Consider the following 54,268-nt stretch of genomic DNA (forward strand, 5'->3'; position numbering starts at 1 on the left):
GCCTGCGCAGGGCCGCGTCGGCGCAGCTCACCGCGGTATCGAACGCCGCTGTGCGGGCGACGTCGAATGCCGTGCGGATCAGCGACGTGACGCGGAAGCCTTCTACCTCGGCGATGTCCTCGTCATCGAGGCGCATGTCGCGCCGCACGACTCCGGCGATCACCCGACTGTGCCTCGTCCCGTCGATGACGATCTGCACTGGTTGATCACGCATCCGGTACATCGGCAGCCCCCAAAGCACCGCTGCCGAGGCGTGGCTGAACAGCGGTCCTCTTCCGGTGCTCGCTGCCTTCACCGCCAGCACCTTCAGGAGGTGCTGTCCTTCCCACCAGAGCGAGGTCCAATCCTTCGTCCGCACGTAGGATCCGCGGTGAACCCTGCGCAGGCTCCGCGCGTCAACGGCATCGCGCAGCTGCCGCACGGTGACTCCAGCCTGCAGCAGGCGCTCGCGGGTGAGCAGCATCCGATCTGCCTCAGCGATGTCGATTCGTCGACGCATCGCTCCATGATGCGCACCCCCGAGTGCCGCATGGACTTATTCCACACCGCAATGCGCCAGAGGCGCCCTGTGCAGAAAGAACCTCTTCGCCGACACCCCCTGTTCATGCCGACACCCCCACCTGCGCACGTCACCACGTAGGGGTGTCGGCGCGAAGTGGGGGTCTCGGCGAAGAAAAGGAAGAGAGAGGACGTCAGTCGACCCGCACCAGCCAGCCGTGCTTGTCCTCACGGCGGCCGTACTGGATGTCGGTCAGCTCCTCGCGCAGCGACAGCGCCAGCTCGCCGAGGGGCTGCTGGTCTTCGAAGTCGTCCGACACGAGAGCGCCGATGGGTGTGACCACGGCGGCCGTGCCGCACGCGAACACCTCGACGATGTCGCCGGATGCCACCCCCTGACGCCACTCGTCGAGCGACACCGCCCGACGTTCGACCGTGAGTCCGCGGTCCTCGGCGAGCTGCAGCAGCGAGTCGCGCGTGATGCCCTCGAGGATGCTGTCGGACTGCGGCGTGACGACCCGGCCGTCCTTGTAGACGAACACGACGTTCATGCCGCCGAGTTCTTCGACGTTGCCGTCCTGGTCGAGGAAGACCACCTGGTCGCAGCCCTGAGCCGAGGCCTCGGCCTGCGGCAGCAAGCTGGAGGCGTAGTTGCCGCCGGTCTTGGCCGCACCCGTGCCGCCCTTGCCCGCACGTGCGTAGGTCTTCGACAGCCAGATGCGCACCGGCTTCACGCCGCCGGTGAAGTAGGCCCCGGCGGGCGACGCGATCAGGTAATAGGCGACCTTCTTCGCGGGGCGCACGCCGAGGAACGCCTCCTTGGCGAACATGAACGGGCGCAGGTACAGGCTCTGGTCGGCTCCGGACGGCACCCAGGCGCCGTCGACGGCGATGAGCTCGCGGATCGACTGGATGAAGTACTCCGTCGGCAGCTCCGGTAGAGCCAGGCGGCGCGCGCTGCGGCGCAGGCGTTCGGCGTTGCGGTCGGGACGGAACGTGTAAACAGCGCCATCCGCGTGCCGGTACGCCTTGATGCCCTCGAAGATCTCCTGCCCGTAGTGCAGCACGGCGGCGGCCGGGTCGAGCGAGATCGGACCATACGGCTGGACGCGCGGGCGATGCCAGCCACCCTTCTCAGACCAGCAGATGTCGACCATGTGGTCGGTGAAGTTCGTGCCGAAGCCCGGATTCTGCAGGATCTCGTCGCGCTGAGCGGGGCTCTTGGCGGCGAGGTTCTTCGTCACGGCGAACGTGAGCTCAGCGGTGCCGGAGCTGGGCGTGGTGGCGGTGTCGGTCATGTCTGTCCTCTGTCGGATGCGGCGGCGATGCGCGCGTGCTCTCAGATTACGCCTGCAGACGAGCGATGATCGCGTCGCCCGTCTCGACGGTGGTGCGAGCGCCGTCACGGCTCGCGATGTCGGCTTCGACCGCCCGCTGGACACGCGCGGCCTCGTCGTGCAGGCCGAGGTGGTCGAGCAGCAGGGCGACCGACAGGATCGCTGCGGTCGGATCGGCCTTCTGCTGTCCGGCGATGTCGGGTGCCGAGCCGTGCACGGGCTCGAACATCGAGGGGAACGCGCCGTCGGGGTTGATGTTGCCGGAGGCTGCGAGGCCGATGCCGCCGGTGACGGCACCGGCGAGGTCGGTGAGGATGTCGCCGAAGAGGTTGTCGGTGACGATCACATCGAAGCGCGCCGGGTCGGTCACGAGGAAGATGGTGGCGGCGTCGACGTGCAGGTAGTCGACGGAGACGTCGGGGTGCTCGGATGCCACCTGATCGACGATCCGCTTCCAGATCGCGCCGGCGTGCACGAGCACGTTGGTCTTGTGCACCAGGGTGAGCTTCTGGCGTCGCCGCTCGGCGAGATCGAACGCGTAGCGGACGACGCGCTCCACCCCGAACGCGGTGTTGACGCTCGTCTCGTTGGCGACCTCGTGCGGCGTGCCCTTGCGGATCGCGCCGCCGTTGCCGACGTAGGGCCCCTCGGTGCCCTCGCGCACGACGACGAAGTCGATCTCACCCGGGTCGGCCAGCGGACCGGATGCGCCAGGGAACAGCTTCGAGGGGCGCAGGTTCACGTAGTGGTCGAGCTCGAAGCGCAGCTTCAGCAGCAGGCCGCGCTCGATGTTGGCATCCTTCAGCCGCTCATCGCCGGGCGTGCCGCCGACGGCACCGAGCAGGATCGCGTCGTGCGCGCGGATCGCGTCGAGATCCTCGTCGGTGAGCGTGTCGCCGGTGGCGAGGTAGCGGTCGGCGCCGAGCGAGAACGGCGTCTTCTCGAAGGTCACCTCGCTGTCGGCGGTGACCGCGTCGAGCACCCGCTCAGCCTCGGCGATGACCTCTCGTCCGATGCCGTCACCGGGGATGACGGCCAGCTTCACGACGCGCGACATGAATCTCCTTGGGACGCTGCTCGTCTGCGGCACGGGTCGCCGCGGACACTGTCTCCAGCGTAGCGGCGCCCACGCGCCCCTCACGCCGGATGTCAGCGCGGCGGCCGCAGCGTGGTGGCGGCGACGGCGACGGCGGATGCCACGAGCAGAGCGCCGATGAGGGAGGTCGTCACGATGCCGGAGTCGAAGGCGTGCGCTGCGGCCCGCCACAGGGCATCCGCCTGCGCCGCCGGCAGGTTCTCCGCCGCCGCATAGGCTCCTGCGAGCGTCTCCCGGGCCTGCGCGGCCGCTTCGTCGGGTACGCCGTTCGGGATCGTCAGCGCACCGCGGTAGAACGCCGTGATGATCCCACCCAGCACGGCCGTGCCGAGCACGGCGCCGAGCTCGTAGGCGGTCTCGGAGACCGCGCTGGCGGCCCCCGCCTTCTCCGCCGGAGCATGCGCGAGGATCAGCTCGTTGGAGATGGTCTCCGCGGCGCCGATCCCGATGCCCAGCACGACGAAGGCGGCGATCAGCCAGGCGACGCTGTTCGACTGCGCGGTGAACGCGACGATCAGATATCCGCCGACCGACAGCACCAGACCCGCGGGCACGACGATGTGCGGGGGCACACGGCGAGAGATCGGCACCACGCTGAGCCCGGCGACGATCATGGCTGCCATGCCTGGCACCAGCGCGAGCCCGGCGGTCATCGGCGAGAGCCCGAGCACGAGCTGCAGCTGCTGCGGCACGAAGTAGAGGAACCCGACCAGGGCGATCACGCTGAGCAGGTTCACGAGGATCGCACCACTGAAGCCGCCGCGTCGGAACAGGCTCATGTCGAGCATGGGCATATCGGCGCGCAGCTGACGGCGCACGAACAGCCACCCCATCGCGAGGCCGACGAGCACGAGAGCCGCGGCGCCGAGTGTAGGTCCGTCGACGGCGAAGGATTTGATGGCGTAGACGACGGGGAGCATGGCTGCCATCGACAGCAGGATGCCGATGGGGTCGATCCGCCCCGGGTTGGGATCACGGCTCTCCGGCAGCAGCCAGTACCCGCCGATGAGCAGCGGGACGAGCATGGGCACCGCGATGAGGAACACCGAGCCCCACGCGAAGTGCTCGAGCAGGAATCCCCCGACGACGGGTCCCAGCGCCGATCCGGCCGAGAACCCGGATGCCCAGATCGCGATCGCGAGGCGTCGCTGATCGCGGTTGGGGAAGATCGAGCGCAGCAGCGACAGGGTTGACGGCATGAGCATCGCGCCGAAGAACCCGAGCGCGGCGCGCGCGGCGATGAGCAGCCCTGCGGTCGGCGCGAAGGCTGCCAGCACGGAGACGACGGCGAAACCGGTGGCGCCGATGAACAGCATCCGCCGCCGTCCGAACCGGTCTCCCATCACCCCCATGGTCACGAGCAGGCCGGCGAGCACGAGCGAGTAGACGTCGATCACCCAGAGCTGCTCGGCGCCGGAGGGACGCAGCGCGAGCGATATCTCGGGCAGTGCGAAGCTGAGCACGGTGTTGTCGACCGACACCAGCAGCACGGGCAGCATGAGGACGGCCAGCGCGGCCCACCCTCTCGCGCCGACGCGCGCGCCATCCTCGTGGGTCAGCCGGACCGGGGCCGTGACGGACATTCGTGCACCTCTTCTGCGTCTGGATCGGCGAGCTTTGTAAACCGTCCGGATGGTACAGTAACACATGCCCCCGATCGTCTGGAGAACGTGATGTCCCGTCCCCCGCTCGCTCGCGAACGCGTGCTCGACGCGTACCAGAGCATCCTCATCGCCGACGGAGAGCGTGCCGCCACTCTGGAGGCCGTCGCGCGGGAGGCCGGGGTGTCGAAGGGCGGGCTGCTCTATCACTTCGGGTCGAAGGACGATCTCACCGCCGGCCTCGTCGCCCGTCTTGCAGCACTCACCGACGACGATCTCGAGCGGATGTCGGATGCCGAGGACGGCGCCATCGCGTACTACGTGCGCACCTCGGTCATGGAGGACGACGCGCTCGATCGCGCCCTGATCGCGACCACCCGGCTCGCGCAGGGCGGCTCCGCCCTGGCATCCGCTGCCCTGCGCGACGTGCGGATGCGGTGGGCCGACGGCATCCGCCCGCATGTGCGCGACGAGACCGCACTCGACATGGTCATGCTGCTGAGTGACGGTCTCTACTTCAACAACTCACTGGCCGAGCCGAGCGACGACCAGACCGCGGTGAGCGAGTTCGTACCGACCGGCGCCGCTCTCGATCGGCTGATCGCCCTGTTGGTGGAAGCGACGACGCGGGCCCCGGAATGAAACGGAGCCCGCGTCGGCATATCCGCGGGATCAGACGTCGGCGATCTCGATCTGACGGAACAGGTCGGCATCGATCGCCGCGCTGACGTCCTCGAGCAGCTCCTCCGAGACCGGCGAGTCGAGCGTCAGAACGCTGAGCGCCTGGGCGCCCGCGGCCTCGCGCGCGATCTGCATGCCGGCGATGTTGATGCCGGCGTCGCCGAACTTCTGGCCGTAGACCGCGACGATGCCAGGACGGTCGGTGTAGAGCATCACGACGTGGTGCTTCTCGATCGGCAGCTCGATCGCGTGCTCGTTGATCGACACGAGCTTCTCGATCTGCTTCGGGCCGGTGAGGGTACCCGACACGGCCAGCTGCGAACCGTCGGAGAGGGCGCCGCGCAGCGTGATGACGTTGCGGTACTCCTCGCTGATCTCGTCCTGCAGCAGGCGCACGGTGACGCCGCGCTGCTCGGCGAGCAGCGGTGCATTCACGTACGACACCGTCTCGCTGACGATGTTGGTGAAGACGCCCTTGAGTGCGGCGAGGCGCAGCACGCTGACGTCGTAGTTGTTGAGCTCGCCGTGCACCTCGACGTCGAGGCTGGTGAGCGGGGCCTGGGCGAGCGCGGAGAAGATCTGACCGAGCTTCTCGACGAGCGGGATGCCGGGACGCACGTACGGGTCGATGACGCCGCCGGCGACGTTGACCGCGTCGGGCACGAGGTCGCCGCCGAGCGCGAGCCGCACCGAGCGGGCGACGGACACGCCGGCCTTCTCCTGCGCCTCATCGGTGCTCGCGCCGAGGTGCGGGGTGACGACGACGTTGGGCAGGCCGAGCAGCGCGCGGGCGGTGCTGTCCTCGGCGGGGGGCTCGGAGGTGAACACGTCGAGCCCGGCGCCGGCGATCTCGCCGGCGACGAGAGCCTCGTGCAGGTCCGCCTCGTCGATCAGCCCGCCGCGCGCCACGTTGACCACGAAAGCCGTCGGCTTCATCGCGGCGAACTGCTCGGCCGCGATCATGCCGGTCGTCTCGGGGGTCTTGGGCATGTGGATGGTGATGAAGTCCGACTCGGCGACGAGCTCATCGAGCGTGACGAGCTGCACGCCGAGCTGCTGCGCGCGGGCACTGGTGACGTACGGGTCGTAGGCGATGACGCGCATGTCGAACGCGTTCAGGCGCGCGGCGACGAGCGCGCCGATCCGGCCGAGACCGATGATGCCGACCGTCTTCTCGAACAGCTCGGCTCCGGTGAACGAGCTGCGCTTCCACGCACCGCTCGAGAGCGAGGCGTGCGCGGCGGGGATGCGACGGGCGAGGCTCAGGATGTGTCCGACGGTGAGCTCCGCCGCCGAGACGATGTTCGAGGTCGGGGCGTTGACGACCATGACGCCCGCCGCGGTGGCGGCCTTGATGTCGACGTTGTCGAGCCCGACGCCGGCTCGGGCGACGACCTTCAGCTTGGGCGCGTGCGACAGCGCCTCGGCGTCGATGCGGGTGGCAGAGCGCACCAGCACGGCATCCGCGTCGGCGAGAGCCGCGAACAGCGCCTCACGATCGGTTCCATCGACCTCGCGCACGTCGAAGTCAGGTCCCAGCGCCTCGATCGTCGCGGGCGAGAGCACCTCTGCGAGCAGGACGACGGGCTTGGTGGCGGTGTTGTTCGGCACAGGTATCCTTCGGGGCAGGACGAGCGATGGTCAGCCGATGCGCCGCACGCCGTCGGGACGCAATCGCGACACACTTTACCTCAGCGCCGACACCGCACCCCACCGTGTGACGGTCCGAGTCGACAGGCCGATCAGCCGAGCAGCGACGCCCCGTTGCGCAGTGCGAAGCTCAGCGTGTCGAGCCAGAACACCGCGCTCACTCCGAGGCCGGCGAGCAGCGTGACGATGAACACCCCGAGGGTGCGTCGGCGAGCGAGCAGCAGCGCGACCGCGAACACGATCATCGGCACGATCACCGGCAGCGAGAGCACGGTCCAGCCGTACCCGCTGATGCCCGCCTGAGCCATCTCGATCAGGTAGAAGGTGGCGTTCCAGATGATGAACGCGTGGGCCAGCCCGAGGATGCCGGTGGCGAACCCGCGTACCGCGCTGCCGAGACGGGAGTCGGTGCGCGAAGCGGTCGGAGTGTCCTCATTCACAGCGCTCCCCCTCCCCCGGCGACGACGAAGGGCCACGGCACGAGAAGAGCCGCACCGACCACCAGCGCGCTGATTCGCACCCAGTCCCTGCCCCCACGGGTCAGCATCAGAGTGGCCGTGAACCACAGCGCGGGAGCCAGCACGGCGATCCACATGCTGGCGAGATAGAGGGGGGCGGGCAGCATGAACATGGCCTTAGCCTGCATCCCCACTCCCCCGATCGCCCAGCCGATCGTGTACAGCAGGTAGACACCCCCGAAGATGCCGAGCAGCACGAGCGTCGCGGTGCCTATCCCCTGCGGCTCGTCATCGACCTCTGCGGCTCGCGCATCTGCCGGTTCACGATCCGCCGGTCCACCGTGAGCGACATCTGCGCTCGGTGCACGGCGCGGGTCGGGGCGGCGCGCCTCGAGCGCGTCGTCGCCCTCCCAGCTGAGAGCGTCATCCTCAGGGTCCGGGTTCATCCCTCCAGCGTACCCACGCCGATCCCCCTCCCACTATGCTCAGCTCACAGCCTCCGGGAGGACGAACGTGACAGACGACAGCAGACCGGTCCCCACCGACCGCGACGGGCATGATGCGGGCGAGCGCCCCTGGCGCCCGACGGCCGAGGCCACGCAGAGAGCGACGATGCTGCGTCTGATCGCCGCGGGGCTCTGGGCGGTCGCGATCACGGCGGAGGCCGTCGCGATCTTCTGGCTGCTGAGGCAGCGCGAGACGACAGGCGACGGCGAGCTCAGGCGCGACCCCGACAGCGGACTGCTGGTGGCGGACGGCGTCGAGACGACGTTCCCGCAGTGGGCCTTCGTCACTCTGCTCGTGATGCTCGTGGTCATCGCCGCGCTCGCGATCGGGGGCTCGATCCTCTGGAAGAAGGCGAATCGTCTGGATCCGGCAGAGCGATCCGACACCGTGCGCTTCTTCGTGCAGAATCAGCTCGGAGCCATCATCGCCGTGGTGGCGTTCCTGCCGCTGATCGTGATGATCTTCCTGAACAAGGACATGGACGGACGGCAGAAGGGCATCGCCGGCGCCGTCGGGATCGTGCTGGCCGTCATCGCCACGATCGTCGGGGTCGACGCCAACCCTCCGTCGGTGGAGAAGTACACCGCCGACCAGTCGACGGTGATCCAGCTGCTCGGGGCGGACGTGGTCACCTGGGTCGACGGCGGCAAGGTCTTCCACGTGTGCGATCAGGTTCCCGATATCCAGACCGGCAGCGAGATCAGGTACGGCACGACCGCTCAGGCCGTCGAGGCTGGCAAGCAGCGCCTGACGCTGAAGTTCGCGTCCGAGCTGGAGAAGTGCGGCCTGCCCGTGCCCGCGAACTCAGACGAGATCGCCGATGCCCTGCGCCAGATTCAGGCCGGCGAGACGGTGACTCTGCCGGCGCCCGAGTGGTCCGACGGCGACACCGCGCCGATCGTCGTGGAGGACGCTGCCTGAGTCGGGGTCACCCCGGCACGTCCACCATGGCGCGGTCGAGCGCGGCGCGAGCCGATGCGACGATCGCCGCGTCGGTGACGTCGAAGCCCGTCAGGCCCCCGCCCGGCCCCGCAGCTGCCGAGTCCGACGACGATGCCCGTGCCGACAGGTGCACGGCATCAGCGCCCGCACGCACCAGACGCGGGATGTCCTGCGGTCGCACTCCCCCGCCGGTCATGACCTCGATACGTCCCCTCGAGCCACGGGCGATGTCTTCGATCACCCGGACGCCGTCGATGCTTCGCGCCGCACCGCCGCTCGTGAGCACTCGACGCACGCCGAGACCAGCGAGAGCGTCCATGATAGAGGCGGGTTCGGAGATCACGTCGATGGCGCGGTGGAACACGACATCGACGTGATCTGCCGCGTCGACCCAGCGTCGCATCGCGCTCTCGTCCACCCGGCCCGCGGGGGTGAGCGCGCCGACGACGACGCCACCGGCCCCGCGTCGGACCACCTCTCGGATGTCGGCTGCCACGAGCGCGATCTCATCGGCGTCGTAGACGAAACCGCCCGGCCGGGGTCGAACCAGCACGGCCACCCTCGCGCCGGTCTGAGCGGCCTGGAGCACCGCCTCGATCGTGCCCGCCGACGGTGTCAGCCCTCCGGTGCTCGAGAGCGCCTGGCACAGCTCCACCCGATCGGCGCCGGCGTCGAATGCGATGCGCGCGCCGACAGCATCCTGTACCGCGATCTCGAGCGCCACCAGTGAGCTCATGAGATCGTCGCCACCGCGACCGGCGTGCTGCGCAGAGCGTCCGGGATGGTCAGCACCGAAGCCCCATCGCCGCGCGGAGCCGACTCGGCGATCGAGCCGTCGGCCCACCGCGCCTCGCGACCCGCGAGTTCTGCGGGCAGGGGCATCTCGCCGGATGACGGGTCCAGTGCGTGCACGTGCACCCCTTGCGCAGATGCGGTGTATCGGATGGGGACGAGCGGCTCGCCGAAGCGGATCCACGGGCGGGTGCCGTAGACGGCCGCTCCATTCTGCGTGAGCCAGGCTCCCATCTCCCGCATCGCCGCACGCTGCAGGTCGGGGATCGATCCGTCGGCGGCGGGACCGACGTTGATGAGCAGATTGCCGTTCTTCGACACGACATCGACGAGCATGCGGATGAGCTCGGCGCCGGAGAGCGAATGGCGTTCATCCTCGGCCTGGTTGAATCCGAACGAGTACCCGAGTCCGCGCGTCGACTCCCACGGTGTCTCCAGGATGCCAGGGATGTGGCGGTACTCGCGCGTGAGGAAGCCATGGTAGGGCACTCCCCATCGGTCATTGACGACGCCGTCGGGGACGGCGTCGAAGTACCGCCCGAGCACGGCGGCCACCGCGAAGTCGTCGTGGCCCTTCCCTCCATCCGGCCATTCGATGTCGTTCCAGAGCACGTCCGGCGAGAACCGCTCGATCAGCTCTTCGAGCTGCTCCGCGGAGTAGCGCGAGAAGTGCTCGTCGTTGCGTCGGAAGCGGAACAGGTCGGTGTCGGACTCGATCGGCGGGAAGTCGCTGACATGCCAGTCCAGCGCACCGGAGTAATACACGCCGAAGCGCGTCCCCGCCCTGCGGCTGGCGTCGTGGAACTCGCGGATGAGATCGCGGCGCGGCCCACGGGCGGCCGAGTTGAACCCGGTCGTCGCGGTGTTCCAGAGGCAGAAGCCCTCGTGGTGCTTCGTGGTGGGGATGATGTACCTGGCGCCCGCGCCGACCAGTTCCGCGACGAAGGCATCGGCGTCGAAGGCCGACGCGTCCCACAGGTCGGCGAGATCCTCGTACGATGTGCCCGGCCCGTAGAGGCGCTGGTGGCGCTCCCACGTCGGGCTGCCCGCGATGCGCACCGTGTTCCCGTACCACTCGGCGTACTGATGCCACGCGTACGCGTCCTCGGCGGGGATGTTCACTCCCTCGCCGTGCTGCACAGCCCAGGCCGGCACCGAGTAGAGCCCCCAGTGCACGAAGAAGCCGAGCTTCGCATCGCGGTACCAGTCAGGCACGCCGTTGCTCGGGTACACGGGGCTGTCGGCGCCGAAGTCGGGTCCGGTGCGGGTCTCGAAGTTCAGCACGCGTGCGTCTCCTCTCGTCGGCTCACATGAGCGGTGAGTGTCGGGGCCCCGTCGGTGTCGAAGGGGAACACCCCGGGCAGCAGGTGGTGATGGCCGAGGCGCAGCAGATCCTGGTCGACTCCGCCCGGTGTGAGGGCGAGCGTCCAGTCGGCCGCGAGGCCGTAGAGCTCAGGCTCGAGATAGCCGATCTTCACCACCACGATGTCAGCAGACTCGGGGTCGAGTCCCAGCATGCGGAAGTCGTCCAGGTGGTGGAAGGGCTTGCGTCGTTCGGTGATGATCGCGTGCAGCCCGCCGACGGCGATGACCGCCTGCATGCCGGCGTCCGGATCGCCGTCCGTCAGCGAGTGCACCCGACCGGTGATCTGCACCGGGCCTCGCGGGCCCGCATCCACACGAGCACCGGCGGTCAGCGTCACGGTCGCGCCTACACCCGCCTCGCGGGCGGCCTGCACGGCCGGAGCGTCGAAGATCGACGCGACCAGCGTGGTGCGCGAGCCGTCGGTCAGCTCCGGGCGCGCCAGCAGCTCGCCCAGCGTCCAGGTGACGTCCCCTGCCCCGCCGGCGGTCGGATTGTCGCCGGAATCGGAGATGACGTACGGCCGGGCGGCATCCGGTGCGAGCGCCTTCTCGAGGGCACCATCGAGCGACGCGGTCGGCGCCACGAAGACGAAGCCCTCACGCGCGTCCCAGAACATCCTGGCGACGCGCTCGGCCTCGCGCGCGATGAGCTGCTCGTCGTCGCCCATCACGACCACGTAAGCCTGACAACGCGGCTCGTCGGCCCACGCGTATCCGATCCACACGGATGCGTCGACCACACCCTCCATCGCCTCGATGCCGGGCAGCTCGGCGTAGATGCTCCTCGCCGGCTCGAGCCGCGTCGAGGTCTTCTCGCCGGGCAGCAGCACGGGCACCGGCACCCAGGCCTTGTAGGGGCGGCGGAGCGCCGGATCCGCTCCGTGCGGGCCGCGCAGGCGTGCGAGCAGGTTCCAGACGGCGCGCTCCTTGGTGTTCAGCCAGTCCTCGTGCGGGGCCATCCGGTAGCAGGTGAGCAGGTCGACCTCGTCGCGCAGCACTTCGGACACATTTCCGTGCAGGTCCATCGAGGTGGAGATCAGGGTGTCAGGGCCGAGCGCCTCGCGCACCGCCGCGGCGAGATCGCCCTCGGCGTCCTGCATCCCGATCACGCTCATCGCGCCGTGGATGTCGAAGAAGAAGCCGTCGAAGGGGCCCTCGGCGCGGATCGCGGTGAGGATGGCCTGCTTCATGCGGCGGTACGTCTCGGGGTCGACCGCTCCGCCGGGCAGCGAACGTCCGTGGTACAGCGGCACCCAGGTCGCGGCTTCGCGCAGTTCGCGACCGGCGTCGAGGAAGGGGTAATAGCCGATCAGCTCTTCGCCGGTGCGGATCGTGAACGCCTCATCTCCGGACACATGCGGTGAGAAGGTGCTGGATTCGATGGAGATACCGGCGATGCCGATGCGCGGCGCCGCAAGGCCGCCCTCGGTCAGGGCCGGCAGAGGGCCCATCCAGATCTCGCTGGCTTCGGGTCGGTCGGTCACTGTCGCTCCTTCGGATGAGAGGTGGTCAGGATGCCGCAGCCAGCGCCAGGCTGCGCGCGGTCTCGATGGCGCCCAGCGCCACTGCGTCGCCGCCGAGACGGGCGGGCAGGATGTGCAGGGGGATGCCCGAGACGGGGGCATCGGTGCGCAGCGCGTCGTCGATTCCCGGACGCAGCAGCTCCCAGGCGTGCGCGACTCCCCCGCCGACGATCGCGCGCGGCAGGTCGAGCAGCGTGGCCGCACTCGCGCAGGCACGGCCGAGCGCGCGCCCCGCGGCGTGGAAGACGGCGCACGCGTCGGCGTCCCCTTCGCGGGCGAGGACGGCGACCTCGCGCGAACCGCCGACATGCCGGCCGCTGCGTTCGGCGTAGCGCAGCCCGATGGATGTGCCGGAGGCGAGGGTCTCGAGGTGCCCGATCTGCCCGCAGGTGCAGACGAGATCGCTGTACCCGGGGGTATGGCCGATCTCTCCCGCGGCGCCGTGCGGTCCACGACGCAGCTCCCCGTCGATGATCACCGCTCCCCCGACCCCGGTGCCCAGCATGACGCCGAGGACGTCGTCGCGGATGCCGGCGGCGGCCGCCTCGCCGAGCAGGAACGCGTTCACATCGTTCTCCACACCGACCGGCACATCCAATCGCGCGGAGAGCTCGTGGCCGAGCGGGAATCCCGCCCAGTCGACGAAGGTCGCCGACGCCGCACGGATGGAGCCCGTCTGGTGGTCGATGACACCCGCGGCGCCGACGCCGGCGCTGCGAAGCCGGACGGCGGCTTCGCGGGCGAGGCCCTCGACGAGCCGGGCTGCGGCATCGGCCATGGCCGAGCCGCCCTCGCGCGCCGGCGCGGCCACGGTCCCGCGCGCGCGGATCGCTCCCGACTCGTCGACGATGAGCGCGGCGATCTTCGTACCGCCGATGTCGATCCCGGCGTGACCGGGCGTCGTATCGGTCTCGTGATGCTGTGTCATACCGAGATCAGCGCCCACCGAGCCCGGCCATGGCGATGCCCTTGACCAGGTGTTTCTGCAACGCGACCACCAACAGCGTGGTCGGGATCATCGAGATGATCGATGCGGCCATCTGCAGGTCCCAGCGCGTGCCGGTCAGACCGGAGAAACTGGCCAGACCCACCGGCAGCGTGCCGTGCGCGTTGTAGTCGACCGTGACGATCAGCGGCCACAGGTAGCTGTTCCAGAACGAGAGGAAGGTGAACACCGCCAGCACCGCCACCGCCGACGTCGACAGCGGCAGGATGATCTGCAGGAAGGAGCGGATGGGCCCGGCACCGTCGACGCGTGCCGCCTCCTCGAGCTCGTACGGGATGCCGCGGAAGAACTGACGCATCAGGAACGTGCCGAACGCGGTGAACGCGAACGGGAAGATCAGGGCCTGATAGGTGTCGACCCAGCCGAACCACTGCATGACCTGGAACATCGGGATGACGAGCACCTCGGCGGGCACCATCAGAGTGGCGAGGAAGAGCACGAACACCGCGTCGCGGCCCTTCCAGCGCAGCCGCCCGAACGCGTATCCGGCGGTGGTCGAGACCAGCAGCACGACAAGGGTGCCTGCCACGGAGACGAACAGCGAGTTGCCGATGTAGGTCCAGAACGGACCGAAGGCGAACACATCCGCGAAGTTGGACCAGCGAATCTCAGAGCCGATCAGGCGCGGTGGCATCGAGAAGATGTCGTTGTTCGGCTTCAGCGCAGAGAAGAACGCGTACACCAGCGGCAGCATGAACAGCGCGGCCGCGACGTAGATGGTGACGTGGCCGATGATCAGGCGCACACGAGCCGCACGCGTCATCGGCGCGCGACCGCGACGGCCTTCCACGTGCACCTGCTCGTCGTCGGGTGCGGCGGTGAGAACCGGTTGCACGACGGTGTCAGTGCTCATAGTGCACCCACTTCTTCTGCGCTCCGAACTGCAGCGCGGTGATGATGATGATGAGGGCGAAGAGGATCCAGGCTCCGGCAGCCGCGAGGCCGAGGTCCTGGAACTTGAAGCCCTGGTTGTAGATCCACATAACCAGCGGCATGGTGGAGTTGCCCGGTCCGCCGCCGGTGAGCAGCTGCGGCTGCACGAAGACCTGCAGCGAGGTGATCATCGTCATGATCGTGGCGAAGAAGATCGCCGGTGAGATCATCGGAATCATCACGTTCCAGATCATGCGCAGTCCACGTGCCCCATCGATGCGCGCGGCCTCGACCACGCTCTCGGGCAGCTGCTCCAAAGCTGCGGAGAAGATGAGCATGTTGTAGCCGAGTCCCTGCCAGACGCTCATCACGACGACCATGATCATGGCCCACTGACGATCGGCGAGGAAGTTGGGCAGCTCGACCCCGAACCAGGTCTGCGACAGCCCGTTGAACAGGCCCTGCGGCTGGAGCAGCATCTTCCACACCAGCACGTTCGCGACCATCGGCGTCACCACGGGGATGAAGAACAGCACTCGCAGTGCACCCCGACCGCGGATCCGTGGTCCGAGACCCAGAGCGAGGGCCAGCGACAGCGCGATGCTGATCGGGACGTAGAGGACCGTGAACACCAGCGTGTTGCGCAGCGACGGGAGGAAGTTCGGGTCGTCGAACAGGCGGAGGTAGTTTGCGCCGCCGTTGAAGGTGCGTTCGCCGAACGTCGGCCAGTCGAAGAAGCTCATCACGACGGACAAGACGACGGGCACGATCGTGAACAGGGCGAGGCCCACCAGGGCTGGGCTTGCGAAGCCCAGCGCCTGGCGCGCCTCGACCTTGGCGAACGACCCGCGACGACGCTGCGGGGCGGTCGAGGTGGTCATCTGCGTTTCCTTAGTCGGGGCTGATGCCCCGGATCGATGTGTCAGTTGCCGAACTGCTGCTGCGCCGAGGAGAGCACGTCCGACATGGGCGTCTGGCCGTTGTACACGCTCACCAGCTCGGGCTGAACGAAGGTGCCGACCTTGGCCCAGTTGTCCGAGACGTACTGGCCCTGCACGTTCGCGAAGGCGGCCTCGAACACCGACTGCACCTCATCCCGGTACGCCTCATCGAGCGACTCGAAGTACAGCGGCTGGCTCTCCGCGCGTGCGGGGTAGCTGCGGCCGGACGACGCGATGTAGTCCTGGGCGTCCTTGCTGAGAAGCGAGCCGAGCACCTTCAGCGCTGCCTCCTTGTTCTCACACGACTTGGCGATGCCGAAGCCGGAGCCCAGAATCAGGCTGAGGTCTCCGTTCTCGCCGGTGGGCAGCGGGGCGAGGCCTGCCTTGAAGCCGGCATCGTTGGTCAGGTAGCCCACGGCGTTCCACGTGCCGTCAACGGCCATGGCCGCGTTCTGGCCGGTGAACTGGTTCTCTCCCCAGCCCGTGTCGGATGCGGATGCCACCGGGGCGGCGACCTTCTGGTCGGTGACGAGCCCGGCGTACCACTCGGAGGCGGACACGAAGTCCTTGTCGTCGAGCTGCAGGGTGCCGTCCTCGGCCACGGGCTGTGTTCCCGACTTGGCGATAGGCAGGGCCTGCCACTGGAAGTCGCCCATGCCGATGCCGAAGCCGTACTTGCCGCCGGTCGTCGCCTTCGCGGCGATCGCCTCGAAGTCGTCGAACGTCCACCCGACGGTCGGCAGCTCGGCGCCGGCGCTGGTGAGCATGTCCTCGTTGTAGTACGCCAGCATGGTCGCGACGTCGAACGGCAGGCCGTACATGTCGCCCTTGTTCTTCAGGATCTCGGTCGCGCCGTCGGCGAAGTCGCTCTCGGCGAGCCCTGCGGTCTTCAGGTCGTCGGCGGTGAGCTTGAGGAAGCCGTCGGTGTAGCTGGCGAGCTGACCGGAGTTCATCCCGGTCACGCAGGCCATGTTGCCCGACGCCATGTTGGTGGTCAGCTTGGTGAAGAAGTCACCCCAGGGCGCGGTGCGCAGCTCGATCTTGATGTCGGGGTTCTGCTTCTTGGCGACCTCGATCTGGGCCTCGAGCGCTGCGGTGTCCTCTTCGCTGCCCGACCACATGTCGACGACGATGGCGTCTCCATCAGCTCCGCCGTTCGATGCTCCGCTGCCACTCGCGCAGCCGGTCATCGCGACTGCGCCCACCGCGATCGCCGCTACGGCGCTCACCCGCATCTTCTTCATTGAATGCCTCCTTGCACAGGGTTCTTGACGAGTTATTTCGACATTCGAAACAACATCTGATTGTTTTGCAGGAAGGTACCGTGTCATGATTCGATGCCAAGCGCAAGCCGAACATCGGATGTCTGGCCAGCGTTGCCGAACCGATACCTACCAGAGACGAGCCCATGGCCTCCGCAGCACCAGACGACACCCGCCGGATCCTCGACCTCGTCGCGAGCGGGCGCGCCCGCTCGCGTTCGCAACTCGCCGATCAGCTCGGAGTGGCCGCGTCGACGGTCGGGTTGCGTGTGCAGGCGCTGCTCGAGTCGGGGATGCTGCAGGAGGCCGGGGAAGGCAGCTCGCGAGGCGGACGGCGCCCGCGGATGCTGCGCGTCTCCGACGATGGCGGTGTCGTCCTCACCGCGGACCTCGGCGGTGGGCACGCACGCCTCGGGCGCCACGGTCTGTCCGGGGCGCTCCAGCGCACCCACAGCATCCCGATCGATCTCACCCAAGGACCGGAACGCACGCTTGCCCTCGTCGCGGCGGCGATGGAGAAGATGGTGACCGGGGCGACCGTCCGGGCTATCGGCGTCGGCCTTCCCGGCCCGGTGCGGACGGGCTCAGGCAGCGTCGACCAGCCCTCGCGCATGCCAGGCTGGGCGGGGTTCCGCGTCGACGAGCACCTGCACGGACGTTTCGGCAGCGCGCCCGTCGTCGTCGACAACGACGCGAACCTCGCTGCCCTCGGTGAGCACCGGGCGCAATTCGGCACATCGCAGCACAGCATCACCGTCAAGGCAGGCACCGCCATCGGCAGCGGCATCATCGTCGACGGCCACGTGTACCGCGGCGCGAGTGGCGCGGCCGGCGACATCACTCACACGCAGATCGACGGGGGCGGCGCCGTTCCCTGTTCCTGCGGCAACACGGGCTGCTTGGAGACGGTCGCCAGCGGCGCCAGCCTGGTGCGACAGATCACCGAGCGCGACGTCCCCGGCATCCGATCGACCGAACAGGTGCTGGCGCTCGCTCGCGATGCCGATCCCATCGCCACGACCCTGGTCCGCACCGCGGGCACGCATCTCGGTCAGGCACTGTCCGGCATGGTCAACTTCTTCAACCCGCACGCGGTATTCCTGACGGGAAGCATGAGCGCCTCCGAGCCCTTCCTCGCCGCGGTGCGCAGCCGCGTGTACGAGGCATGCCACCCCCTGGCGACGCAGAACCTGCGCATCGAAGCCGCGGGGACCGGCGCGGACGCGATCGTCCTGGGTGCTGCCCGGCTGGCACTCGACGCCCTCGAGCTGCCCGCGGCGTGAAGAGTCTGCGCTCAGCGCAGGGTGAGCTCGATCACGGGCATCAGCACGTCGGGGCGCCGCACCGGCAGGTGCACGGTCAGTGTCCCCTCCGCCTCGCCGGCCGGCGTCATGTGCGAGGCTTGCTGGTCGGGATCGGCCGTCGACGTTCTCAGCCACGAGCCGTCGTCGAGCAGGCGAGCGTACGTCACCTTTCCTGCGAGCTCGGGCAGATGCACGAAGCCGAGCGGCCAGCTGAACAGGTGCAGGTAGAGGCGGTTCCCGCGGCGGGTGTAGACGCCCTCGCGCGGCGGGGTGAACCCGGCGTGCCCCGCACCGACGATCGCGTCGCGGTGCAGCCGCATCCATTCGCCGATCTCGTCGAGCGTGCGCTCGTCTCGCGGCGCGAGTGCGCCGCGCCCGTCGGGACCGACGTTCAGCAGCATGTTGCCGTCCATCGACACGGAGTCCGCGAGCATCTGCACGAGCAGGGTCGGTGACTTCTGATCGGTGTTGTCGCGGTGATAGCCCCACGAGCCGTTGAGCGTCTGGCAGGCCTCCCACACCTGTGGCACCCCGTCGACGACGAGAGGAGATGTCGGCTGGTACTGCTCGGGGGTCACGAAATCGGCGGGGATGCCCAGCCTGTCGTTCACGAGCATGTCGGGCTGGAGATCGCGGCACAGCTCCAGCAGTCCTGCCGCATCCCAGTCCTGCGGGCCCTTGCCGGCCCAGCCGTCGCGATCGTCGGGATAGGTGAAGTCGAAGAACAGGTAGTCGATCGCCCCGTACCCGGTCAGCACCTCTCGCACCTGGCCGTGCAGGTACTCGCGATAGCGGGCCATATCGCGACCCTCGTTCAGCGCTGCGGCGTTCGGGTCGTCACGGCGCGGGTGATTCCAGTCGACGGTGAAGTCGGGATGATGCCAGTCGATCAGCGAGTAGTACAGCCCGACCCGCAGACCCTCGGTGCGCAGCGCATCGACGTACTCGCGCACCAGGTCTCGACCGCACGCGGTCTGCGCGGTGAAGTCGGTGAGGGCTGAGTCGAACAGGCAGAATCCGTCGTGATGCTTCGTGGTGAGCACGACGTACGACATCCCGGTGGCCTTCGCGCGCCGCGCGAGCGCTCGAGCGTCGAACCGGTCGGGCTCGAAGTGCTCGAAGTACTGCCGATAGTCGTCGTCGGTGAGCCGTTCGTAGTTCTGGACCCACTCGTGCCGGGCGGCGGCGCTGTAGATGCCGAAGTGCACGAACATCCCGAACCGCGCCTCAGTGAACCAGTCCCGTCGCATGCGTCCATCCTCGCACAGACATCGGATGTCTGGAGAAGGAATCTGCCAGGCCGACGACGAAGGGAGGCACCCGGCGAACCGGATGCCTCCCTTCCGAGAATCGGATCAGCGCGCGGCGCTGCCCTCGACGTAGTCCTCGTCCTGCGACTTCCAGGCGAACAGGGAGCGCAGCTCCTTGCCGGTCGCCTCGATGGGGTGGCCCTGCTCCTTCTCGCGAAGGGCGAGGAACTCTTCGCCGCCGTTGTCCTGGTCCTCGATGAAGCGCTTCGCGAACGCGCCCGACTGGATGTCGGCGAGCACGCCCTGCATGCGCTCCTTGACACCGGCGTCGATCACGCGGGGGCCCGAGACGTAGTCGCCGAACTCTGCGGTGTCGGAGATCGACCAGCGCTGCTTGGCGATGCCGCCCTCCCACATCAGGTCGACGATGAGCTTGAGCTCGTGCAGCACCTCGAAGTACGCGATCTGCGGCTGGTAGCCCGCCTCGACGAGCGTCTCGAAGCCGGCCTGCACGAGGTGGCTCATGCCACCGCAGAGCACGGCCTGCTCGCCGAACAGGTCGGTCTCGGTCTCTTCGGTGAAGGTCGTCTTGATGACACCGGCGCGGGTGCCGCCGATGGCCTTGGCGTACGACAGCGCGAGGTTCCACGCCGTGCCCGATGCGTCGCGCTCGACGGCGATGATGTCGGGGATGCCACGGCCGGCGACGAACTCGCGACGAACGGTGTGGCCGGGCGCCTTGGGGGCGATGAGGATGACGTCGACGCCCTCGGGGGCGTCGATGTAGCCGAAGCGGATGTTGAAGCCGTGCGCGAAGGCGAGCGCCTTGCCGGCGGTCAGCTTGTCCTTGATCGACTCGTTGTAGATCGTGCGCTGGTGCTGGTCCGGCGCGAGGATCATGATGACGTCGGCCCACTCGGCTGCGTCGGCGACGTTCTTGACGGGGAAGCCCGCCTCCTCCGCCTTGGCGATCGACTTCGAGCCCTCCTTGAGGGCGATGGTGACCTCGACGCCGGAATCGCGAAGGTTCATGGCGTGGGCGTGGCCCTGCGAGCCATAGCCGACGATCGCGACCTTCTTGCCCTGGATGATCGAGAGGTCAGCGTCTGCGTCGTAGAAGATCTCGGTGCTCACGGTGTTGTTTCTCCTTGCTTGTGGTTCGTAAAGTCTGTCAGCCGCGCAGGACGCGCTCGGTGATGCTCTTGCCGCCGCGCCCGATGGCGAGCAGGCCCGACTGGGCGAGCTCCTTGATGCCGAACGGCTCGAGGGCTCGCAGCAGCGCCTGCACCTTGCCCTGGTCGCCCGTGACCTCGACGACCACGGCATCCGGGGCGTAGTCCACGATCGACGCGCGGAACAGATTCACGATCTCGAGCACGTTCGATCGGGTGTTGTTGTCGGTGCGCACCTTGATGAGCATGTGCTCGCGCTGCACCGAGCTCGACGGCTCGAGCTCGACGATCTTGATCACGTTGATCAGCTTGTTCAGCTGCTTGGTGACCTGTTCCAGCGGCAGGGCGTCGACATCGACGACGACCGTGATGCGGGATATCCCCGCGACCTCGGTCACGCCGACGGCGAGGGAGTGGATGTTGAAGCCGCGGCGGGCGAACAGGCCCGCGACGCGGGTCAGGATGCCGGGAGTGTCCTCCACCAGGAGGCTCAGCACGTGTGTGGACATGGCTCAGATCTCCTCGTCGAATGCCGGGGCGTGTTCACGCGCGTACTGGATGTAACTGTTGCTGACGCCCTGAGGGACCATCGGCCACACCATCGCGTCGGCGCTCACGACGAAGTCGATCACGACCGGACGGTCGTCGGTCTCCAGCGCCGTGCGGATGGCGGCATCCACGTCCTCTTCCTTCTCGACGCGCAGCGCGAGGCAGCCGTACGCCTCGGCGAGCTTGACGAAGTCCGGCACGCGCACGGTGCCGTGGCCCGTGTTGAGGTCGGTGTTGGAGTGGCGTCCCTCGTAGAACAGCGTCTGCCACTGGCGCACCATGCCCAGCGAGGAGTTGTTGATGATCGCGACCTTGATCGGGATGTTGTTGATGACGCAGGTCGCGAGCTCCTGGTTGGTCATCTGGAAGCATCCGTCGCCGTCGATCGCCCAGACCACGCGATCGGGCTCGGCGACTTTGGCGCCCATGGCGGCGGGAACGGAGTAGCCCATCGTGCCTGCGCCACCGGAGTTCAGCCACGAATTCGGGCGCTCGTACTTGATGAACTGCGCGGCCCACATCTGGTGCTGTCCGACTCCGGATGCGTAGATCGCCTCGGGACCGGTGAGCTCTCCGATGCGCTGGATGACGTACTGCGGCGACATCAGGCCGTCCTCCGGCTGGGCGTACCCGAGCGGGAACTCCGACTTGAGCCCGTCGAGGTACGACCACCATTCCTCGGTGTCCGGTGTTCCGGTGCCGATCGCACCGCGGAACGCGGTGTCGAGGTCGACGAGCACATCGCGCACGTCGCCGACGATCGGCACGTCGGCCGTGCGGATCTTCGAGATCTCGGCGGGGTCGATGTCGACGTGCACGACCTTCGCGTTCGGCGCGAAGAGCGCCGCCTTGCCGGTGACGCGGTCGTCGAAGCGCGCGCCGAGCGAGACGATGAGGTCGGATTCCTGCAGGGCGAGCACCGCGGGGACGGTGCCGTGCATGCCCGGCATCCCGAGGTGCTGCGGGTGCGAGTCGGGGAAGGCGCCGCGGGCCATCAGCGTCGTGACCACCGGTGCACCGGTCGACTCGGCGAGGGTCAGCAGCTCCGCCGAGGCGTGGGCGCGGATCACACCGCCGCCGACGTACAGCACGGGCTTCTTCGACTCGGCCAGCAGGGTGGCTGCGGCCTGGATCTGCTTGCCGTGCGCCTTCGTCACCGGGCGGTAGCCGGGCAGGTCGATCCGGGGCGGCCACACGAACGGCGCGGTCTGCTGCTGCGCGTCCTTCGTGATGTCGACGAGCACCGGGCCGGGGCGACCGGTCGAGGCGACCTCGAACGCCGCGGCGATGGCGCCGGGGATGTCCTCCGCCCTCTTGACCAGGAACGAGTGCTTGGTCACGGGCATGGTGATGCCGACGATGTCGGCTTCCTGGAACGCGTCGGTTCCCATCAGGGTCGAGAACACCTGACCGGTGATCGCGACCATCGGAACCGAGTCCATGTACGCGTCGGCGATCGCGGTCACGAGGTTGGTCGCGCCGGGGCCGGAGGTCGCGATGCAGACGCCGACCTTGCCGGTGGCCGCGGCGTAGCCCTCCGCGGCGTGGCCCGCGCCCTGCTCGTGGCGCACGAGCACATGGCGGAGGCCGGAGGCGTCCATGAGCGGGTCGTAGACCGGCATGATCGCGCCACCGGGAATGCCGAACACGTCGGTCACGCCGAGCTTCTCGAGCGAGCGGACGACGGCCTCGGCACCGGACATCTCCGGGGTGGCTGATGGGCGGGCAGGCGGCCGCGGCACGGCGGGCGCGGATTCAGGAGTCATTTCGCATCCTTGGTGATCTGTGTCGTCAAGAGGTCAGCCAGTCACCGCGCCCTGTGCGGCGGAGCGCACGAGACGGGAGTACTTGGCGAGGACACCACGGGTATAGCGCGGGGGAAGAGGCTCCCAGCCTTCCCGGCGGGAGCTCAGCTCTGCCTCCTCGACGAGTAGCTCGAGGGAGCGAGCCGCGATATCGACCCGTATCAGATCACCATCGCGCACGAAGGCGATGGGACCAGCGTCCACCGCTTCGGGTGCTATGTGGCCGATGCACAGGCCGGTTGTGCCGCCTGAGAATCGTCCGTCTGTCAAGAGTAGTACATCTTTTCCGAGGCCGGCGCCCTTGATGGCCGCGGTGATGGCGAGCATCTCGCGCATGCCGGGTCCGCCCTTGGGTCCCTCGTAGCGGATGACGATCACATCGCCGGCGTTGATCTCTCCCGCGGCCAGCGCGTCCATCGCGCCGCGCTCGCGCTCGAACACCCGTGCGGGGCCCTCGAACACGTCGGCGTCGAAGCCGGCCGACTTCACCACCGCGCCCTCCGGCGCGAGCGAGCCGTGCAGGATCGTGATGCCGCCGGAAGCGTGGATCGGGTTGTCGAAGGTGTGGATGACGTCGCCGTCGACCGGATCGGGGTTCAGGTCGCGCAGGTTCTCGGCGACGGTCTTGCCGGTCACCGTGAGGGCGTCTCCGTGGATGAGTCCCTCGTCGAGCATCGCCTTCATGATGACCGGGATGCCGCCGTGGCGGTCGACGTCGTTCATCACGTACTTGCCGAACGGCTTCATGTCGGCCACGTGCGGGGTGCGGCTGCCGATGCGGTTGAAGTCGTGCAGCGACAGCTCGATGCCCGCCTCGTTGGCGATCGCGAGCAGGTGCAGCACGACGTTCGTCGACCCGCCGAGGGCCATCGCCAGCGCGATCGCGTTCTCGAACGACTCCTTGGTGAGGATGTCCTTCGTCGTGATGCCCTGGCGCAGCAGGTTGACGACGGCCTCGCCGGAGCGGTGAGCGAAGTAGTCGCGGCGGCGGTCGGCTGCGGGCGGAGCCGCGGAGCCGGGCAGGCTCAGACCGAGCGCCTCGGCGACGGATGCCATGGTGTTGGCCGTGTACATGCCGCCGCACGCACCCTCGCCGGGGGCGAACGCGCATTCGATGCGCTTGAGGTCCTCTTCCGACATCCGACCCGCCCGACAGGCGCCGACGCCCTCGAACGAGTCGATGATCGTGATGTCCTTCTCGGTGCCGTCCGAGAGCTTCACCCAGCCCGGGGCGATCGATCCGGCGTACAGGAACACGCTCGACAGACCGAGGCGGGCGCTGGCCATCAGCATGCCGGGGATCGACTTGTCGCAGCCGGCGAGCAGCACGGTGCCGTCGAGACGCTCGGCCATGATGACCGTCTCCACCGAGTCGGCGATGACCTCGCGAGACACGAGCGAGAAGTGCATGCCCTCGTGGCCCATCGAGATGCCGTCCGAGACGGAGATCGTGCCGAACTGCAGCGGGTACCCGCCGCCCGAGTGCACGCCCTCCTTGGCGCCCTGTGCGAGCCGGTCGAGGCTCAGGTTGCAGGGCGTGATCTCGTTCCAGCTCGACGCGATGCCGATCTGCGGCTTGTCCCAGTCCGCGTCGCCCATGCCCACGGCGCGGAGCATGCCGCGGGAGGTGGTCGCCTCGATGCCGTCAGTGACGACGCGGCTGCGGGGCTTGATGTCGATGTCTGGCTGGGCGCCCGACGTGCCGGGCTGAGAATCGCGGGTGGACATGACGGAAGTCTATTCCGGACGGGCGGCCCGTTCCGACGCGATGACTTCCAGAAGTTCCGCGATCTGCTGTGGGGATCCCACACGCAGCGCGGCGGCGGTCTCCCCCGGTCCGACGCGCACCCCGAGATCGTCGCCGGTCAGCACGCGCAGGGCGTCCTCGTCGGTCACGTCGTCGCCCGCGAACAGGATGCCCGTGGCGCCCGTGCGCTCGCGCAGCACGGCGATCGCCGTGTCCTTGCCCTCGTCGCGCGAGGAGTACTCGAGGATGCGGTCGCCGGTGCGGCGGCGCCAGTGCCTCGCCCGACGCGCGAACACCTCGTCGACGACGCGGAACGCCTCGCGCTCTACTTCCTGCCTGGCGGGGCGTCCGTGGATGCCGATCCCGAACGTCTTGCTCTCCAGCTCGACGCCCGGGTAGCCGCTCAGCAGAGGAGCGAGCTCTTCCAGCAGAGCGTCGCGCAGGGCGCGGTCGGGGTCGTCGACACCGGCATCCGCCCCGCTCTCCCCCGGGTACCAGTACTGCGCGCCGTGGGAGCCGGCCAGCACGATCGACGACTCGTCGTCGTGCTCGGCGATCTCGCGCAGGTGCACGAGGCTGCGTCCCGAGACGAAGGCGACCGTCGTGCGCGGGAGAGCCGTGAGGTCGGCGATCGCCTTCTTCACGGCGGGGATCGCGCGTGCCGACATGGGCTCCGTGACGAGCTCGGACGCCGTGCCGTCGAAGTCGAGGGCGACCAGCAGCGTCTCGGTGCGGGCGATCGCCGACACCGCCGGATCGGCGGAGCCGGGGTGCCAGTCGCGGGTCATCCGTGCGCTCCCTCGTGTCGACGGTGGCGGGTTCGTCCGGCCTGTTCGAGAGCGCGGAGGAACGACTGCGACCAGGCGTCGACATCGTTCTCGAGCACGCGCTTGCGCAGCGCCCGCATCCGCTTGCTCTGCTCGGCACGGGGCATCTCGATCGCGCCGACGATCGCGTCCTTGACGCCCTCGATGTCGTGCGGATTGATCCGCAGCGCCTGCCGCAGCTCGTCGGCGGCTCCGGTGAACTCGCTGAGCACGAGCACGCCGCGGTTGTCGGCGCGGGTGGCCACGTACTCCTTCGCCACGAGATTCATGCCGTCGCGCAGCGCGGTCACGAGCATGACGTCTGCCGCGAGGTACATCGCGACCATCTCCTCGCGCGGGAATCCCTGGTGCAGGTAGCGGATGGCCGTGTGCCCGAGCGTGTCGTGGTCGCCGTTGATGCGTCCGATCGCCAGCTCCACCTCGTCGCGCAGGTGCATGTACGCGTCGACGCGCTCGCGACTCGGGCTGGCGACCTGGATGAAGGCGACGTCCTCGACCGAGATGCGCCCCTGATCGAGCAGCTCCCCGTACGCCTTGATGCGGTGGCGGATGCCCTTCGTGTAGTCGAGTCGGTCGACGCCGAGCAGGATGTGCTTCGGGTTGCCGAGGCCCTCGCGGATCTCGAGCGCTCGCGCGCGGATGTCCGGGCGCTGGGCCAGCTCGCGGTACGGGGTGGTGTCGATCGAGATCGGGAACGCCTTCACCAGCGGCATCCGCCCGTCGGGCAGAGTGATGCTGGAAGCCTTGGTCTCGTGACCCAGGCGGCGCTTGGCCGCCGCGAGGAAGTTCGCCGCGTCCTGCGCGCGCTGGAATCCGATCACGTCGGCGCCCAGCAGTCCGCGCAGCACCTGGTCGCGCCAGGGAAGCTGGGCGTAGAGGCCGTGCGAGGGGAACGGGATGTGGTGGAAGTAGCCGATCGTCACGTCGGGGCGCAGGCCGCGCACCATCTCGGGAACGAGCTGCAGCTGGTAGTCGTGCACCCACACGGTCCCGCCCTCGGCGACGGCGTCGGCCGCCGCCTCGGCGAATCGCCGGTTCACCTCGACGTAGGCCTCCCACCACTCGCGGTGGTATTGCGGGGGCGCGATGACGTCGTGGTAGAGCGGCCAGATCGTGTCGTTCGAGAAGCCCTCGTAGTAGTCCTGGATCTCCTGCTCGGAGAGGGTCACCGGAAGCAGCCGGATGCCGTCGGCCTCGAACGGCTCGATCTGAAGATCCGCCTGCCCTGCCCAGCCGACCCACGCGCCGTCGACGCTGCGCATCATCGGCTCCAGAGCCGCCACCAGCCCACCGGGAGAGGTGCGCCAGATCTCCTCGCCGTCGGGTGTGAGGATCCGATCGACCGGAAGACGGTTGGCGACGACGACGAACTCTGCGGCGACCATGAGACTCCTCTGCTCGGTGACTCCAGGCTATCGACGACCGCGGCGCGGGTTACGGGGGTTGACGGGTCGCCCTCAGCGCTGCACAGGACTGATCAGTCGATTCGCGATGCCGGCGATCAGCACGATCGCCGCGGCGATGAGCGGCAGGACCAGCGCGACGGGCGTGCCGGCGCTCTCGGCGATCGCGCCGGTGCCGGCGGACGCCACCGCCTGGCCGACGACGACGCCTGAGCCGAGCATGGTCATGACCGTCGCCGAGCGCCCCCGCGGGCTGCGTGCGGCGCCGAGACTGTACTGCGTCACGATGGTCGGCCCGACGCCGATGCCCACCAGCGCGAGAGCGATGGTCATCGCGGTCACCGAATCCGCGATCGCGAAGAGCACCGAGCCCGCCACGAGGATCGTCGCGAACACGATCCACCGAGCGTGCAGCGTGAAGCGCGGCGGCAGCCACGCGACACCGAGGGCGAGCACCGCGGAGCCGACACCCATCACGCCGTACAGCAGCCCCGCCTGCTCGGGGGCACCGCGGTCCGCCATGAACGAGGTCAGTGCGGTGAGTGCGGCGCCGAAGAACAGACCGACACCGAAGATCCCCGTCACCACGACGAGCAGAACGGGCCGGAACAGTTCGCCCACGGCCGACGGGGCGCGGCCCTCGGCGTCCCGCTCGACCGAGACGTGGCGTCCGGTGGGGTGCAGCGCGAACGCGCCCACGAAGAGCAGAGTCAGCGCGGACGCGATCGCGATGGGGGCCCACGGCGCGATGAACGACGCAAGGACGCCGACGAGGAAGGGTCCGAACACGAACACCGTCTCGTCTGCGGCCGACTCGTACGACATGGTCGCCGAGGTCGTGCGGGCTCGCTGCATCTCGGGCATCCGCTCGGCGATGATCGTGACCAGCCGCGAGCGCGACATCGGCGAGACCTGCGGTGCGGTCGCGCCGATGGTGAAGGCCGATGCCAGCACGACGACGTCGGCGGCGGGCGCGTATACGATCAGGGCGAAGACGGCGAGCATCGCGGCGTTCAGCACCCCGCACAGCAGCAGCACCGGTCGCTGCCCCCACCGGTCGGCCGCGGCGCCGAGGAAAGGGCCGACCAAAGCGGTGCCGAAGCCGACGGCGGCGGAGGTGAGTCCGCCGAGACTCAGCGAACCGCGGACGGCGACCACCATGGTCAGCACACCGACGACCATCATGGCGAACGGCAGTCGCGCGATGAACGCGATCACGAAATAGGGGATGCCGGTCAGCCGCAGCAGGCTCGGCGAAGAGGCGGTGATCTGTGTCATGTGGCTCTCACACGTCAGAGGACGCGGGTCAGGTGCCGCCGTTGTCCGCCGGGATGCCGGCGGCCGGTAGATACACAGCAGGATCTGCTGTCAACCCTACCCGAGCATCCGGTGCCCTCGGATAGCGTGGGGGCATGCGTTACCTCCTTCGCACCGGACTCTTCAGCGCCATCTCCACGGGGTGGACCCTGCTGCGCGGTTCGCGCGGCCAGAAGTTCACGTGGCGGGCCATCCTCGCCTGGGTCAGCTGGGCGATCACGCTCTCGCTCGCGATCGGTGCGGTCAAGGACATGCGCCGCCTCGACAAGGGTCTGCCCGTCTCGGCCGACTCGCCGTTCGCGCCCAAGCCCGACAAGAAAGAGCGTCGCGAGAAGCGGCGCGACGAGGTCAAGCGCCTCTCGAAGCAGCGCTGATCCCCGTCCGTGCCGCGCGCTCGGCGCGCAGGCGGTGGGTGCGACGGTCCGCGTCGGGCATCAGCGGGTGAGGATCAGCGCCTCGCCCTGACCCCCGCCACCGCACAGGGCGGCGACCGCGGTCCCCGATCCACGCCTGACGAGTTCGTGCGCGAGGTGGACGACGAGCCGCGTGCCACTGGCGCCGATCGGATGCCCGATGGCGATGCCGCCGCCGTGCACGTTCACGATGTCGTTCGACAGCCCCAGCTCCTGCTGCGATCGCGCGACGACGGCCCCGAACGCCTCGTTGATCTCCACGAGGTCGAGCTGCTCGACCGTGATGCCCTGCTTCTCGAGCGCCCGCTCGATCGCGCGCGCCGGCTGCGCCTGCAGCGAGTTGTCGGGCCCGGCGGTCTGACCGCTCGCTCCGACGACGGCGAGCACCGGCCACCCACGGGCATCCGCATTGTCGCGCGTCGTCACGATGACCGCAGCGGCACCGTCGGAGATCTGCGATGCGTTGCCGGCGGTGATCGTCCCGCCCTCCGCGAAGGCCGCCCGCAGACCCGCGAGCGACTCCACGGTGGTGTCTGGACGGATGCCCTCGTCGTTGGTGACGATCACCGGGGCGCCCTTGCGCTGCGGCACCGGCACCTCGACGATCTCGGCGTCGAAGACGCCCTCCGCCTGAGCCGCGGCTGCGCGCTGGTGGGACCGGGCGGCGACGGCATCCTGGATCTCCCGGGTCATCTCGAACCGCGGGTTGTGCCGCTCGGTCGAGGCGCCCATGCTCTCGCGGTCGTAGGCGTCGGTGAGGCCGTCGTGGGCCATGTGGTCGAGCACCTCGACGCTGCCGTACGTCCATCCGTCTCGTGAGCCCATCAGCAGGTGCGGGGCCCTGGTCATCGACTCCATGCCCCCGGCGACCACGGTGGTCGCGTCGCCGGTGCGGATCATGCGCGCCGCGTCGATGATCGCCGTGAGCCCCGAGAGGCAGACCTTGTTGACCGAGCTCGCCGGCACGTCCCATCCGATGCCGGCGCCGATCGCGGCCTGGCGCGCGGCGTTCTGGCCTGAACCGGCGGAGAGCACCTGACCCATGATCACCGCGTCGACGGCATCCGGAGCGATCCCCGCCTGCTCGAGCGCACCCCTGATGGCCAGCGCGCCCAGCTGCGGTGCGGTGAACGACGCCAGCTGCCCTTTCAACCGCCCCTGCGGGGTGCGGGCGGCGGCGACGATGACGATGTCGCTCATGAGTTCTCCTTCAGGGTCTCTGCGATGCTCAGCTCGGGTTCGGTGGCAGCGATGACCTCCTGCACGCTCACGCCGGGGGCCGTCTCGACGAGCACGAGACCCCGCTCGGTGACGTCGATGACGGCGAGGTCGGTGATGATCCGGTCGACCACTCCCCTGCCGGTGAGCGGGAGCGAGCACTCGTCCACGATCTTCGCCGAGCCGTCCTTCGCGACGTGCTCCATGAGGACGATCACGCGCCGGGCGCCGTGCACGAGGTCCATCGCGCCGCCCGGGCCCTTGACCATCTTGCCGGGGATCATCCAGTTGGCCAGATCGCCGGTGGCCGAGACCTGCATGGCGCCGAGGATGGCAGCGTCGATCTTGCCCCCGCGGATCATGCCGAAGCTGGTCGCGGAGTCGAAGAACGCCGCCCCGGGCAGCAGGGTGACCGTCTCCTTGCCTGCATTGATCAGGTCGGGGTCGACGTCCTCCTCCATCGGATACGGGCCGACCCCGAGGATGCCGTTCTCGGACTGCAGCACGACGGTCACATCGTCGGGCACGTGATTGGGCACCAGGGTCGGCAGGCCGATGCCGAGGTTGACGTACTCGCCGTCGGCGAGCTCCTGCGCGGCGCGGGCTGCCATCTCGCTGCGGGTGAGCGCCATGATCAGGCTCCTTCCTGGGTGCGGGTGGTGCGGCGCTCGATGCGCTTCTCGATGTCGCCGCCCACCTCGACCACACGGTGCACGTACACGCCCGGCAGATGGATGCTGTCGGGATCGAGCTCTCCCGGTTCGACGAGCTCCTCGACCTGGGCGATGCAGATGCGCCCCGCCATCGCGGCGAGGGGGTTGAAGTTGCGCGCCGCCTTGTTGAACACGAGGTTGCCGTGCCGGTCTCCCCGGAGCGCGTGCACCAGCGCGAAATCGGTCCTGATCGCCTCCTCGAGCACGAAGTCGCGCTGCTCCCCGTCGACGTCGAAGCTGCGGACATCCTTGACGGGCGAGGCCACGGCGATCGACCCGTCGGGGTTGTACCGGCGCGGGAGGCCGCCCTCGGCGACCTGGGTGCCGACGCCCGTCTGGGTGAAGAAGGCGGCGATGCCCGAGCCGCCGGCACGCAGCTTCTCCGCGAGGGTGCCCTGCGGGGTGAGCTCGAGCTCGAGGTCGCCCTCGAGGAACTGCCGCTCGAACTCCTTGTTCTCGCCGACGTACGAGGAGGTCATCTTGCGGATCCGACGTGCGGCGAGCAGGATGCCCAGGCCCCAGTCGTCGACACCGCAGTTGTTGCTGACCACGCTGAGGTCGCCGGTGCCGTGGGCGTGCAGCGCCTCGATGAGGGCCATGGGGTTGCCCGAGAGGCCGAAGCCGCCGACGGCGAGCGAGGCACCGTCCGGGATGTCGGCGACGGCCTCCGCCGCGGATGGGAACTGCTTGTCGATCAAGACCACTCCTTCGTGTGCGGTGCTTCCAGCATCGGTCGGGTCGACCCGGTGGGCAAGGCGGTGCTTGCGATGTGGTCGCATTGCGCGATAGCGTCCACATTGTGGAATCACCGCTTCCATCGCGTCGCACCGTGCCCGGCGCGCAGGCGGTCGCCAGGGCGGCCGCGCTGCTGCGTCTCGTCTCGGCATCCGCCGACGGCGCCAGCCTGCAGACGCTGTCGCGCGACGCCGGGCTCAGTCGCTCGACCGCACATCGTCTGCTCACGGCACTGCGCGTCGAGGGCCTCGTCGACCAGGACGAGGACACCGCCCGATGGATGCCAGGGCCCGAGCTCTATTTGATGGGAACCGTCGCCGCGGCACGGTACGACATCACCGAGCTGTCGCGCGACATCGTGCGCTCCCTCGCCGTCAAGACGGAGGAGAGCGCGTTCCTGTCGACGCGACGGGCCGACGAGACCGTATGCCTGGTGCGCGAGGAGGGGTCGTTCCCCATCCGCTCGTTCGTGCTCAGCGAAGGGGTGCGCTTTCCCCTCGGCGTCGCGAGCGCCGGACTAGCCGTTCTGGCCTTCCTTCCCGACCACGATGTGGATGCCTACCTGCAACGACACCCGGAGCTGGAGAGCCGGTGGGGCACGGCGCACGGCGACGAACCTCTGCGGCGCCGGCTGCGCGAGACGAGGGCCCGCGGGTATTCGGTGAACCCCGGTCTGATCGTCGAGGGGTCGTGGGGCATGGCCGCGGCTGTGTTCGACCGTCAGGGCCGACCGGAGTGGGCGCTGAGCATCACCGGCGTGGGGTTCCGCTTCGCCCCCGATCGTCTTCCCCTGCTCGGTCGCACCCTGCTCTCGCATGCTCATCAGCTCTCGTCACGGGTCGCGACCGCCCGGCACTGACGAGATAGATACCACTAGGTATATACTTGGCGGTATGCATAAAGCCGAAGCGATCACCGCCATCGTGCTCGCCGCGCACGCCCTCGCCCGCATCGCGGCGCACGACGCCGGGAACGATGCGCCCTCCGCGCAATGGCGCACCCTCAGCATCCTCGACCAGCGAGGCGGAATGCGTCTCGGCGCCCTGGCATCCGCCGCGCGGACCACCCAGCCGGGGATGACGCGGCTGATCGGTGCGCTCGAGAGCGCCGGGCTCGTGGAGCGTGGCGCCGACCCCCGCGACTCACGAGCCACCGTCGTCACCGCGACAGCCGCGGGCATCCGCGCACTGCACGAATGGCGCACCGAACTGGGCACGACTCTCGCGCCGCGCTTCGACGACCTGGGCGATGACGACTGGCGGGCGATCGAGCGCACCGCCGCCATCCTCGGCGAGCGCGCGCAGAGCACGCCCGACGACATGACAGGAGCACGCGGATGAGCGGAACACCCCAGGGATCGATCTGGCGCCAGCCGGCACAGGTGTGGGCGGTCGCCTTCGCCTGCGTCGTCGCATTCATGGGCATCGGCCTGGTCGACCCGATCCTGCCCGCGATCGCCGAGTCGCTCGAGGCCTCACCGGTGGAGACTGAGCTGCTCTTCACCAGCTATCTGCTGGTCACCGGCCTCGCGATGCTCATCACCAGCTGGATCTCCAGCCGGATCGGCGCGAAGGCGACCCTGCTCGTCGGCCTCGGCCTGATCGTGGTGTTCGCTCTGCTGTGCGCACTCAGCGGCAGCGTCGACGGAGTGATCGGGTTCCGTGCCGGGTGGGGGCTGGGCAACGCGCTGTTCATCTCCACCGCGCTCGCGACGATCGTCGGCGCGGCAGCCGGAGGCAGCGGCGCCGCCATCGTGCTCTACGAGGCGGCGCTCGGCCTGGGCATCGCGGTCGGCCCGCTGCTGGGCGGGCTGCTCGGCGAACTCAGCTGGCGAGGCCCGTTCTTCGGCGTGGTGGCGCTGATGGCGATCGGGTTCATCGCGGTGCTCACCCTCGTGCGCCCAGACGGCGAACGCCGGGAACCGATGCCGTTCTCCGCACCGTTCCGCGCACTGCGTCGCCCTGCGCTCGCCGTTCTCGCCATCGCCGCCCTGTTCTACAACATCGGGTTCTTCGTGCTTCTGGCGTTCTCGCCGTTCCCTCTCGGGTTCGGCGCCATGGGCATCGGCCTGACCTTCTTCGGCTGGGGCGTCGCTCTGGCGGTGACCAGCGTCTGGGTGGCTCCCGCTCTGATGCGGCGCACCTCGCGTACATCGATCATGCTCGTCGCCCTGGCGCTGCTGGCCGTCGACCTCATCGCCGCAGGCATCGTCGTCGCCAGCCCCGCCGCTCTGGTGGTGTGCATCGTCGCCGGGGGTCTGCTGCTGGGCGTGATGAACACCGTTCTGACCGAGGCCGTGATGGAGGCGACCGACCTGCCCCGGTCAGTCGCCTCGTCGGCGTACTCCGCCGTGCGCTTCCTGGGCGGTGCGATGGCGCCACCCACGGCCGCAGCCCTCGCGCACGCCTACGGCGACACGGTGCCCTACCTCTTCGCCGCCGGAGCCGTGCTGCTCGCCGCCCTCACCGTGCTCCTCGGTCGACGGGCGCTCGCCCACATCGACGAGTCCGGCAGCGACGAGGGCGAGGATGCCGCGGCCGTCCTCATCGGGGACGCGACGTGATGCGCGGCGAGACGATGCGCGCGGTCATGCGTGCGGGGTGATCACTCCACCATCAGGTCGTCGATCTCGAGGTCCTCGTCGAGCAGGCAGTAGATGATCAGGTCCGGGTACTCCTCCGGGGCGATGAAGAGCAGCGTGATGCCGCCGTCACCGAACACGACCACCCCGTCGAGCGCGATGTCGTCCTTGAGCGCCTGCAGCGCCTCGACCATGTCGACCTCATCATCGTCGTCCTCGTAGGCGGCTTCGGTGAGCGCTTCGACGACCTCACCCTCGCGCCCGTCGAGGATCTCCTCGGTCAGCCGCGCCAGGGCATGCTTCACCGTCTCCTGCATCGTGTCGAGGTCGGGAAGATCCTCACGCTCGATCGGATCCTCATCCTCGTCGCCCTGCTCGTCGTCTTCCTCGTCGTGGTCGAACTCCTCGTCGAATTCGTACTCGACCGTGACGCGTCGACCTCCGGGCAGTTCGACAGTCGCGGTGAGCGCGCCGTCCTCATCGGTGTCGATGTCATCGAGATCGATCATGAGAGCCACCTCCTGTCCGCCATGTTCCCACCGGCGCGCCCGAGACGGAAGAGGCTCGTTCCGCGCGGTCGCCATTCGGCACTGCCCTAAGGTCGTGGCATGAGAAGAACGCGCGGACGGGTCGTCGACGTCGACACGCTCGAGGACTTCGACCGCCGTGTCGCGGCCGACGTCCGTTCACTCTCCGGCTGGCGGATGCGTGCACTCGACCTCACAGAGCGAAGCAGCGCCCTGAGGTCGGTCGAGGTCAGCGGAGCCCTGTTCCTGGGCTGCAGCCTGAACCTCGCCGACGAGTCGTCGGTGCGGGCACGCGGCGCGGTGGTGTTCCCGGAGGTGCCTGGCATCCCGATCGACACCTACCGCACGACGTTGTACACGCCCACCGATCTCTTCGACGCCGCCGACTACGGCGACAGCCTCGACGCGCGCACCTACGCCTGGTCGGAGCGCGCGACGTCCAGGGATGCCGCGCTCGCGAAATCGCTGCACGATCACACCATCGATGTCGCGCTCGCCGAGTGGGTCGCCGGCAGGCGCCTCGTCGGCGTCATGGGCGGGCACGGCGTGGTGCGCGGCAGTCGTGAGTACGCCGACGGCGTCGAACTCGGGCAGCGGCTGTCCGCGGCGCTGACCGTCGCGACCGGCGGCGGTCCCGGTGCGATGGAGGCCGTCAACCTGGGTGGGTATCTGGCGGGCCGAGGAGCGGATGCCAGGGAGCGCGCGCTGTCGATGCTCGCCGCGGTGCCGAGCTTCGCCCCCAGCGTCGCCGCGTGGGTCGATGCCGCGTTCGCCGTGCGTCGGGAATTCCCCGACGGCGGCGACTCCCTCGGCATCCCCACCTGGCACTACGGGCACGAGCCGCCCAACCCGTTCGCCAGCGCCATCGCGAAGTACTTCCGCAACGCGCAGCGCGAGGCGATCCTCCTGGAGGTGTGCCAGGCCGGGATCGTGTTCCTGCCCGGCTCGGGCGGAACCGTGCAGGAGATCTTCCAGGATGCCTGCGAGAACTTCTACGCCGACGAGTCGTCGGTCGCGCCGATGATCCTGGTCGGGCGTGAGTACTGGACCGAGCAGTACCCGGCCTGGCCCCTGCTGGCCGCGCTCGCCGCCGGACGGCCGATGCAGCACCACGTGCACCTCGTCGACACCGTGCAGGAGGCGGCCGAGCTGGCCTCGCGTGGCACATGACACCGTGACCCGCCCGGCGAACCGCGGGGATTTGGCGCGACCCCCGGCCGCTGGTAATGTAATTCCTCGGCCGGGGAAATCTTCCCGGGCCACGCACCTCTAGCTCAATCGGCAGAGCAACTGACTCTTAATCAGTGGGTTCAGGGTTCAAGTCCCTGGGGGTGCACGGACAAGTCCCGGTAGATCTCGCCATCTACCGGGACTTCTCTGCATTTCAGGGCCTCAGTTCACATCGTGCGGGCGTGACACCTGGACGATGATCCATCGTTTACCCATCGTTTTGCGGCTGACACCCCGGCTCGGCGAGCTGCCGGCGGAGGCGCTGCTGGTGCACCGGATCCGCAGTCATCCTGGCCCGCCACCATGCGAGCAGCGCGCCCAGCTCGACCACACGCCGGCCCTCGGTGTCGAACGTCATCGGCATGCCGCCGCGGCGCCACCTCTTGATCGTGCGCACAGATCGGCGCACCCGGCGCGCCGCATCCCGATATGTGAGCTGCTCAGCCACGGCTCCCGCCCTCGCGGTCTGGCACGTCTGCCCAGATGATTTCGCGGCCCGCATGGTGCCGTCTGCCGAGGTCTGTTTCGGAGCACGCTTTGCACAGCGTGTACTCGTAGCGCTCCTGCCCGTCGCGAGCCGGGCGGCACCCGCCCGCCCAAAATTGCGTTGGCTGGTGGCAGTCACGGCAGAGCGCGCGCGGGCGCGGCATGTCACCGCCGTAGAGCAGCGCTGGCGGGTCGAGCTCGAACAGTGCATTGCTCACGATGCGCTCCCGTTCTCGCGGTTGGTGACATGCGCCGCCGGGGTATGCGCAGGGCACGGCCACCCGACCCCGACTCCGTTTTCCAGCGTGCATGCGGGCGTGCTCGACAGCAGATACGGCCCGAACGGCAATCGATCCTGATCGACGTGGTATCCCTCGTGCCCAGCCTCTAGCTGGCACACCAGGTCGTACGGCGCGTTCCCTTGCTCCCGATCCCACGGGCTTAGATAACCCACCTTGCGCCCTTCACAGTTCGCCATTCCGGCCCCCGTTCTCGCGGTCTGTGGCCGGGCCGTGCTCGGACACGTAGTGCGCCCTGAGCGCGTTCTTCGCCGACGATTCGGTCATGAATTGGTCTTCGATCTCCTGCCCGCAGTAGTCCCACGCAGCCAGGTAGTAGTGCTGGACGATGACGCTCATAGTGCGCTCCCGTTCTCGCGGTCTGTGACGGTCTCGGGCGGCATCCATTCGCACGCGCACCCGATGCAGATGAACACGAGCTGCGGCCCGCTGTGGTAGCTGTGGTCGCCGTTCTGGCACTCCTTGCAGATCATCCTTTGCTCCCGTTCTCGCGGTCTGTGTGCCCGTACTCGTTGGGCGAATCGCACTCGTCCGAGCGGTGCGGTCGGTAGCAGCCGTGAATGTGGATCGGTGCCGAGCAGGTGCCCGACCCGTCGCACTCACCCGGCGCGAATCCGTCCTCGTCTGCACGGATCTCGCGGTCTGTGGTCTCGTTCTCGTTGACGGGCACCCACAGCAGCGTCACGTGACGATTGAACCCGAACCGGCCTCGGAGGTAATCGGGCTGACCAACCCGCTCGAAGCCGCCATCCGTGGACTGCCACTCATGCCGAGGGAACCCGAACTGCCACTCGGGCACGCCGCCGAACTTCTGCCAGACCCGCTGCTCGTAGACACCGAAGGTCGCGGGGTTCGTCTCGGTCATCACCACGGCCCCGACTGGGAGGGCGTTGATGTCCTCGGGCGTCAGGATTGGCTTCTCGGCGGGTATCGAAGTGTGCGCCTGCTCGACGGCGGAGAGGACCGCGGCGCCGACCGCCTCGAGGTAGTCGTCGTTCGGGAAGTCCCTTCGGAACGCGCCGTAGTTGTGCACCGCGTCCCACGCGGCCTGCCCGATCTGCTTCGTCTGCTCGCTCATGCTGCCCCCTTCGCTCGCAGCTCCGTGTGATCGAACGCGGCGAGCTCGAGCTCGCCGCGGATGCGTTCCACGGTCTTTGGGTTGCAGCCGATCGTCTCGGCTATGCGCCCGTCCGACCACCGCTCACGGTGCAGGCGCCGCACGCACTCGCGACGCTCGGCCGGCGTCAGTCGGGGCCGCTCCCCCATCAGCGCGAGGTCGACGGCCATCTCGTCGACCAGGTCGTCGCTCCCCTCGACCGCCGGCGGCTCGACGTCCGTGTCCGGGTCGTCCCACGCGAGGTCCGGCAGCCACCGGCGCGCCTGCGCGAACCGGACCGCGCGCGTCGACGACGACTTCTCGTGCCATGTCGACGCCGGCGCCTGCACGTCCCACAGCTCAGCGAACAGGGCCGCCACGGCCTGGTGTGTCGCCTTCGTGACCTGGTCGCGGCGCATGAGCGTCGTCATGTTGCTCGCGTGGATGCCGATCCGGGCGGCGATCGCGTTCAGCGACCAGCCGTTGCAGACGAGGGCCTGGATGCGCCGGTGCGTGCCGACCGCCGGGATGACAGCGCCCTCGGGCAGCAGATCGAACGACGGATGCAACGCGAAGATCTTCTCCGCCTTCGCACGCGAGACCCGCTTGAGCGTCTCACCCTTGCGCGGATCCTTGGCGGAGCCCTTACGGCCGTAGATCAGCTGACTGATGGCGGTGTTGCCGACGCCGGTGAGCTCGGCGATGCGCTTCCATCCAAGCCCGAAGGCTTGCAGCGTCTCGACGTGTGCGCGAACGGGGGCGGCGTCGACGAGGCCGCTGTCGAACGTGCCGTAAAGGTGCCGGCGTCGGCGCTTCTCCTCGCGGGCACGGGTGGCCTCTGTGCAATCGTCGCACCGGCACCGGTGGATCGCATAGCAGGTGCCGGTCTGGTCGTGCTTGTGGTCGGGCGGGCAGATGAACCGGGCGGAGCGCTGCTCGGTGTGCTTGCGGCAGAAGTCGCGACCGTCATCCTCGCGTGACCAGCCGCGCGCCGGGTGGAACGCCTCGGCCTTGCAGTAGCGGGCGTCGCAGGCGACGCGGATGCGCTCGCGGACGCTCACGACGTCTCCTCGCAGTCGGTGCAGTCCTCGGCGACCTCGAGCACGCGGTGCCAGGGGAACGACGGGTTCAGTATCGACGCGTGCTGCTCGCACGGGATCACGCCGGGCGCGGTCGGCTCAGCCGGCACCCTCGTGCAGTGAGCTTCGTGGCCGTGTGCGCGGCGTGCTTCGTCGACGGCTGCCTTCACGATCTGGGGGACGGTGACGACGTCCTGCCCGCAGGTGCGGCACGTCGCCGTCCAGCGCTTCACACCGTCGACCTCGACGGGGCGGAGGGGTGGGTATGAGAGCGGCATCAGCGTGCCTCCTTGTCTGCTGCGGCGGCGTGGCAGTCGGTGCAGGTGACGTCCTGCCAGGCCGCGGTGCGGGTGGTCTTGCGGCCGCAGTACGCGCGGCCGCGGTTGATGTCGGGGGCGCACACGCGCTCGCTCGTCATAGCGCGCCCCGTTTCAGGACGACCACCTTGGCGCCCATGACCTGCGCGGCATCCCACGACGAGCGGCCTTCACCGTCGTACGCGCGGTACCAGTAGCCGGTATCCATCGCCGGCCCTTGCTGCCACACGTCACCGTGCCCGTCGATCACGACCGAGCGGGCGGGAAGGTCGTCGAGCACGCGCTGAGTGCGGGCGATCGGCGTCGCCAGGGCGCTCACGCCGCCACCGCCTCGGCGTGGCACGCGCAGTCGCACACCGTGAACTCGTCGGCCGCGCCGTCCCATGCGCGGCCGTCGCACGCGGTGTGCTTCCCGTCGCGGCAGTCCGGGCCCAGCGCACGCACGGTCGCCGCTGGCGCGTACGTCGCACCGCAGACCCGACACTCCGCCTCACCTGTGTCGCCAAGGATCCATGCGACCATGACGGCCTTCTCGCCGCAGAGGGTGCAGCGGCGGCGGTGCGCGGGCCGCTCCACGGGCGGTGAGTCGATCCACCGGGCGAGCGCGCCGCGGATCAGTCCGAACAGGTGCTGCTCGCTGTCGGTGAGCGCGAGCGGGTGGATGCGCGGGCTGTGGTCGGTGAGCCATGCCACGATCCCCCACGCGGCTCTGTACGCGGCGTCCGCGTCGAGGCGCGCCGGGATGCCCTGGATGCTGCCGCGGGCCATCCACGTGTCACCGGCGGCCAGCGGTGCCGGCTCCTGCAGTCGGTGGGCGATGTCGAGGGTGTACTCGGCGAGCGCCGCCCACAGGTCATCGGCGGCATCGACGGGGTCGAGGCGGATCGGGGCTGGTGCTGCTCCCCCGCCGCCGCTGATCCGGTCGTTGCTGATCGCCCGCACCGAGGCGGGCACAGCGGCAGCGCGGAGGTGCTCGATGATGACGGGCACCTGGTCGAGGTGCTGCTCGTACCGTTCCGTCCAGCGGCGCAGCTCCGCGGCGGAGATGTCGTCCATCGTGATCATGACGGCTCCTTGTCGGGCAGGTTGCTGAGGGTGGTGTCCCACCAGATACCGGCGGGAGTGTTCAGCGCCTCGAGGCGCACGCGCTCGCCGGTGAGCTCACGGATCACCCAGCGGACGTTGCCGACCGTGAGCATGTCGTCGACCTGCCACGTCGTCGTGGGCCGGCGGGGCGTGAGCGTGGTTGTGATGGTCATGCGGTGGGCTCCTCAAGCTGGTAGCGGCGGGCTTCGTGTGCTGCGGCGGCGAGCTCACCGGCAAGCTGGTGCGCTTCGGGGACGGTGAGCTGCTGCATGATCCGTTCCCGGCCGCGGAGCACGGTGAGCTCGACGGTGAGGTCGTCGGCGACGTCGACGGCGGCGATGGTCTGCAGGGTGCTGCGGGTGATGGCCATGGGTGGTCCTTTCTCAGAAGGGCGGTTCGGTGACGACGGGGGCGGGTGGTTGCGGTTCGGCGAGCACGACGTTCGGGCCCGGCCAGACGGTCCCGCACTTGTGCTCGGCGTGCACCGTCCCGTCCATCGGGGCGCGTGGCCACCAGCGGGACCGGTGCGAGGTGACCTTCCGCCCGGCGTGCTCGTGTAGCTGCCACAGGTCGCGGCCGGTGATGATGCACGCGGTGATCTGCTCGAGCGACAGGACGGTGAGGTCGAGGCGGGGCTTGCCGACGACGAGGTCGAGTTCGTAGTCCCACCGCACCTCGAGCACGCGGGCTTTGCAGCGCGGGCACGTTCCGACGAGTGGTGTCGTGGCGGTCACTTCTCCCACCAGCTCTCCGCAGCGTCGGTCTCGCCCTCGGGGGCGTAGAGGTGCAGGTTCGTGTAGAAGCGGCGACCGTTCGAGCGGGTCGACTCGATTCCGAACCGTTGCTTCAGCTGCCGGCCGAACGACTGCGACGACATCGCGTCCTCGTGCTGTTCCCGGCACCAGGCGTCGTATGCGCGGCGGAGCTCGCTGGTCTCGGTGCGCACGAGCTCGCCACCGCCGACGCGGCAGCGTTCCTCGACGAACCGTCCGAGGTGGTCCTCCTCCGCCCGGTACTCGGACGTCGCGGCGAGGACCTCATCGGGGGTGCGCAGCCCGTCGATGGCGTAGTCGACCGCGCCCTCGATGATCCAGTGGAGGATCCCGGGGCCTTCCTCCTCGACGAGGCGGTGCTGCAGGTTCTCGATCTTCTTCTCGTCGGGCACGATGTGCGTGAACGGGATGAGCCGCAGGCGCCGCCAGAACGAGTTCCCACCGGTCTGCACCTCCGGCTGCGAGTTGCCGAGCAGCCAGAACGTGTGCGACGGGATGTAGTCGAAGAAGTCCTGCCGCATGAAACGGGCGGTGATCGTGTCGCCACCGGTGAGCTGCTTCACCTTCGCCTCATCGAACCGGGTGTTCTCGTTGATCTCCGACGCGACGACGATCCGCCGGCCCTGCAGGTTCGCGAGCTCCGTCTCGTGCTTGTCACGCCCGGCGACCAGGAACCCCTGCGGGGCGGTGGTGCCATAGTCCCCGGCGATCGCGAGCAGCACTTCAGCGAAGACGCCCTTGCCGTTTCCACCGGGGCCGTGCGCGAACGGGAGGATGTGCTCGAGCACCTCGCCGATTAATGTCAGGCCCGCGAGGCGCTTCACGTACCGTTCGAGGGGTGCGTTCGACTGGAACGTCGTCGCGAGGAACTGGTCCCACAGCGGCGTCGGCATCTCCGGGTCGGGTGCGACGCTCGTCTGCTTCGAGTGGAACAGGCCCGGTGTGCCGGCGGCGATCGCCCCCGTGCGGAGGTCGACGACCCCGGCGGGGGTGTTCAGCTGCCACGGGTGCTGGTCGAACTGTGCGGCGGCGATCCGCATCGCGGGGGTCGAGCGGGCCAGGCGGACGGCGTCGGCGATCGCGCGTGCGCGCATCGACTTCAGCCGCCACTGCTTCAGCATCGCGTTGTCGGTGGGGATGCGGCGGATCACGTCGCGAGCGGCTTCGATCGCAGGCCCGTCGTCCGGGTGCCACTTCCACCGGTTCCCCTCCCACGTGACCCACTTCCCCGCGTCGGGTACATACCGGAGCGTCGCCGCGTACTCGGCGACAAGGAGGCGGGCGTTGCCGTCGTCGGTGAGGTCAGCGGCATCGGATCCGATCACCGTCGCGGAGTCGCCGGTGGGTACGGTGTTACCGAGCACTGCGAGCTGCGTGCCCGTCGACGTGGTGCGCGACGGTGGGGTGAGCTGGCGGGGAGCACGGTGCCCGTGGCCGGCGTCGGCGAGAGCCTTCGCCGCGGCGGCGTGGTCACCGCGGTGCTGCAGCAGTGCGTACGCCCCGAACTTCGTGTACGGCACCTCCGGTTCGAACTCGGTCGACGAGGTGAACACGAACAGGCGGTCGCGGTCGTCGGCGCGGCCGGTCGTCGCGCTGATGCCGTCCTTCTTCCCCGGCCGGCGCCAGTAGCGGGTGCGGCCGCGGGTGAAGACGAGCGTCCACCCGACGAGGATGTCGGCCCAGTCGGTGGTGTTCTCGTAGTCGTCGCCGGGGGTGACGTCGCCGTCGGCGTGCTGGTAGCTGGTCGACCACTTCGCATCCACCGGCCCGGCGACGGGTGCGGGGTCCTCGATCGGCATGGAGTCCATGACGGCGTGCAGGACGGCCTGCACCTGGTCACGCTGCTCGCGGGTGATCGCCGGGACGGTGTCGGGCCCGCCGGCGAGACGCACGTAAGGGCGGCCGGTGTCGTGCACCTTCCCGCTCGACGGGGCGAGCACGACGAACCCGCCGGTTCCGCGCGTCTCAGCGAGCGTCTCCCGGTACGGCGGCTCAGGGACAGGCCGCTGCGCGATCTTCGTGTTCCCTGGCACGTCGGCGTCGGTGATCCGGTAGAACAGGTGCAGCCCGCCGGAGGGTGACTGCTCGGACCACCCGGTGACGAGCTGGTCGTAGAGGCCGCGCAGCCCCGATCCGTCGAGCAGGTCGAGCACGTCGCCCATGAGCGACATCGCCTTCCCCTCGACCTCGAGCATCTCGACGCCACCGAACCCGGTGACGAGGCCGATGCCCTGCTCGAGCGCGTCGTTGTCGAACCAGCCGTGCAACTGCTCGACGGTCGCCGCGGTGGTGGTGTGCTGCTTCCAGGCGATGCGGGGCCGCTTGGTGCCGTCGGCCGCGACTGGCACGACGGACAGACCCGCGGCGTGGAGAGCGAGCGCAGTGTCGAGGAGATGATTCGTTGTTGTCACGTGCCTCTGGTCCTTCACGAGGGGACAGCGCGCGGTCGCGGCAGAGGCGGCAGGATGATGCGGGATCAGAACGGCGTGTCGGCGTGCGCGTCATGCGCGGCGATCTGCTCCGCCGTGGTGCCGAGCGCCGCAGCGATCGACGCCTCCGGAATGCCGGCGGCACGCAGCTGCGCGAGCTGCCCGATCTGCTCGGGGGTGAGCCAGGATCCGGGCTGCTGCGCGGCCGGAGCTGCTGCGGGGGCCGGGGCGGCCTGCACAGGCTGCGGGACCGCCTGAGGGGCCGGAGCAGCGGCAGGTGCGGCAGCCTGCGCGGCGGCGGGCGCCGGGGTGGCGGCGGTGGGCTGGGCGAACGCGCTCGCACCCGGCGTGTACTGCGCCTGGTAGAGCTTCGCCGGGTTCGCCGGATTCTTGCTGTTCGGGTCGTTGCCGATGAACGTCACCGTCAGCTGCCCGCCCGCCGCGACATCCGACGCACCCGACGCGCGGATCGCATCCCCGATCGCCTTCTTCATGTTCTTGCTGGCGACGTACAGGGTGCGCTCGCCGTCGTCGTTGCCGTCCTCACGGAGCGTGGTCTGCAGGTTCACGAGGATCTGCATCTTCGGGTCACCGTTGGGCCAGAAGTCCGGCTCCTGAGTGCCGAACTTCGTCTGCTGACGCTCGGTCGTCGCGCCAACCACGGTGCCGGTGATCGAGTCGCCGACGTTCGTGAACTTGACGCCCTTGCTGCTGGAATCGAACAGAGACATGTCTTCTCCTAGTTGGTCTTGCTGAACAGGTTGATTACGGGTGCGAGCACCGGCTGCGGCGTCGCGGGGACCGGGCGCGCCGGGCGTCCGGAGTCAGAGGGGTCCGGGCAGGACGGATGCACACGGTGCCCGTCCTGAATCACGGACCTCGCGAGCGGCAACCCGCACGCACCACACGGCACCAGCGCGGCCACGGGCGCGACCGGCTGGGCGCCGTCGTCGAACAGGGACAGGCGGCCAGCCTTCTGCTCGGCACGCCGGTCGGCCTTGCACCACGAGCACCACTCGTCATCGCAGAACGGCGCGGTGCGCAGCGCGGCGTCGAGGCCAACGACCTGCAGCAGAGCCCACAGGCGGTTCGCGCGGCCCAGCGCATCGAGCGCGAGGTGCGGGTCGTGCGGCTCCGACCAGAAGTACGCCTGGTGCAGCTCACCGTCACGCGGGAGGAACGCGATCGCCACCGCACGGCACGGCCCCCAACCGCCGTCGTCGGTGAACCCCTTGCCGTACAGGTGCGCCTGCACCCGGTACTGCTGCGACGGGCCGTGCAGCCGGTACTTCGCGAGCTGCTTCGCGCCGACGACCTTGTGGTCGATGACGGTGCCGGTCGGCACGTGGTACAGGTCGGAGTGCCCGGTGATCGGGGTGTCGCCGATACGTCCGACGGTCACCTGCCACTCGGTAACCCACTCGGTGTTCGCGACGTCACCGCCGCCACGGTTCGCGGCGTCGAACCACCGCTCGAGCTGATCGTGCATCGCCGTGCCGATCGCAGGCTTCCACGCCGGGCCCCGCTGCGGCTCCTCTTCACCGGCGAGCTTGCGGAGCATCCACCGGTCGCACGGCTTGCCGAGCTCGGACGGGCCGATCCGCTTCTGCAGCGACCGCGGGTGCGCGGTGATCCCGGCGTTGATCACGCCGAGGTAGAGGTCTTCGACGCCGGTCATGCGCTGATCGCCTTCTGGTTCGTCCGATAGACGGCGTACATGGTCTGCCCCTTGGCGTCGACCATGTACGGGAGCATCACCTCGTCGAGCGTGGCGAGCTCGGCGTCGATGAGCGCCGACTGCGCCTCGAGCCAGTCCTTCGCGATCCGCCACGCGACTCGCGCGGCCTGCTCCGGGGTGCGCTGCGCAGGCTTGACGGCAGGGTCCTTCGAGAGCGCGGCGAGCACGCCTGCGGTGCGCACGGGGAGCTCGAAGTCGCGGAAGCCGTAGTCGGTCTTCATGGTGAAGCCGAGGCCCGCCGCGACGCCCGCCTCGTCATATAGCGTCGAGATCCGGGTGACGCCGCGCCGCGCGAGCGCCGCATTGATCTCGCCCATCGTCTTCTCGACGGCGATCCCCGTGGTGTAGTTCATGATCGGCACTTGGTGCTCCTTTCCGTGCCGGCCGACGACTCGAACGTCGGTGTGTGCCACTCCGGCAGTGCTCCTGCTGGTCAGACGACGACGGACTTCGCGCCGCGCACCTTGTACTGCTCGAGCGCGTTCGGCACGAACGACTTCTCCACCGCGCCCTTGTCGATCGACGTCTTCGTGACGTACAGATCCGGGTACTGCTCAGCCGGGTAGTCCCTCTCGACCGCCGGCAGCGACAGCCGCGAGTACTCACGCACCTGCACCTTCGTGCCGGCCACGTCATGCGTGCCGACCTCCAGCTGGGCGAGGATCTTCGCGTCCACCGCCTCGATCTCGTCCTTGATGTACTCGGCGTCCGCCTTCAGCGCCACGCGCCGAGCGACCAGCTCGGGCAACGACGCCTCAGCAGCCGGCGCCTGCGTAGCGGCCATGGCGGGGTGCGGGATGGGAGCGGGCATGCTCATGATCAGTCGTCCTCTCGATCGGTGATGGGGTCTTCGTCGACGACCTCGGCGTCCACGACGTCGTCATAGGGGTCGGCCAGCTGCTCGAGCGAGAGCGGCTCGCCGATGGCGGGCTCCTCGTCAACGTCGGGCAGGTCGAGGGGCTGCTTCACGTGCTTCACGCGGTCGTCGTGCAGCTGCAGCAGCAGCTCACGCACCGCGACGTCGGACTCCGCGTCGACAGCGATCTCGACGTGCACGAGCTCGATCTTCGGCACCCGCTGGAAGTCCTCGTTCGAGAGGATCTCCTTCGTGCGGACGAGCGCCACGATCGGCACGTATTCCTGGCTGGTGTAGATCCCGAGCAGGTGGCGAGTGTTCGCCTCGAGCCCGTTCTCGTCGTGCTCCTTCGGGAGCGTGGCGGCCAGTCTGACCATGGTGGGAACCTTCTTTCGTTGTCAGGTGGTACAGGTGAATCAGGACGGCCAGTCGACGCGCGCGAACGCCGTCGCCTGCCCATCCGTGAACGGGTGCTCGAAGCCGAGCCAGTGCGCCCCAGCCGCAGCCAGCGCGAGCGCATCCGCGGCGTTGTCGTCGACGACCGTCACGCCCGGGTGCTGAGCGCGGACCGTGGCAAGCACGACCGCCTTGCCCGCGTTGCCGGCACCGGTGGCGAGCTTCGCCCGCTGCGACGGCGTCACCGCGACCACCGGGCCGCGGGCCATCAGCTGATCGATCAGCCACCACGTCAGCGCGTGCCGCTCCGCCTGCGCCCCGTACTGCTGGCGCGCGTTCGGCAGCTCGATCACCGACACACCCACGCGGCGCGGCAGCGGGTCGAGAATCGCGGCGATCGCCTCACGCAGCCGGCCACGGCGAGCGGCCAACGTGCCACCGCGATTCGCGGTCTTCACGCGACGGGTGAGCTTCTCCCCCGTCGCCGTGTCGACCGTCGCCACGCCCGTGCATGTCAGGGACGGGTCCACGCCAAGCGCGATCACGAGAGCACCAGCCCGACGATCAAACCGACCACCGCCGTGACGGCGAACGCACCGCAGATGATGATCCACACCATCGCCACCGCACTCACCTCCACCAGCGCCGGCATCCGCCCGTACCCAGCGACCACAGACGCGGCGGGAACCGGCGCCAGAGCGTCGCGCTCCGCAGCGTCGAGCTCCGCATCGATCCGCGCATACGCCGGGTCGTCGGAGAACCAGAAGTCGCGGGTGAACACCCCGAACGACCAGAGCAGCGCGACGACCGCGCCCGTGCCGAGCAGCAGCACACCGTTCGCGCGCATCGTCACCAGCACGGTCACGAAGCAGACGAGGGCGAGCAGCGCGGACCCCAGCCGGATCAGCGGCAGCGCCGACCCGATCACGACGCCACCCCACGATCGATGACCGTGCCGCGCAGCTGCTCCGCACGCCGAGCCGCCTCGACCGCGTTGTCCGTGCGGATCACGTGCTCGCCGGCAGCGGACGTAACGACGTACCGCTCGCTCACGATGCCACCTTCTTCACGACGTCGTAGTCCACGATCTCGGCAGCCAGATGCGCGTCGAGCTCGTCCTGAAACCAGCTATTCAGCCGGCCACGCTTGTGCGGCTCGGGGAACGTGCCGGCGGCGAGCTTGTTCCGCAGCGTCTGCACCGCGATACCGCAGTACTCGGCAGCAGCACGCGTGTCGAACGCGCGACCACGTGATGCTGGCGCAGGGGTGTGCAATAAGGTGATATTCGACATGGGAGGTTCTGTCTCTCGTGTTCTGAGGCCGTCGCGGTGCTACGCGGCGGCCTTCTTCCTGCCGTGCTCGGCGTTGAGCTCGCTCGCTGCGATCACTCCCTCGATGAGCTGAGCCATCGAGGTGTTGAGCGACCGCGCGATGATGTCGAGCTCGTCGAGCGACATCGGGGACGGGTTGACGTCGTGAAGACGTCGCGACAGGGTCCGCATGGGGATCCCCGTCGTCGTGGAAAGCCACTCCTGGGTGACGCCGCGCTGCTTCAGCAGCTTCTTGATGCTCTGCGAGACCCGAGTGCTGATCGTTGCGATTGCCATATGGCAACTGTAAGCACTGCTATTGCCACTTGGCAACCCGTCTGCCAGTATTGGCACATGCCTACAGGTGCACGCCCCATTCCGGGACCACTCAGCCACGAAGTCGCGCGGATCCTCCGCACCGCCATGAACGACCAAGGCCGGCAACTCAAGGACGTCGCGAAGACCGCTGATATCTCCGCCTCGCAGCTGTCCCGAGTGTTCAACGGGCTCAAGGTGTTCACCCTCGACCAGCTCGACGCCGTCTGTGCCGCACTAGACCTCTCCACCGCGATGGTGATCGCGAAAGCAGACGCAGCTACCGCTGATCGTCCGCTGCCGCGCATCGCTCCCCTGCCGACGATCCCTCGAATCGGCGTCATCGGCTTCAATGTCGGCGCCCACGACGAGGATCAAGCCCTGGCCGCGTCAGACGACGCCGACTGGCAGGCGCGCCAGGAGCACGAGAACGAGTGAGGGGACTCATGAAGCCACTGAACGACCGGAGCGTCTACGACTGGATCGCCGACCTCGGCGTCGACCTGATCTACACCAGCGACATGCCAGCGCACCGCCTCGGCGCATACCTCGACGACCAGCGCATCATCCTCTGCCGGCCCAACCTCACCCACCCGCTCGAGCAAGAGACCCTGCACCACGAATACGTGCACGCACTGCACCGCGACCGCTCCTGCCACCCCGCCATCGAATGGCGAGCATGGCGAGAAGCCGCGCGCCTCATCGTCGACCCGCTCGCCTACGCCCACGCCGAACGCATGAGCCTCGACGCCAGCTACATCGCGCACGAGCTCGGCACCACCACCAAGATCATCGAAGCATTCCGGCGAGCCATCCTCCGCGGCGAAATCCTCACACAGGTCGCATGATGGCCCGCCCACCACTCGAACTCGAAACCTGGGGACGGATCCGCCGCACCACCCTCAACGGCCGCCCCGCCGCCATCTGCCGATACCGCGACAGCGACGGCATCACCCGCCTCATGCAACGCCAAGGCCGAACCCCCGCCGAAGCCGAACGCAACCTCATCCGCGCACTCAAACAACGCCTCGCCCCCGCCGGCGACGACCTCACCCGCGACTCCACCATCCGCCACACCGCCACCCAATGGCTCGACCGCATCGCAGGCGACGACCTCGCCACCGCCACCCTCCGCCGCTACACCGACGTCACCACCCGCATCATCATCGGCGGCATCGGCGACGTCCGCCTCGGCGAGCTCACCGTCCCCCGCGCCGACCGCTTCCTCACCCGCGCACGCACCGCGCACGGCGACGCCACCGCCCGCACCGTCCGCACCTGCCTCCTGCAACTGCTCACCTACGCCGTCCGCCAAGGCGCGATCGACCGCAACCCCGCCGAAGCCGCCCAGACCATCACCGTCAGGAAGAAGGCCGAAGTCGCGCTGCGCGCCGACGACATCCGCCACATCCGCGCCCTTCTGCGAGCACGCGACGAAGGCACCGACAAGCAAGGCCGCCGCCGCTACACCCAGATCGGCGACGTCGCCGACATGTACCTTGCCACCGGCGCCCGCACCAACGAAGTCCTCGCCCTCCACCACGACGACATCATCCTCGACGCACCCATCCCCTACGTCCGCCTCGACAAGACCCTCATCGTCCGCGACGACGGGAAGCTCGACGTGCAACCCAAGCCGAAGACCGACGACTCCGTCCGCGACGCGAAGCTCCCACCGACCGCCGTCACCATGCTGCTCCGCCGTCGCATCGACGCCACGAGCGACATCGTCTTCCCCTCCTCCACCGGCACCTACCAGTGGGACAACAACCTCATGCGCCAATGGAAGACCGCGCTCGCCGGCACCCCCTACGCGCACGTCACCCCCACCACCTTCCGGAAGGCCGTCGCCACACTCCTCGCCGAACAGATCGGGAGCGAAGCTGCAGCCGACCAGCTCGGCCACTACGACGACGCCGTCACCAAGAAGCACTACATCAAGCACCGCAAGCAAGGACCAGACGCCGCACGCGAGCACCTCGAGCAGTTCTTCCAACCCGGCAGCTGAACACGCCGGCGTGTCGCATTTGCGGCCACTCCGGTGTCACCCCCTAGCTTGATGGTGAGCAGGACTGACAGAACGCCCCGAAGCCGCACGGCCGGGGCGTTCGTCGTTTCCAGCCACGTGCGGCGCCGGCCAACGGGCACGGGAACCGCCCGCCGCCGGCGCTGCACGAATCGGTCACTCCCCTCGCTGCCACACAGTGACCGATATTCGCCACAGTGACCGATAAGTGACAGATCGAAAACGGCCACTGTCACTCCGAAACCCGCAGAAACACGCGGATCTAGAGCCACAGTGACCGATAGTGACAGTAATTCCCAATTGGTACAGCTCTTTGATTACTAGTAACTAGGGGACCCAGTTAAACGCGCGCAGGGAACCCTCAACCCCCGAAACGGTCACTACTGTCACTGGCCCCCTTCTCCACGCCCCTCGACGAGGTGAAGCCATGAGCACCCGCAGCATCCGCGACGGCACAGGACACCGCGCCTACCGCCGCCAGCAGGCCGCACTGAAGCGCCGCACCAAAGCCGAGAACCTGCCCTGCGGGTACGGGTCCGCGCACGGCTGGGGCTGCGGGGAGCCGATCGACACCGACCTGCCACCCACCGACCGGATGAGCTTCACCGCCGACCACGACAACGCGCTCGCGAACGGCGGACGCCTCGTCGGGCAGGTGCTCGTCCCCATGCACCGCCGGTGCAACGCGCTCAAGAGCGACCACGCAGCAGCGGAGATCTGGGAGGCGAGCTGACCTCAGGTCAGATCGTCGTACTGGACGGTCCCCTGCATCGCGTTGTAAAGGGACTCCATGCCGTTCACCGCGCCCTGCTTGGACGTGTACGTCTCGCTCGTGACCAGCGTCTGGCCGTTGCCCGCGACGACGGTGAAGTAGAACGGCTGCGAAGCGCTCGTCGACCGCTTCAGCTTGATCGCACCCATGTAGTCCTCCTCGTTGAGTAGTTCAGGTGAGGCTATCGGGACCGCACGACCGATACCAGCATGAAGGAGCCGGGCATCATGAACAGCAGCCATCGAGCCGACGTCATCATCGCCGACGGAGACCCGACTCCCGAGCAGGGGCAGCTCGCCGAGATGTCCGAGCCTGTCGAGGCCGCCGACGTCGCACCAGATCCTGCCCGTCGCTTCATCGTCCTGGCGCCTACCAAGCAGGCTGGGGCCGAGTACGCCGAGAACATGGGCATCCACCCCGTCGCGATCGTCACACCGCGCAGCCCCCACGGCGCACGCGGCATCACCGCCGACGAGATCATCGAAGCCGACGGCCTCACCGCCACCGAGCACACCGACCTCATGACCGAGGTCATGCCGGCGCTCTACACCACGCGAGAGGCGGTCTGAGCATGGCTGCCAACGTCGCCACCATCACGGGCAAGGTCCTCATCCAGATCGCCGACGGCGAGCCGGTCGAGGTCGGCACCGTCGAGATCCCGATCTACGTCGGCACCGAGCGCCCCAAGGCCACCCGTGGCCGGGGCATCGGCACTGTCAGGCACGTCACCCAGAACGGCATCCACGTCTGCGTGCCATGCGAGCGATGCTCGAGCGATCGACACTGCGCACACAACTGCCCAGCGATGGCCGAGGCTGCGCGGGCCGACGCTGCACCCGAGGGGGACTCATGACCCCGTGGGACCTGATCGTCTGGGCCCTGGCAGCCTCCCTGTCGCTCGTCATCGCAGGCTTCGGCGTCGCGCTCGCCATCATGCTCGTCAGGGCCGCACAGCGCAGCTGACAGGCTCCCAGCCTGCCCCTGCACCGAGGCCGCACCCGAATCGCCAGAAAATCCAGAGGCACCCCGACGCTGCCCACCTCCCGCGCGGTCCTGGCAGATCTCTCCGGGGGTCATTTCACGCTTTGGGTCCAATTGAGCCCGAGGGGGTCCCGATATGGCTCGTCCCCTTGCTCCGCATGGGACCGTGGCCGCGTACAAGCGGCATCTGCGGCATGGTGAGGAGCCGTGTGTCCCATGCCGGGACGCGAAGCGCCACGCACGCCGTCAGGAGTACCGCGTATCGCGCGGCCGGAAGGGCGAAGCAGCCGAGGCGGAGACACCGCCGGCGGATTCCGCGCCAGGTGATCGAGGCAGCCTCGAGCTGATCGCAGAGACGCTGCGCACGTCGATGCTGGCGGTCGCGAAGCAGTCGCCGGAGAAGGTCGCGCCGATCGCTCGTGAACTGCGGGCGACGCTGCTCGCCATGGAGGCCGGCACTGAGAAGCCCAAGGAGGCGAGCCTTGCCGACCAACTCGCCGAAGCCCGCGCTGCTCGGGCTGCAAGAGCCTCGGGTTAGGACGCTCCCGACCACAAGGGTCGGGTCCCTGTTCGAGGACGTGCTCGACATCTGCGACCTCGCACGGCTGCGCAACGATCCGTGGCAGGACGGCGCGCTCGAGGCGATCACGTCGATCGACGACGACGGTCTGTGGGCCGCGACGGAGTTCGGCATCCTGGTCTCGCGCCAGCAGGGCAAGGGCAACATCCTCCTGCCATGGGAGCTCGCTCACCTGTTCCTGTGGCCGCGAGACGATGGCGCACCGAAGCTCATCGGGCACACCGCGCACGAGACGCGCACGGCGCGTGAGGCGTTCCTGCGCGCGAAGCGCACCATCCTCGCCGTCCCGTCGCTGCGGCGCCAGCTGCTCGGCGGCGGCCGCCAGACAGCGCAGGGCGTGTCCGGTATCTCGACGGGCAACGGCAACTGGACCATCGAGCTCGAGAACGGCAACCGGCTCGTGTTCTTCACCCGTACCGGTGGTGCCGGCGTCGGTATGTCGTTCGACGTGCTGATCGTCGACGAAGCGCAGCACTCCCCGCTGACAGTCCTGGAGGCGCTGCTGCCGACGACTGACGCGTCCCCGAACAAGCAGATCCTGTTCACCGGCACGGTCCCGAAGGAAGACCAGGACGGCGAGTACTTCGAGGGCCTGCGCGATCGCGGCCGCCGAGGCGGGTATCCGCGCACCGGCTGGATCGAGCACACGCCGGTCGGCTCCGACGACCCGGACACCGCGGCGAAGCTGGACCTCGGCGACCCACAGGTGTGGCGCGAGGGCAACCCGGGCCTCGGCATCCGCCTGGCGTGGAAGACCGTCGAGGACGACTGGGAACGCATGGGGCAGACGAGCCCCGAGGCCTTCGCGCGTCAGCGGTGCTCGGTGTGGCCGAACCGCCGCGCGGAGGTCGCGACGAAACTGTCCGATCTGAACCTCGAGGTGTGGAAGCGTCACGCCGACGAGACCGCCGGTGTAACTGGCGACGGTGTTGTTCTGTCGCTGGCGTTAGGTCGTGGTGGCGGGTACGGCACCATCGGTGCCGCGGTGCGCATCGACTCCGACTCCATCGCGGTCGAGCACATCCACACCGAAGCCGGCACCCGCTGGATCGCCCCGAAGATCAAGGAGCTGAAGGCGCTGCACGGCAACGCGCTCGTCGTGCTCGACGCGAAGAACGCAGCCGCCGTGATCGGCGCGCTCGACGCCGCCGGGATCAAGTACCTGGCGATGAACCTCGACGAGATCGCCGCAGCGCACACGCTGTTCATCGAGCACGTCAACGCGGGCCTGGTGCCGCACCGCCCGCAGGCGGAGGTCACGCGCTCGCTCGAGCTGGCGACGACGCGGAACATCGGCCGCGCTGGTGTGACGTGGGAGCAGTCCGACCCTACGAAACCCGTCTCGATGGCGCAGGCGGTCACGTGGGCGCTGTGGGGCGTGCTCAAGTCCGAGGCGTCCCCACAGAAGAAGACACCGCCGCCACCGAAAGCAGCAGTACTCAAACGCGAAACCGTCGCGCGAGCCCAACCGGATCTCGCAACTGCGATGTTCTGAACGAAGGAGGTCCCGCCTTGCCTGAGATCGGATACCAGGCGGACGCCGGCCTTCTCGGATGGGGGAAGCTCGTCGCGGACACGCACGAAGAGAACCCAGACCTTCAGTGGCCGAACTCGATCAACGTGTTCGACCGGATGCGCCGCGAAGACCCGCAGGTGAAGTCCGTGCTCCGCGCGGTGACGTTGCCGATCATGCGCACCGAGTGGGCGATCGATGGCACCGGATGCGACCCTGACGTCGTTGCGCACGTCGCCGGCGACCTCGGTCTCCCCATCAAGGGGCAGGCTCCCACCGCTCCGCTGCGCATCAAGGGCCGCTTCTCGTTCGTCGAGTTCCTGCGCCTGGCGCTGCTGAAGCTCATCTACGGGCACAGCTTCTTCGAGCAGGTGTACGACCAGTCGTCCGGGGCGACGCATCTCGCCAAGCTCGCGTGGCGGCCGCCCCGGACAATCTCCGACATCGAGGTCGCGAAGGACGGCGGCCTCGTCGCGATCAAGCAGTACGGCGCGGGCGGCAGGAGCGACGTGAAGATCCCCGTCGATCGGCTCGTCGCGTTCGTCAATGAGCGCGAGGGCGCCAGCTGGATCGGCGAGTCACTGCTCCGCTCGGCCTACAAGATGTGGCTTCTCAAGGATCGGCTGCTACGCATCCAGGCCCTCGTGGCGGAACGCAACGGCCTCGGCCTTCCGGTATACACCAGCGCGGAAGCTCCGGAGTCGGCCTCTTTCGAGGAGGCCGTGAAGTGGCTCGACGAGCAGATCGCCGACGGTCTCGCGATCGCGAAGGGCGCTCGTGCAGGTGAAGCATCCGGCATCTCCCTGCCGTACGGTGCGAAGTTCGACCTCGTCGGCGTCACCGGCAAGATCCCCGACCTCGACAAGCCGATCCGGTACTACGACGAGCAGATA

At 68.7% G+C, this 54,268-nt stretch carries 66 protein-coding genes, 1 tRNA gene and 1 pseudogene (1 of these 68 cut by a window edge); 18 read left to right on the forward strand and 50 right to left on the reverse strand.

Annotated elements, in window-relative coordinates:
* From BFN01_RS01650 to BFN01_RS01665, 4 genes and pseudogenes are all read right to left on the reverse strand, one after another.
* A pseudogene (locus BFN01_RS01650) lies at positions 1-499 on the reverse strand (hypothetical protein); the annotation flags it as partial.
* A gap of 193 nt (positions 500-692) precedes the next feature.
* The gene (locus BFN01_RS01655) at positions 693-1,796 is read right to left on the reverse strand and encodes a branched-chain amino acid aminotransferase (RefSeq protein WP_071640867.1); all 1,104 of its coding nucleotides are present in this window, start codon (positions 1,794-1,796) and stop codon (positions 693-695) included.
* A 46-nt stretch (positions 1,797-1,842) separates the two neighbouring features.
* Entirely contained in the window at positions 1,843-2,892 is a 1,050-nt protein-coding gene (locus BFN01_RS01660; protein WP_071640869.1) for a 3-isopropylmalate dehydrogenase, read from the reverse strand.
* A gap of 92 nt (positions 2,893-2,984) precedes the next feature.
* Complete coding sequence (locus BFN01_RS01665; RefSeq protein ID WP_071640871.1) at positions 2,985-4,514, reverse strand: MFS transporter; 1,530 nt, start codon at positions 4,512-4,514, stop codon at positions 2,985-2,987.
* Positions 4,515-4,604: 90 nt separating this feature from the next.
* Between BFN01_RS01665 and BFN01_RS01670 the strand changes: the two genes are divergently transcribed.
* Positions 4,605-5,174: a TetR/AcrR family transcriptional regulator gene (locus tag BFN01_RS01670; protein WP_071640874.1), complete on the forward strand. Its 570-nt coding sequence runs from the start codon at positions 4,605-4,607 to the stop codon at positions 5,172-5,174.
* A 30-nt stretch (positions 5,175-5,204) separates the two neighbouring features.
* Here the strand turns inward: BFN01_RS01670 and serA are convergent, their stop codons facing one another.
* From serA to BFN01_RS01685, 3 genes are all read right to left on the reverse strand, one after another.
* Positions 5,205-6,824, reverse strand: coding sequence for a phosphoglycerate dehydrogenase (gene serA, locus BFN01_RS01675; protein WP_071640876.1), 1,620 nt, complete (start codon positions 6,822-6,824; stop codon positions 5,205-5,207).
* A gap of 131 nt (positions 6,825-6,955) precedes the next feature.
* Positions 6,956-7,303, reverse strand: coding sequence for a hypothetical protein (locus BFN01_RS01680; protein ID WP_071640878.1), 348 nt, complete (start codon positions 7,301-7,303; stop codon positions 6,956-6,958).
* Positions 7,300-7,767 carry a hypothetical protein gene (locus tag BFN01_RS01685; RefSeq protein ID WP_071640880.1) on the reverse strand — a complete coding sequence of 156 codons (468 nt, stop codon included), beginning with the start codon at positions 7,765-7,767 and terminating at the stop codon, positions 7,300-7,302. Before BFN01_RS01685 ends, BFN01_RS01680 begins: the two co-directional genes overlap by 4 nt.
* Positions 7,768-7,834: 67 nt before the next feature.
* Here BFN01_RS01685 and BFN01_RS01690 point away from each other — a divergent pair, with 67 nt between their 5' ends.
* A complete protein-coding gene (locus BFN01_RS01690; protein ID WP_177243777.1) occupies positions 7,835-8,749 on the forward strand; it encodes a hypothetical protein in 915 nt (304 codons plus the stop codon).
* 7 nt (positions 8,750-8,756) lie between these two features.
* Here BFN01_RS01690 and BFN01_RS01695 read toward each other — a convergent pair whose 3' ends face one another.
* The 7 genes from BFN01_RS01695 to BFN01_RS01725 are packed head-to-tail and all read right to left on the reverse strand — an operon-like array spanning position 8,757 to position 16,514.
* The gene (locus BFN01_RS01695; protein ID WP_071640882.1) at positions 8,757-9,506 is read right to left on the reverse strand and encodes a copper homeostasis protein CutC; all 750 of its coding nucleotides are present in this window, start codon (positions 9,504-9,506) and stop codon (positions 8,757-8,759) included.
* Complete coding sequence (locus BFN01_RS01700) at positions 9,503-10,846, reverse strand: alpha-L-fucosidase (protein ID WP_071640884.1); 1,344 nt, start codon at positions 10,844-10,846, stop codon at positions 9,503-9,505. The genes BFN01_RS01695 and BFN01_RS01700 overlap by 4 nt, the downstream gene beginning before the upstream one ends.
* Complete coding sequence (locus BFN01_RS01705) at positions 10,840-12,378, reverse strand: M81 family metallopeptidase (RefSeq protein ID WP_305728263.1); 1,539 nt, start codon at positions 12,376-12,378, stop codon at positions 10,840-10,842. Before BFN01_RS01705 ends, BFN01_RS01700 begins: the two co-directional genes overlap by 7 nt.
* A gap of 58 nt (positions 12,379-12,436) precedes the next feature.
* A complete protein-coding gene (locus BFN01_RS01710) occupies positions 12,437-13,378 on the reverse strand; it encodes an ROK family protein (protein ID WP_071641048.1) in 942 nt (313 codons plus the stop codon).
* Between the two features lie 7 nt (positions 13,379-13,385).
* Positions 13,386-14,309 (reverse strand): carbohydrate ABC transporter permease, encoded by a 924-nt coding sequence (locus BFN01_RS01715; protein ID WP_071640888.1) that lies wholly within the window; start codon positions 14,307-14,309, stop codon positions 13,386-13,388.
* On the reverse strand, positions 14,299-15,210 hold the full coding sequence (locus BFN01_RS01720; RefSeq protein WP_071640890.1) for a carbohydrate ABC transporter permease: 912 nt from the start codon (positions 15,208-15,210) through the stop codon (positions 14,299-14,301). The genes BFN01_RS01715 and BFN01_RS01720 overlap by 11 nt, the downstream gene beginning before the upstream one ends.
* A 41-nt stretch (positions 15,211-15,251) precedes the next feature.
* Positions 15,252-16,514 carry an ABC transporter substrate-binding protein gene (locus BFN01_RS01725; RefSeq protein ID WP_071640892.1) on the reverse strand — a complete coding sequence of 421 codons (1,263 nt, stop codon included), beginning with the start codon at positions 16,512-16,514 and terminating at the stop codon, positions 15,252-15,254.
* 164 nt (positions 16,515-16,678) lie between these two features.
* Between BFN01_RS01725 and BFN01_RS01730 the strand changes: the two genes are divergently transcribed.
* Entirely contained in the window at positions 16,679-17,815 is a 1,137-nt protein-coding gene (locus BFN01_RS01730; protein ID WP_071640894.1) for an ROK family transcriptional regulator, read from the forward strand.
* Between the two features lie 11 nt (positions 17,816-17,826).
* On the opposite strand, the gene BFN01_RS01735 is transcribed toward BFN01_RS01730, so the two are convergent.
* From BFN01_RS01735 to BFN01_RS01770, 8 genes are all read right to left on the reverse strand, one after another.
* The gene (locus tag BFN01_RS01735) at positions 17,827-19,086 is read right to left on the reverse strand and encodes an alpha-L-fucosidase (RefSeq protein WP_071640896.1); all 1,260 of its coding nucleotides are present in this window, start codon (positions 19,084-19,086) and stop codon (positions 17,827-17,829) included.
* A 105-nt stretch (positions 19,087-19,191) separates the two neighbouring features.
* Positions 19,192-20,220: a ketol-acid reductoisomerase gene (gene ilvC, locus BFN01_RS01740; RefSeq protein WP_071640898.1), complete on the reverse strand. Its 1,029-nt coding sequence runs from the start codon at positions 20,218-20,220 to the stop codon at positions 19,192-19,194.
* 37 nt (positions 20,221-20,257) lie between these two features.
* Positions 20,258-20,767: an acetolactate synthase small subunit gene (gene ilvN / locus BFN01_RS01745; RefSeq protein WP_071640900.1), complete on the reverse strand. Its 510-nt coding sequence runs from the start codon at positions 20,765-20,767 to the stop codon at positions 20,258-20,260.
* 3 nt (positions 20,768-20,770) lie between these two features.
* A complete protein-coding gene (locus tag BFN01_RS01750; protein WP_071640902.1) occupies positions 20,771-22,573 on the reverse strand; it encodes an acetolactate synthase large subunit in 1,803 nt (600 codons plus the stop codon).
* Between the two features lie 33 nt (positions 22,574-22,606).
* Positions 22,607-24,340 carry a dihydroxy-acid dehydratase gene (gene ilvD / locus BFN01_RS01755; protein ID WP_071640904.1) on the reverse strand — a complete coding sequence of 578 codons (1,734 nt, stop codon included), beginning with the start codon at positions 24,338-24,340 and terminating at the stop codon, positions 22,607-22,609.
* Between the two features lie 9 nt (positions 24,341-24,349).
* Positions 24,350-25,147: a trehalose-phosphatase gene (otsB, locus tag BFN01_RS01760; RefSeq protein WP_071640906.1), complete on the reverse strand. Its 798-nt coding sequence runs from the start codon at positions 25,145-25,147 to the stop codon at positions 24,350-24,352.
* Positions 25,144-26,571, reverse strand: coding sequence for a trehalose-6-phosphate synthase (locus tag BFN01_RS01765; protein ID WP_071640908.1), 1,428 nt, complete (start codon positions 26,569-26,571; stop codon positions 25,144-25,146). Before BFN01_RS01765 ends, otsB begins: the two co-directional genes overlap by 4 nt.
* Before the next feature lie 72 nt (positions 26,572-26,643).
* Complete coding sequence (locus BFN01_RS01770; protein WP_071640910.1) at positions 26,644-27,867, reverse strand: MFS transporter; 1,224 nt, start codon at positions 27,865-27,867, stop codon at positions 26,644-26,646.
* A 134-nt stretch (positions 27,868-28,001) separates the two neighbouring features.
* Here BFN01_RS01770 and BFN01_RS01775 point away from each other — a divergent pair, with 134 nt between their 5' ends.
* Positions 28,002-28,280 (forward strand): hypothetical protein, encoded by a 279-nt coding sequence (locus tag BFN01_RS01775; protein WP_071640912.1) that lies wholly within the window; start codon positions 28,002-28,004, stop codon positions 28,278-28,280.
* 60 nt (positions 28,281-28,340) lie between these two features.
* Here the strand turns inward: BFN01_RS01775 and BFN01_RS01780 are convergent, their stop codons facing one another.
* From BFN01_RS01780 to BFN01_RS01790, 3 genes are read right to left on the reverse strand one after another with little or no spacing between them, the layout of a single operon-like run.
* A complete protein-coding gene (locus BFN01_RS01780) occupies positions 28,341-29,519 on the reverse strand; it encodes an acetyl-CoA C-acetyltransferase (protein WP_071640914.1) in 1,179 nt (392 codons plus the stop codon).
* Positions 29,516-30,169 (reverse strand): CoA transferase subunit B, encoded by a 654-nt coding sequence (locus BFN01_RS01785; protein ID WP_177243778.1) that lies wholly within the window; start codon positions 30,167-30,169, stop codon positions 29,516-29,518. The genes BFN01_RS01780 and BFN01_RS01785 overlap by 4 nt, the downstream gene beginning before the upstream one ends.
* A gap of 2 nt (positions 30,170-30,171) precedes the next feature.
* Positions 30,172-30,948: a CoA transferase subunit A gene (locus BFN01_RS01790; protein ID WP_071640916.1), complete on the reverse strand. Its 777-nt coding sequence runs from the start codon at positions 30,946-30,948 to the stop codon at positions 30,172-30,174.
* A gap of 101 nt (positions 30,949-31,049) precedes the next feature.
* Here BFN01_RS01790 and BFN01_RS01795 point away from each other — a divergent pair, with 101 nt between their 5' ends.
* Genes BFN01_RS01795 through BFN01_RS01805 form a run of 3 tightly spaced genes read left to right on the forward strand, consistent with a single transcriptional unit; the run spans position 31,050 to position 33,548 of the window.
* A complete protein-coding gene (locus tag BFN01_RS01795; RefSeq protein WP_071640918.1) occupies positions 31,050-31,844 on the forward strand; it encodes an IclR family transcriptional regulator in 795 nt (264 codons plus the stop codon).
* 34 nt (positions 31,845-31,878) lie between these two features.
* Positions 31,879-32,325, forward strand: a complete 447-nt coding sequence (locus tag BFN01_RS01800) for a MarR family winged helix-turn-helix transcriptional regulator (RefSeq protein ID WP_071640919.1) — start codon at positions 31,879-31,881, stop codon at positions 32,323-32,325.
* Entirely contained in the window at positions 32,322-33,548 is a 1,227-nt protein-coding gene (locus BFN01_RS01805; RefSeq protein ID WP_071640922.1) for an MFS transporter, read from the forward strand. Before BFN01_RS01800 ends, BFN01_RS01805 begins: the two co-directional genes overlap by 4 nt.
* 41 nt (positions 33,549-33,589) lie before the next feature.
* Here BFN01_RS01805 and BFN01_RS01810 read toward each other — a convergent pair whose 3' ends face one another.
* Entirely contained in the window at positions 33,590-34,075 is a 486-nt protein-coding gene (locus tag BFN01_RS01810; protein WP_071640924.1) for a hypothetical protein, read from the reverse strand.
* Between the two features lie 99 nt (positions 34,076-34,174).
* On the opposite strand from BFN01_RS01810, the gene BFN01_RS01815 reads away from it, so the two are divergent.
* Entirely contained in the window at positions 34,175-35,263 is a 1,089-nt protein-coding gene (locus tag BFN01_RS01815) for an LOG family protein (protein WP_071640926.1), read from the forward strand.
* A gap of 93 nt (positions 35,264-35,356) precedes the next feature.
* Positions 35,357-35,429 (forward strand) — tRNA-Lys (locus BFN01_RS01820).
* 102 nt (positions 35,430-35,531) lie between these two features.
* Here BFN01_RS01820 and BFN01_RS01825 read toward each other — a convergent pair.
* The 23 genes from BFN01_RS01825 to BFN01_RS01915 all read right to left on the reverse strand — a co-directional run bounded on the left by BFN01_RS01825 (position 35,532) and on the right by BFN01_RS01915 (position 47,485).
* Positions 35,532-35,771 (reverse strand): hypothetical protein, encoded by a 240-nt coding sequence (locus BFN01_RS01825; protein WP_071641052.1) that lies wholly within the window; start codon positions 35,769-35,771, stop codon positions 35,532-35,534.
* Positions 35,764-36,027, reverse strand: coding sequence for a hypothetical protein (locus BFN01_RS15065; RefSeq protein WP_143187124.1), 264 nt, complete (start codon positions 36,025-36,027; stop codon positions 35,764-35,766). Before BFN01_RS15065 ends, BFN01_RS01825 begins: the two co-directional genes overlap by 8 nt.
* A 246-nt stretch (positions 36,028-36,273) precedes the next feature.
* Positions 36,274-36,447, reverse strand: a complete 174-nt coding sequence (locus BFN01_RS15330; RefSeq protein WP_177243779.1) for a hypothetical protein — start codon at positions 36,445-36,447, stop codon at positions 36,274-36,276.
* A 130-nt stretch (positions 36,448-36,577) separates the two neighbouring features.
* Positions 36,578-37,186, reverse strand: a complete 609-nt coding sequence (locus BFN01_RS01830; protein ID WP_071640928.1) for a hypothetical protein — start codon at positions 37,184-37,186, stop codon at positions 36,578-36,580.
* Positions 37,183-38,265: a hypothetical protein gene (locus BFN01_RS01835; protein WP_071640930.1), complete on the reverse strand. Its 1,083-nt coding sequence runs from the start codon at positions 38,263-38,265 to the stop codon at positions 37,183-37,185. Before BFN01_RS01835 ends, BFN01_RS01830 begins: the two co-directional genes overlap by 4 nt.
* Positions 38,262-38,561 carry a hypothetical protein gene (locus BFN01_RS01840; protein ID WP_071640932.1) on the reverse strand — a complete coding sequence of 100 codons (300 nt, stop codon included), beginning with the start codon at positions 38,559-38,561 and terminating at the stop codon, positions 38,262-38,264. Before BFN01_RS01840 ends, BFN01_RS01835 begins: the two co-directional genes overlap by 4 nt.
* On the reverse strand, positions 38,561-38,701 hold the full coding sequence (locus BFN01_RS15335) for a hypothetical protein (protein ID WP_177243780.1): 141 nt from the start codon (positions 38,699-38,701) through the stop codon (positions 38,561-38,563). Before BFN01_RS15335 ends, BFN01_RS01840 begins: the two co-directional genes overlap by 1 nt.
* Positions 38,698-38,919: a hypothetical protein gene (locus BFN01_RS01845; protein WP_071640934.1), complete on the reverse strand. Its 222-nt coding sequence runs from the start codon at positions 38,917-38,919 to the stop codon at positions 38,698-38,700. The genes BFN01_RS15335 and BFN01_RS01845 overlap by 4 nt, the downstream gene beginning before the upstream one ends.
* Entirely contained in the window at positions 38,916-39,665 is a 750-nt protein-coding gene (locus BFN01_RS01850) for a hypothetical protein (protein WP_071640936.1), read from the reverse strand. The genes BFN01_RS01845 and BFN01_RS01850 overlap by 4 nt, the downstream gene beginning before the upstream one ends.
* Entirely contained in the window at positions 39,662-39,859 is a 198-nt protein-coding gene (locus BFN01_RS01855; RefSeq protein WP_071640938.1) for a hypothetical protein, read from the reverse strand. Before BFN01_RS01855 ends, BFN01_RS01850 begins: the two co-directional genes overlap by 4 nt.
* The gene (locus BFN01_RS01860; protein ID WP_071640940.1) at positions 39,856-40,056 is read right to left on the reverse strand and encodes a hypothetical protein; all 201 of its coding nucleotides are present in this window, start codon (positions 40,054-40,056) and stop codon (positions 39,856-39,858) included. Before BFN01_RS01860 ends, BFN01_RS01855 begins: the two co-directional genes overlap by 4 nt.
* Before the next feature lie 13 nt (positions 40,057-40,069).
* Complete coding sequence (locus tag BFN01_RS01865) at positions 40,070-40,429, reverse strand: hypothetical protein (RefSeq protein ID WP_143187125.1); 360 nt, start codon at positions 40,427-40,429, stop codon at positions 40,070-40,072.
* Positions 40,417-42,870 carry a phage/plasmid primase, P4 family gene (locus BFN01_RS01870; protein WP_071640944.1) on the reverse strand — a complete coding sequence of 818 codons (2,454 nt, stop codon included), beginning with the start codon at positions 42,868-42,870 and terminating at the stop codon, positions 40,417-40,419. Before BFN01_RS01870 ends, BFN01_RS01865 begins: the two co-directional genes overlap by 13 nt.
* Before the next feature lie 65 nt (positions 42,871-42,935).
* A complete protein-coding gene (locus BFN01_RS15070; protein ID WP_071640946.1) occupies positions 42,936-43,619 on the reverse strand; it encodes a hypothetical protein in 684 nt (227 codons plus the stop codon).
* A gap of 8 nt (positions 43,620-43,627) precedes the next feature.
* Positions 43,628-44,566 (reverse strand): hypothetical protein, encoded by a 939-nt coding sequence (locus tag BFN01_RS01880; RefSeq protein ID WP_071640948.1) that lies wholly within the window; start codon positions 44,564-44,566, stop codon positions 43,628-43,630.
* Positions 44,563-44,988, reverse strand: coding sequence for a hypothetical protein (locus BFN01_RS01885; RefSeq protein WP_071640950.1), 426 nt, complete (start codon positions 44,986-44,988; stop codon positions 44,563-44,565). Before BFN01_RS01885 ends, BFN01_RS01880 begins: the two co-directional genes overlap by 4 nt.
* A 71-nt stretch (positions 44,989-45,059) precedes the next feature.
* Entirely contained in the window at positions 45,060-45,443 is a 384-nt protein-coding gene (locus BFN01_RS01890; protein WP_071640952.1) for a hypothetical protein, read from the reverse strand.
* Between the two features lie 2 nt (positions 45,444-45,445).
* Positions 45,446-45,859 (reverse strand): hypothetical protein, encoded by a 414-nt coding sequence (locus BFN01_RS01895; RefSeq protein WP_071640954.1) that lies wholly within the window; start codon positions 45,857-45,859, stop codon positions 45,446-45,448.
* Positions 45,860-45,898: 39 nt separating this feature from the next.
* Entirely contained in the window at positions 45,899-46,381 is a 483-nt protein-coding gene (locus BFN01_RS01900) for a hypothetical protein (protein ID WP_071640956.1), read from the reverse strand.
* Positions 46,382-46,419: 38 nt separating this feature from the next.
* A complete protein-coding gene (locus BFN01_RS01905; RefSeq protein ID WP_071640958.1) occupies positions 46,420-46,806 on the reverse strand; it encodes a hypothetical protein in 387 nt (128 codons plus the stop codon).
* Positions 46,803-46,931, reverse strand: coding sequence for a hypothetical protein (locus tag BFN01_RS15710; protein ID WP_256220997.1), 129 nt, complete (start codon positions 46,929-46,931; stop codon positions 46,803-46,805). The genes BFN01_RS01905 and BFN01_RS15710 overlap by 4 nt, the downstream gene beginning before the upstream one ends.
* Positions 46,928-47,170 carry an AlpA family transcriptional regulator gene (locus BFN01_RS01910; RefSeq protein WP_143187126.1) on the reverse strand — a complete coding sequence of 81 codons (243 nt, stop codon included), beginning with the start codon at positions 47,168-47,170 and terminating at the stop codon, positions 46,928-46,930. The genes BFN01_RS15710 and BFN01_RS01910 overlap by 4 nt, the downstream gene beginning before the upstream one ends.
* Positions 47,171-47,209: 39 nt before the next feature.
* The gene (locus BFN01_RS01915; protein ID WP_071640962.1) at positions 47,210-47,485 is read right to left on the reverse strand and encodes a helix-turn-helix transcriptional regulator; all 276 of its coding nucleotides are present in this window, start codon (positions 47,483-47,485) and stop codon (positions 47,210-47,212) included.
* A 57-nt stretch (positions 47,486-47,542) separates the two neighbouring features.
* Here BFN01_RS01915 and BFN01_RS01920 point away from each other — a divergent pair, with 57 nt between their 5' ends.
* From BFN01_RS01920 to BFN01_RS01935, 4 genes are all read left to right on the forward strand, one after another.
* Positions 47,543-47,941, forward strand: coding sequence for a helix-turn-helix domain-containing protein (locus tag BFN01_RS01920; RefSeq protein ID WP_256220999.1), 399 nt, complete (start codon positions 47,543-47,545; stop codon positions 47,939-47,941).
* Positions 47,942-47,949: 8 nt separating this feature from the next.
* The gene (locus BFN01_RS15340; protein ID WP_071640966.1) at positions 47,950-48,351 is read left to right on the forward strand and encodes a hypothetical protein; all 402 of its coding nucleotides are present in this window, start codon (positions 47,950-47,952) and stop codon (positions 48,349-48,351) included.
* Positions 48,348-49,511 (forward strand): tyrosine-type recombinase/integrase, encoded by a 1,164-nt coding sequence (locus tag BFN01_RS01930; RefSeq protein ID WP_177243781.1) that lies wholly within the window; start codon positions 48,348-48,350, stop codon positions 49,509-49,511. The genes BFN01_RS15340 and BFN01_RS01930 overlap by 4 nt, the downstream gene beginning before the upstream one ends.
* A gap of 445 nt (positions 49,512-49,956) precedes the next feature.
* Positions 49,957-50,262 carry a hypothetical protein gene (locus BFN01_RS01935; protein ID WP_071640970.1) on the forward strand — a complete coding sequence of 102 codons (306 nt, stop codon included), beginning with the start codon at positions 49,957-49,959 and terminating at the stop codon, positions 50,260-50,262.
* A 2-nt stretch (positions 50,263-50,264) separates the two neighbouring features.
* On the opposite strand, the gene BFN01_RS01940 is transcribed toward BFN01_RS01935, so the two are convergent.
* The gene (locus BFN01_RS01940; RefSeq protein WP_071640972.1) at positions 50,265-50,450 is read right to left on the reverse strand and encodes a YegP family protein; all 186 of its coding nucleotides are present in this window, start codon (positions 50,448-50,450) and stop codon (positions 50,265-50,267) included.
* A 78-nt stretch (positions 50,451-50,528) separates the two neighbouring features.
* Between BFN01_RS01940 and BFN01_RS01945 the strand changes: the two genes are divergently transcribed.
* The 5 genes from BFN01_RS01945 to BFN01_RS01960 form a co-directional block, all read left to right on the forward strand.
* On the forward strand, positions 50,529-50,870 hold the full coding sequence (locus BFN01_RS01945) for a hypothetical protein (RefSeq protein ID WP_143187127.1): 342 nt from the start codon (positions 50,529-50,531) through the stop codon (positions 50,868-50,870).
* A gap of 2 nt (positions 50,871-50,872) precedes the next feature.
* Positions 50,873-51,154 (forward strand): hypothetical protein, encoded by a 282-nt coding sequence (locus BFN01_RS01950; RefSeq protein ID WP_071640976.1) that lies wholly within the window; start codon positions 50,873-50,875, stop codon positions 51,152-51,154.
* A 294-nt stretch (positions 51,155-51,448) separates the two neighbouring features.
* Positions 51,449-51,820: a hypothetical protein gene (locus BFN01_RS15075; protein ID WP_143187128.1), complete on the forward strand. Its 372-nt coding sequence runs from the start codon at positions 51,449-51,451 to the stop codon at positions 51,818-51,820.
* On the forward strand, positions 51,765-53,357 hold the full coding sequence (locus BFN01_RS01955) for a hypothetical protein (protein WP_143187129.1): 1,593 nt from the start codon (positions 51,765-51,767) through the stop codon (positions 53,355-53,357). Before BFN01_RS15075 ends, BFN01_RS01955 begins: the two co-directional genes overlap by 56 nt.
* A 17-nt stretch (positions 53,358-53,374) precedes the next feature.
* On the forward strand, positions 53,375-54,268 hold the 5' portion of the coding sequence (locus BFN01_RS01960; RefSeq protein WP_071640980.1) for a DUF935 family protein. 540 nt of this gene lie beyond the right edge of the window; 894 of the gene's 1,434 nt are visible here — the first part of the coding sequence; its start codon is at positions 53,375-53,377; the stop codon falls past the right edge of the window.

This window comes from Microbacterium sp. AR7-10 (genome assembly GCF_001878835.1).
Classification (GTDB): domain Bacteria; phylum Actinomycetota; class Actinomycetes; order Actinomycetales; family Microbacteriaceae; genus Microbacterium; species Microbacterium commune.

Coding starts and splice junctions, on each gene's coding strand:
- BFN01_RS01685 (WP_071640880.1), bottom strand. CDS start 7,767: ATGAACCCGGACCCTGAGGATGACGCTCTCAGCTGGGAGGGCGACGAC.
- BFN01_RS01775 (WP_071640912.1), top strand. CDS start 28,002: ATGCGTTACCTCCTTCGCACCGGACTCTTCAGCGCCATCTCCACGGGG.
- BFN01_RS01930 (WP_177243781.1), top strand. CDS start 48,348: ATGATGGCCCGCCCACCACTCGAACTCGAAACCTGGGGACGGATCCGC.
- BFN01_RS01805 (WP_071640922.1), top strand. CDS start 32,322: ATGAGCGGAACACCCCAGGGATCGATCTGGCGCCAGCCGGCACAGGTG.
- BFN01_RS15070 (WP_071640946.1), bottom strand. CDS start 43,619: ATGTCTCTGTTCGATTCCAGCAGCAAGGGCGTCAAGTTCACGAACGTC.
- BFN01_RS01935 (WP_071640970.1), top strand. CDS start 49,957: ATGAGCACCCGCAGCATCCGCGACGGCACAGGACACCGCGCCTACCGC.
- BFN01_RS01725 (WP_071640892.1), bottom strand. CDS start 16,514: ATGAAGAAGATGCGGGTGAGCGCCGTAGCGGCGATCGCGGTGGGCGCA.
- BFN01_RS01830 (WP_071640928.1), bottom strand. CDS start 37,186: ATGAGCGAGCAGACGAAGCAGATCGGGCAGGCCGCGTGGGACGCGGTG.
- BFN01_RS15335 (WP_177243780.1), bottom strand. CDS start 38,701: ATGACGAGCGAGCGCGTGTGCGCCCCCGACATCAACCGCGGCCGCGCG.
- BFN01_RS01765 (WP_071640908.1), bottom strand. CDS start 26,571: ATGGTCGCCGCAGAGTTCGTCGTCGTCGCCAACCGTCTTCCGGTCGAT.
- BFN01_RS01880 (WP_071640948.1), bottom strand. CDS start 44,566: ATGACCGGCGTCGAAGACCTCTACCTCGGCGTGATCAACGCCGGGATC.
- BFN01_RS01855 (WP_071640938.1), bottom strand. CDS start 39,859: ATGACCATCACAACCACGCTCACGCCCCGCCGGCCCACGACGACGTGG.
- BFN01_RS01910 (WP_143187126.1), bottom strand. CDS start 47,170: ATGTCGAATATCACCTTATTGCACACCCCTGCGCCAGCATCACGTGGT.
- BFN01_RS01710 (WP_071641048.1), bottom strand. CDS start 13,378: ATGACACAGCATCACGAGACCGATACGACGCCCGGTCACGCCGGGATC.
- otsB (WP_071640906.1), bottom strand. CDS start 25,147: ATGACCCGCGACTGGCACCCCGGCTCCGCCGATCCGGCGGTGTCGGCG.
- BFN01_RS15340 (WP_071640966.1), top strand. CDS start 47,950: ATGAAGCCACTGAACGACCGGAGCGTCTACGACTGGATCGCCGACCTC.
- BFN01_RS01815 (WP_071640926.1), top strand. CDS start 34,175: ATGAGAAGAACGCGCGGACGGGTCGTCGACGTCGACACGCTCGAGGAC.
- BFN01_RS01895 (WP_071640954.1), bottom strand. CDS start 45,859: ATGGTCAGACTGGCCGCCACGCTCCCGAAGGAGCACGACGAGAACGGG.
- BFN01_RS01730 (WP_071640894.1), top strand. CDS start 16,679: ATGGCCTCCGCAGCACCAGACGACACCCGCCGGATCCTCGACCTCGTC.
- BFN01_RS01890 (WP_071640952.1), bottom strand. CDS start 45,443: ATGAGCATGCCCGCTCCCATCCCGCACCCCGCCATGGCCGCTACGCAG.
- BFN01_RS01780 (WP_071640914.1), bottom strand. CDS start 29,519: ATGAGCGACATCGTCATCGTCGCCGCCGCCCGCACCCCGCAGGGGCGG.
- BFN01_RS01945 (WP_143187127.1), top strand. CDS start 50,529: ATGAACAGCAGCCATCGAGCCGACGTCATCATCGCCGACGGAGACCCG.
- BFN01_RS01770 (WP_071640910.1), bottom strand. CDS start 27,867: ATGACACAGATCACCGCCTCTTCGCCGAGCCTGCTGCGGCTGACCGGC.
- BFN01_RS01800 (WP_071640919.1), top strand. CDS start 31,879: ATGCATAAAGCCGAAGCGATCACCGCCATCGTGCTCGCCGCGCACGCC.
- BFN01_RS01655 (WP_071640867.1), bottom strand. CDS start 1,796: ATGACCGACACCGCCACCACGCCCAGCTCCGGCACCGCTGAGCTCACG.
- BFN01_RS01850 (WP_071640936.1), bottom strand. CDS start 39,665: ATGATCACGATGGACGACATCTCCGCCGCGGAGCTGCGCCGCTGGACG.
- BFN01_RS01670 (WP_071640874.1), top strand. CDS start 4,605: ATGTCCCGTCCCCCGCTCGCTCGCGAACGCGTGCTCGACGCGTACCAG.
- ilvN (WP_071640900.1), bottom strand. CDS start 20,767: ATGTCCACACACGTGCTGAGCCTCCTGGTGGAGGACACTCCCGGCATC.
- BFN01_RS01950 (WP_071640976.1), top strand. CDS start 50,873: ATGGCTGCCAACGTCGCCACCATCACGGGCAAGGTCCTCATCCAGATC.
- BFN01_RS01695 (WP_071640882.1), bottom strand. CDS start 9,506: ATGAGCTCACTGGTGGCGCTCGAGATCGCGGTACAGGATGCTGTCGGC.
- BFN01_RS01660 (WP_071640869.1), bottom strand. CDS start 2,892: ATGTCGCGCGTCGTGAAGCTGGCCGTCATCCCCGGTGACGGCATCGGA.
- BFN01_RS01785 (WP_177243778.1), bottom strand. CDS start 30,169: ATGGCGCTCACCCGCAGCGAGATGGCAGCCCGCGCCGCGCAGGAGCTC.
- BFN01_RS01750 (WP_071640902.1), bottom strand. CDS start 22,573: ATGACTCCTGAATCCGCGCCCGCCGTGCCGCGGCCGCCTGCCCGCCCA.
- BFN01_RS01915 (WP_071640962.1), bottom strand. CDS start 47,485: ATGGCAATCGCAACGATCAGCACTCGGGTCTCGCAGAGCATCAAGAAG.
- BFN01_RS15330 (WP_177243779.1), bottom strand. CDS start 36,447: ATGAGCGTCATCGTCCAGCACTACTACCTGGCTGCGTGGGACTACTGC.
- BFN01_RS01665 (WP_071640871.1), bottom strand. CDS start 4,514: ATGTCCGTCACGGCCCCGGTCCGGCTGACCCACGAGGATGGCGCGCGC.
- ilvD (WP_071640904.1), bottom strand. CDS start 24,340: ATGTCCACCCGCGATTCTCAGCCCGGCACGTCGGGCGCCCAGCCAGAC.
- BFN01_RS01735 (WP_071640896.1), bottom strand. CDS start 19,086: ATGCGACGGGACTGGTTCACTGAGGCGCGGTTCGGGATGTTCGTGCAC.
- BFN01_RS01860 (WP_071640940.1), bottom strand. CDS start 40,056: ATGGCCATCACCCGCAGCACCCTGCAGACCATCGCCGCCGTCGACGTC.
- BFN01_RS01920 (WP_256220999.1), top strand. CDS start 47,543: ATGCCTACAGGTGCACGCCCCATTCCGGGACCACTCAGCCACGAAGTC.
- BFN01_RS01940 (WP_071640972.1), bottom strand. CDS start 50,450: ATGGGTGCGATCAAGCTGAAGCGGTCGACGAGCGCTTCGCAGCCGTTC.
- BFN01_RS01715 (WP_071640888.1), bottom strand. CDS start 14,309: ATGAGCACTGACACCGTCGTGCAACCGGTTCTCACCGCCGCACCCGAC.
- BFN01_RS01810 (WP_071640924.1), bottom strand. CDS start 34,075: ATGATCGATCTCGATGACATCGACACCGATGAGGACGGCGCGCTCACC.
- BFN01_RS01705 (WP_305728263.1), bottom strand. CDS start 12,378: ATGGGCCCTCTGCCGGCCCTGACCGAGGGCGGCCTTGCGGCGCCGCGC.
- BFN01_RS01840 (WP_071640932.1), bottom strand. CDS start 38,561: ATGCCGCTCTCATACCCACCCCTCCGCCCCGTCGAGGTCGACGGTGTG.
- BFN01_RS01720 (WP_071640890.1), bottom strand. CDS start 15,210: ATGACCACCTCGACCGCCCCGCAGCGTCGTCGCGGGTCGTTCGCCAAG.